The sequence below is a fragment of the Sphaerisporangium sp. NPDC051017 genome (assembly GCF_040683095.1).
Taxonomy (GTDB): domain Bacteria; phylum Actinomycetota; class Actinomycetes; order Streptosporangiales; family Streptosporangiaceae; genus Sphaerisporangium.
Map to the genome: position 1 here is coordinate 57672 of NZ_JBFBCI010000021.1, position 56743 is coordinate 114414.

51 protein-coding genes, 3 pseudogenes and 1 riboswitch (1 of these 55 running past the window's edge) are annotated in these 56743 nt (G+C 71.3%); of the genes and pseudogenes, 22 read left to right on the plus strand and 32 right to left on the minus strand.

Features of this window, described 5'->3' with window-relative positions:
• Position 1: 1 nt before the first annotated feature.
• Positions 2 to 1090 carry a cobalt-precorrin-5B (C(1))-methyltransferase gene (locus AB0M95_RS18795; protein WP_363765860.1) on the minus strand — a complete coding sequence of 363 codons (1089 nt, stop codon included), beginning with the start codon at positions 1088 to 1090 and terminating at the stop codon, positions 2 to 4.
• Positions 1091 to 1125: 35 nt separating this feature from the next.
• On the opposite strand from AB0M95_RS18795, the gene AB0M95_RS18800 reads away from it, so the two are divergent.
• Positions 1126 to 1884 (plus strand): cobalt-precorrin-6A reductase, encoded by a 759-nt coding sequence (locus tag AB0M95_RS18800; protein WP_363765863.1) that lies wholly within the window; start codon positions 1126 to 1128, stop codon positions 1882 to 1884.
• A 48-nt stretch (positions 1885 to 1932) separates the two neighbouring features.
• Here AB0M95_RS18800 and AB0M95_RS18805 read toward each other — a convergent pair whose 3' ends face one another.
• Entirely contained in the window at positions 1933 to 2496 is a 564-nt protein-coding gene (locus tag AB0M95_RS18805) for a TetR family transcriptional regulator (protein WP_363765866.1), read from the minus strand.
• A 120-nt stretch (positions 2497 to 2616) separates the two neighbouring features.
• Between AB0M95_RS18805 and AB0M95_RS18810 the strand changes: the two genes are divergently transcribed.
• Positions 2617 to 3555, plus strand: coding sequence for an alpha/beta hydrolase (locus AB0M95_RS18810; protein WP_363765869.1), 939 nt, complete (start codon positions 2617 to 2619; stop codon positions 3553 to 3555).
• A 144-nt stretch (positions 3556 to 3699) separates the two neighbouring features.
• Positions 3700 to 4989: an SDR family NAD(P)-dependent oxidoreductase gene (locus tag AB0M95_RS18815; RefSeq protein ID WP_363765872.1), complete on the plus strand. Its 1290-nt coding sequence runs from the start codon at positions 3700 to 3702 to the stop codon at positions 4987 to 4989.
• Positions 4990 to 5122: 133 nt separating this feature from the next.
• On the opposite strand, the gene AB0M95_RS18820 is transcribed toward AB0M95_RS18815, so the two are convergent.
• Positions 5123 to 6169 carry a transcriptional regulator gene (locus tag AB0M95_RS18820; protein WP_363765875.1) on the minus strand — a complete coding sequence of 349 codons (1047 nt, stop codon included), beginning with the start codon at positions 6167 to 6169 and terminating at the stop codon, positions 5123 to 5125.
• 615 nt (positions 6170 to 6784) lie between these two features.
• Between AB0M95_RS18820 and AB0M95_RS18825 the strand changes: the two genes are divergently transcribed.
• Together AB0M95_RS18825 and AB0M95_RS18830 are read left to right on the plus strand one after the other, a co-directional pair.
• A complete protein-coding gene (locus tag AB0M95_RS18825) occupies positions 6785 to 7084 on the plus strand; it encodes a hypothetical protein (protein WP_363765878.1) in 300 nt (99 codons plus the stop codon).
• 74 nt (positions 7085 to 7158) lie between these two features.
• Positions 7159 to 7476, plus strand: coding sequence for a hypothetical protein (locus AB0M95_RS18830; protein ID WP_363765881.1), 318 nt, complete (start codon positions 7159 to 7161; stop codon positions 7474 to 7476).
• 547 nt (positions 7477 to 8023) lie between these two features.
• Here AB0M95_RS18830 and AB0M95_RS18835 read toward each other — a convergent pair.
• The 9 genes from AB0M95_RS18835 to AB0M95_RS18875 form a co-directional block, all read right to left on the minus strand.
• Positions 8024 to 9736: a precorrin-2 C(20)-methyltransferase gene (locus AB0M95_RS18835; protein ID WP_363766009.1), complete on the minus strand. Its 1713-nt coding sequence runs from the start codon at positions 9734 to 9736 to the stop codon at positions 8024 to 8026.
• Between the two features lie 8 nt (positions 9737 to 9744).
• Positions 9745 to 10371 (minus strand): precorrin-8X methylmutase, encoded by a 627-nt coding sequence (locus AB0M95_RS18840; RefSeq protein ID WP_363765884.1) that lies wholly within the window; start codon positions 10369 to 10371, stop codon positions 9745 to 9747.
• 17 nt (positions 10372 to 10388) lie between these two features.
• The gene (gene cobM, locus AB0M95_RS18845; protein WP_363765887.1) at positions 10389 to 11135 is read right to left on the minus strand and encodes a precorrin-4 C(11)-methyltransferase; all 747 of its coding nucleotides are present in this window, start codon (positions 11133 to 11135) and stop codon (positions 10389 to 10391) included.
• Positions 11136 to 11186: 51 nt separating this feature from the next.
• Positions 11187 to 12392, minus strand: a complete 1206-nt coding sequence (gene cbiE / locus AB0M95_RS18850; RefSeq protein WP_363765890.1) for a precorrin-6y C5,15-methyltransferase (decarboxylating) subunit CbiE — start codon at positions 12390 to 12392, stop codon at positions 11187 to 11189.
• Positions 12389 to 13945, minus strand: coding sequence for a cobyrinate a,c-diamide synthase (locus tag AB0M95_RS18855; RefSeq protein WP_363765893.1), 1557 nt, complete (start codon positions 13943 to 13945; stop codon positions 12389 to 12391). The genes cbiE and AB0M95_RS18855 overlap by 4 nt, the downstream gene beginning before the upstream one ends.
• A 90-nt stretch (positions 13946 to 14035) precedes the next feature.
• On the minus strand, positions 14036 to 14638 hold the full coding sequence (gene cobO, locus AB0M95_RS18860; RefSeq protein ID WP_363765896.1) for a cob(I)yrinic acid a,c-diamide adenosyltransferase: 603 nt from the start codon (positions 14636 to 14638) through the stop codon (positions 14036 to 14038).
• A 1-nt stretch (position 14639) separates the two neighbouring features.
• A complete protein-coding gene (locus AB0M95_RS18865) occupies positions 14640 to 16775 on the minus strand; it encodes a putative cobaltochelatase (RefSeq protein WP_363765899.1) in 2136 nt (711 codons plus the stop codon).
• Positions 16776 to 16860: 85 nt separating this feature from the next.
• Positions 16861 to 17652: a CbtA family protein gene (locus tag AB0M95_RS18870; RefSeq protein ID WP_363765902.1), complete on the minus strand. Its 792-nt coding sequence runs from the start codon at positions 17650 to 17652 to the stop codon at positions 16861 to 16863.
• 18 nt (positions 17653 to 17670) lie between these two features.
• Positions 17671 to 17883 carry a CbtB domain-containing protein gene (locus AB0M95_RS18875; protein ID WP_363765905.1) on the minus strand — a complete coding sequence of 71 codons (213 nt, stop codon included), beginning with the start codon at positions 17881 to 17883 and terminating at the stop codon, positions 17671 to 17673.
• Between the two features lie 30 nt (positions 17884 to 17913).
• A riboswitch (cobalamin riboswitch) is annotated at positions 17914 to 18029 on the minus strand.
• Between the two features lie 80 nt (positions 18030 to 18109).
• On the opposite strand from AB0M95_RS18875, the gene AB0M95_RS18880 reads away from it, so the two are divergent.
• Positions 18110 to 18829, plus strand: a complete 720-nt coding sequence (locus tag AB0M95_RS18880; RefSeq protein WP_363765908.1) for a histidine phosphatase family protein — start codon at positions 18110 to 18112, stop codon at positions 18827 to 18829.
• A gap of 35 nt (positions 18830 to 18864) precedes the next feature.
• On the opposite strand, the gene paaE is transcribed toward AB0M95_RS18880, so the two are convergent.
• From paaE to paaZ, 6 genes are all read right to left on the minus strand, one after another.
• A complete protein-coding gene (paaE, locus tag AB0M95_RS18885; RefSeq protein WP_363765911.1) occupies positions 18865 to 19995 on the minus strand; it encodes a 1,2-phenylacetyl-CoA epoxidase subunit PaaE in 1131 nt (376 codons plus the stop codon).
• 1 nt (position 19996) lies between these two features.
• On the minus strand, positions 19997 to 20491 hold the full coding sequence (gene paaD, locus AB0M95_RS18890; RefSeq protein WP_363765914.1) for a 1,2-phenylacetyl-CoA epoxidase subunit PaaD: 495 nt from the start codon (positions 20489 to 20491) through the stop codon (positions 19997 to 19999).
• A 65-nt stretch (positions 20492 to 20556) separates the two neighbouring features.
• Positions 20557 to 21516 (minus strand): 1,2-phenylacetyl-CoA epoxidase subunit PaaC, encoded by a 960-nt coding sequence (paaC, locus tag AB0M95_RS18895; RefSeq protein WP_363765917.1) that lies wholly within the window; start codon positions 21514 to 21516, stop codon positions 20557 to 20559.
• A gap of 13 nt (positions 21517 to 21529) precedes the next feature.
• Entirely contained in the window at positions 21530 to 21811 is a 282-nt protein-coding gene (paaB, locus tag AB0M95_RS18900; protein ID WP_114033130.1) for a 1,2-phenylacetyl-CoA epoxidase subunit PaaB, read from the minus strand.
• Positions 21808 to 22749 (minus strand): 1,2-phenylacetyl-CoA epoxidase subunit PaaA, encoded by a 942-nt coding sequence (gene paaA, locus AB0M95_RS18905; RefSeq protein WP_363765920.1) that lies wholly within the window; start codon positions 22747 to 22749, stop codon positions 21808 to 21810. The genes paaB and paaA overlap by 4 nt, the downstream gene beginning before the upstream one ends.
• Before the next feature lie 85 nt (positions 22750 to 22834).
• Complete coding sequence (gene paaZ / locus AB0M95_RS18910) at positions 22835 to 24868, minus strand: phenylacetic acid degradation bifunctional protein PaaZ (protein ID WP_363765923.1); 2034 nt, start codon at positions 24866 to 24868, stop codon at positions 22835 to 22837.
• A 328-nt stretch (positions 24869 to 25196) separates the two neighbouring features.
• Between paaZ and AB0M95_RS18915 the strand changes: the two are divergent.
• Positions 25197 to 25796, plus strand: a pseudogene (locus AB0M95_RS18915) (TetR/AcrR family transcriptional regulator); the annotation flags it as partial.
• 124 nt (positions 25797 to 25920) lie between these two features.
• On the opposite strand, the gene AB0M95_RS18920 reads toward AB0M95_RS18915, so the two are convergent.
• Positions 25921 to 26631 carry a MetQ/NlpA family ABC transporter substrate-binding protein gene (locus AB0M95_RS18920; protein WP_363765926.1) on the minus strand — a complete coding sequence of 237 codons (711 nt, stop codon included), beginning with the start codon at positions 26629 to 26631 and terminating at the stop codon, positions 25921 to 25923.
• A gap of 71 nt (positions 26632 to 26702) precedes the next feature.
• Positions 26703 to 27266 (minus strand): annotated as a pseudogene (locus tag AB0M95_RS18925) (ATP-binding cassette domain-containing protein); the annotation flags it as partial.
• A gap of 704 nt (positions 27267 to 27970) precedes the next feature.
• Between AB0M95_RS18925 and AB0M95_RS18930 the strand changes: the two are divergent.
• Complete coding sequence (locus AB0M95_RS18930) at positions 27971 to 29482, plus strand: PP2C family protein-serine/threonine phosphatase (RefSeq protein WP_363765929.1); 1512 nt, start codon at positions 27971 to 27973, stop codon at positions 29480 to 29482.
• A 292-nt stretch (positions 29483 to 29774) separates the two neighbouring features.
• On the opposite strand, the gene AB0M95_RS18935 is transcribed toward AB0M95_RS18930, so the two are convergent.
• A complete protein-coding gene (locus tag AB0M95_RS18935) occupies positions 29775 to 30176 on the minus strand; it encodes a hypothetical protein (RefSeq protein WP_363765932.1) in 402 nt (133 codons plus the stop codon).
• 405 nt (positions 30177 to 30581) lie between these two features.
• Between AB0M95_RS18935 and AB0M95_RS18940 the strand changes: the two genes are divergently transcribed.
• Positions 30582 to 32879 (plus strand): tetratricopeptide repeat protein, encoded by a 2298-nt coding sequence (locus AB0M95_RS18940; protein WP_363765935.1) that lies wholly within the window; start codon positions 30582 to 30584, stop codon positions 32877 to 32879.
• 113 nt (positions 32880 to 32992) lie between these two features.
• Here AB0M95_RS18940 and AB0M95_RS18945 read toward each other — a convergent pair whose 3' ends face one another.
• The 3 genes from AB0M95_RS18945 to AB0M95_RS18955 form a co-directional block, all read right to left on the minus strand.
• Positions 32993 to 34492, minus strand: a complete 1500-nt coding sequence (locus AB0M95_RS18945; RefSeq protein ID WP_363765938.1) for a Fic family protein — start codon at positions 34490 to 34492, stop codon at positions 32993 to 32995.
• A gap of 89 nt (positions 34493 to 34581) precedes the next feature.
• Positions 34582 to 34917, minus strand: coding sequence for an MmcQ/YjbR family DNA-binding protein (locus tag AB0M95_RS18950; protein ID WP_363765940.1), 336 nt, complete (start codon positions 34915 to 34917; stop codon positions 34582 to 34584).
• Positions 34914 to 35045, minus strand: coding sequence for a hypothetical protein (locus AB0M95_RS18955; protein WP_363765942.1), 132 nt, complete (start codon positions 35043 to 35045; stop codon positions 34914 to 34916). Before AB0M95_RS18955 ends, AB0M95_RS18950 begins: the two co-directional genes overlap by 4 nt.
• Before the next feature lie 169 nt (positions 35046 to 35214).
• On the opposite strand from AB0M95_RS18955, the gene AB0M95_RS18960 reads away from it, so the two are divergent.
• The 3 genes from AB0M95_RS18960 to AB0M95_RS18970 are packed head-to-tail and all read left to right on the plus strand — an operon-like array spanning position 35215 to position 36885.
• Positions 35215 to 35646 (plus strand): helix-turn-helix domain-containing protein, encoded by a 432-nt coding sequence (locus AB0M95_RS18960; protein WP_363765944.1) that lies wholly within the window; start codon positions 35215 to 35217, stop codon positions 35644 to 35646.
• Between the two features lie 5 nt (positions 35647 to 35651).
• On the plus strand, positions 35652 to 36524 hold the full coding sequence (locus tag AB0M95_RS18965) for an alpha/beta hydrolase (protein WP_363765946.1): 873 nt from the start codon (positions 35652 to 35654) through the stop codon (positions 36522 to 36524).
• Complete coding sequence (locus AB0M95_RS18970; protein ID WP_363765949.1) at positions 36517 to 36885, plus strand: DUF4180 domain-containing protein; 369 nt, start codon at positions 36517 to 36519, stop codon at positions 36883 to 36885. The genes AB0M95_RS18965 and AB0M95_RS18970 overlap by 8 nt, the downstream gene beginning before the upstream one ends.
• Before the next feature lie 544 nt (positions 36886 to 37429).
• Here the strand turns inward: AB0M95_RS18970 and AB0M95_RS18975 are convergent.
• Complete coding sequence (locus AB0M95_RS18975) at positions 37430 to 38068, minus strand: restriction endonuclease (protein ID WP_363765950.1); 639 nt, start codon at positions 38066 to 38068, stop codon at positions 37430 to 37432.
• Positions 38069 to 38707: 639 nt separating this feature from the next.
• Here AB0M95_RS18975 and AB0M95_RS18980 point away from each other — a divergent pair.
• From AB0M95_RS18980 to AB0M95_RS18990, 3 genes are all read left to right on the plus strand, one after another.
• Positions 38708 to 38905, plus strand: coding sequence for a hypothetical protein (locus tag AB0M95_RS18980; protein WP_363765952.1), 198 nt, complete (start codon positions 38708 to 38710; stop codon positions 38903 to 38905).
• Between the two features lie 50 nt (positions 38906 to 38955).
• A complete protein-coding gene (locus AB0M95_RS18985) occupies positions 38956 to 39729 on the plus strand; it encodes a maleylpyruvate isomerase N-terminal domain-containing protein (protein ID WP_363765954.1) in 774 nt (257 codons plus the stop codon).
• Positions 39730 to 40025: 296 nt separating this feature from the next.
• Positions 40026 to 40676: a restriction endonuclease gene (locus AB0M95_RS18990; RefSeq protein WP_363765957.1), complete on the plus strand. Its 651-nt coding sequence runs from the start codon at positions 40026 to 40028 to the stop codon at positions 40674 to 40676.
• 400 nt (positions 40677 to 41076) lie between these two features.
• On the opposite strand, the gene AB0M95_RS18995 is transcribed toward AB0M95_RS18990, so the two are convergent.
• Complete coding sequence (locus AB0M95_RS18995; RefSeq protein WP_363765960.1) at positions 41077 to 41676, minus strand: hypothetical protein; 600 nt, start codon at positions 41674 to 41676, stop codon at positions 41077 to 41079.
• A gap of 201 nt (positions 41677 to 41877) precedes the next feature.
• Here AB0M95_RS18995 and tnpA point away from each other — a divergent pair.
• Positions 41878 to 42213 (plus strand): annotated as a pseudogene (gene tnpA / locus AB0M95_RS19000) (IS200/IS605 family transposase); the annotation flags it as partial.
• A gap of 6 nt (positions 42214 to 42219) precedes the next feature.
• Positions 42220 to 43509: a transposase gene (locus tag AB0M95_RS19005; protein WP_363765962.1), complete on the plus strand. Its 1290-nt coding sequence runs from the start codon at positions 42220 to 42222 to the stop codon at positions 43507 to 43509.
• Between the two features lie 181 nt (positions 43510 to 43690).
• Here AB0M95_RS19005 and AB0M95_RS19010 read toward each other — a convergent pair whose 3' ends face one another.
• The gene (locus tag AB0M95_RS19010; protein WP_363765965.1) at positions 43691 to 44470 is read right to left on the minus strand and encodes a maleylpyruvate isomerase family mycothiol-dependent enzyme; all 780 of its coding nucleotides are present in this window, start codon (positions 44468 to 44470) and stop codon (positions 43691 to 43693) included.
• Between the two features lie 345 nt (positions 44471 to 44815).
• On the opposite strand from AB0M95_RS19010, the gene AB0M95_RS19015 reads away from it, so the two are divergent.
• Both AB0M95_RS19015 and AB0M95_RS19020 read left to right on the plus strand, forming a co-directional pair.
• Positions 44816 to 46786 carry a glycosyl hydrolase family 18 protein gene (locus tag AB0M95_RS19015; protein ID WP_363765968.1) on the plus strand — a complete coding sequence of 657 codons (1971 nt, stop codon included), beginning with the start codon at positions 44816 to 44818 and terminating at the stop codon, positions 46784 to 46786.
• A 157-nt stretch (positions 46787 to 46943) separates the two neighbouring features.
• On the plus strand, positions 46944 to 49304 hold the full coding sequence (locus tag AB0M95_RS19020) for a Tex family protein (protein WP_363765971.1): 2361 nt from the start codon (positions 46944 to 46946) through the stop codon (positions 49302 to 49304).
• 187 nt (positions 49305 to 49491) lie between these two features.
• Here the strand turns inward: AB0M95_RS19020 and AB0M95_RS19025 are convergent, their stop codons facing one another.
• Entirely contained in the window at positions 49492 to 50463 is a 972-nt protein-coding gene (locus AB0M95_RS19025; RefSeq protein WP_363766012.1) for a phosphotriesterase-related protein, read from the minus strand.
• 204 nt (positions 50464 to 50667) lie between these two features.
• Here AB0M95_RS19025 and AB0M95_RS19030 point away from each other — a divergent pair, with 204 nt between their 5' ends.
• A complete protein-coding gene (locus tag AB0M95_RS19030; protein ID WP_363765973.1) occupies positions 50668 to 51654 on the plus strand; it encodes a malate dehydrogenase in 987 nt (328 codons plus the stop codon).
• 38 nt (positions 51655 to 51692) lie between these two features.
• Here AB0M95_RS19030 and AB0M95_RS19035 read toward each other — a convergent pair whose 3' ends face one another.
• The 4 genes from AB0M95_RS19035 to AB0M95_RS19050 form a co-directional block, all read right to left on the minus strand.
• Positions 51693 to 52373, minus strand: coding sequence for a DUF998 domain-containing protein (locus tag AB0M95_RS19035; RefSeq protein WP_363765976.1), 681 nt, complete (start codon positions 52371 to 52373; stop codon positions 51693 to 51695).
• A gap of 300 nt (positions 52374 to 52673) precedes the next feature.
• Positions 52674 to 52877 carry a cold-shock protein gene (locus AB0M95_RS19040; RefSeq protein WP_214412336.1) on the minus strand — a complete coding sequence of 68 codons (204 nt, stop codon included), beginning with the start codon at positions 52875 to 52877 and terminating at the stop codon, positions 52674 to 52676.
• A 425-nt stretch (positions 52878 to 53302) separates the two neighbouring features.
• Positions 53303 to 54199 carry an aminoglycoside phosphotransferase family protein gene (locus tag AB0M95_RS19045; protein WP_358512860.1) on the minus strand — a complete coding sequence of 299 codons (897 nt, stop codon included), beginning with the start codon at positions 54197 to 54199 and terminating at the stop codon, positions 53303 to 53305.
• Positions 54196 to 55680, minus strand: a complete 1485-nt coding sequence (locus tag AB0M95_RS19050; protein ID WP_363765979.1) for a helix-turn-helix transcriptional regulator — start codon at positions 55678 to 55680, stop codon at positions 54196 to 54198. The genes AB0M95_RS19045 and AB0M95_RS19050 overlap by 4 nt, the downstream gene beginning before the upstream one ends.
• A 241-nt stretch (positions 55681 to 55921) precedes the next feature.
• Between AB0M95_RS19050 and AB0M95_RS19055 the strand changes: the two genes are divergently transcribed.
• Both AB0M95_RS19055 and AB0M95_RS19060 read left to right on the plus strand, forming a co-directional pair.
• A complete protein-coding gene (locus AB0M95_RS19055; RefSeq protein WP_363765982.1) occupies positions 55922 to 56221 on the plus strand; it encodes a hypothetical protein in 300 nt (99 codons plus the stop codon).
• Positions 56222 to 56547: 326 nt separating this feature from the next.
• Positions 56548 to 56743, plus strand: the beginning of a protein-coding gene (locus tag AB0M95_RS19060; protein WP_363765985.1) for a hypothetical protein. Its footprint extends 1022 nt past the window's final position; 196 of the gene's 1218 nt are visible here — the first part of the coding sequence; it begins with the start codon at positions 56548 to 56550; the stop codon falls past the right edge of the window.

Sequence of the window (56743 nt, forward strand, 5' to 3'; positions counted from 1 at the left end):
CTCACCCCGCGCGGCCGACGATGGTGCCCGCGCGGTCGATGACGACGACGTCGACCTCGACGGGGGCGCCGCGCAGCACTCCGAGGGCGGTGGTGCGGGCTCCGGCGGCGACAAGGTCTCCGAGCGGCAGTCCCGCCTCCTGGCAGATGGTGAGCGCCTGGAGGGCGGTGTTCGCGCGCAGGACGCGTGCGGCGAGGTCCTCGTCCCCGCCCGCGTCGCGCACCATCGCGGCGAGGGCGTCCGTACTGACCTGGGAGCGGCCCGAGTGCAGGTCGAGATGCCCGTCGGCGAGCTTGGACAGCTTGCCGATGCCGCCGGCCACCGTAAGCCGGGGCACGGGATGCCGCCGCAGGTACTTCAGGACGGCCCCGGCGAAGTCGCCCATGTCGAGCAGCGCGTCCTCCGGCAGGCCGTACAGCTCGGTCGCGACCTTCTCCGACGTGCTGCCGGTGCAGGCGGCGACGTGGACGTGCCCGGCGGCGCGGGCGACGTCGATGCCGCGCCGGATGCTGTCGATCCACGCCGAGCAGGAGTACGGCACCACGATGCCGGTCGTGCCGAGGATGGACAGGCCGCCCAGGATGCCCAGCCGGGGGTTCCAGGTACGCCGCGCGAGCTCTTCACCGTTCTCGACCGATATCTCCACGACCACGTCGCCCTCATCGCGGTACGCGGCGGCGACCCGGGCGACGTGGTCGCGGATCATCTGACGGGGGACCGGGTTGATGGCCGGTTCTCCCACGGCCAGCGGCAGCCCCGGTTTGGTGACCGTGCCGACGCCCGGTCCGGCGCGGAACGTCACCCCCGTCCCCGGTGCTCCGTGCCGTACGGTCGCGGTGACCAGCGCGCCGTGGGTGACGTCCGGGTCGTCGCCCGCGTCCTTGACCACCCCGGCCCGCGCCCGGTCCGCGCCCGGCGGGCCCTCCACCAGTTCCTCGACGGCGAGCGCGAACGCCGGCCGCTGCCCCCGGGGCAGGAAGATCTCCACCGGGTCGGGGAAGGAGCCGGTGAGCAGCGCGGTGTAGGCGGCCGTGGTGGCCGCCGTGGCGCACGCGCCGGTCGTCCACCCGTACCGCAGCCCTGTGGTCATGGGCCAAGGATGTACCACGTGAAAGGAAGCGGCAGATGAGGGGCGGCGTCCTGGTACTCGGCGGCACCGGGGAGGCGCGGCGGCTCGCGTCCGAGCTGGTCCGTGACCCGGGCGTCCGCGTGGTGTCGTCGCTGGCGGGACGGGTGACCGACCCCCGTCTGCCCGAGGGCGAGGTGCGGGTCGGCGGGTTCGGCGGCCCGGACCGGATGGCGGCATGGCTGCGCGAGCACGGGATCCGCGCGGTGATCGACGCCACGCACCCCTTCGCCGAGCGCATCACCGCCTCGGCCGTCCGCGCGACGGCGGAGGCGAGGGTTCCGCTGCTGGTGCTCCGGCGCCCGGGGTGGCGGCAGGACGCCGGGGACGACTGGCGCTGGGTGGCGTCCCTGGACGAGGCCGCCGCCGTCCTGCCCGCGCTCGGGCGCAGGGTCTTCCTCACGACCGGCCGCCAGGGGCTCGCCGCGTTCGCCGGCGCGGACGGCCTGTGGTTCCTGATCCGTACGGTCGACCCGCCGGAACCGCCGATGCCCGCCCACCACCACCTCGTGCTCGACCGGGGTCCGTACACGGTGGACGGCGAGCGGGCGCTCATGCGCGAGCACCGCGTCGACGTGCTGGTCACCAAGGACAGCGGCGGGACGATGACACGGGCGAAGCTCACGGCCGCGCGCGACCTCGCCCTGCCCGTGGTGGTCGTACGCCGCCCACCCCTCCCCGAGACCGCCGCCCTGGACACCGTGGACACCGTGGAGGCCGCACTGACCTGGCTACGCGCCCTACCGGGAACCCCCTGAACCACCGCGGAGCACCGGGCACGCGCCGATCCGCCGCAGCGGAATGCACTAGCCGGCGAGCAGGCGGCGGACGGAGTCGGCGACGACGTCCTCGCGCCGGACGCCCTCCATGTCGACGGCGGCGCCGAACTCGGGGTTGACCGCCGTCCACACGGCCGCGAGCTGCAGCACCAAGGTGAGCAGGACCCCGGGCGGGTAGTGCCGGGGCAGCACGCCCTCGTCCTGGGCGCGCGCGATGGCGTCGACCTTGTCGCGGACGCTCTTCACGGCGAGCGGCACGGGCGCGTCGGCGGCGCGTTCCAGGCGCTGCCAGGTCGCCAGCCGCATGACCTGCGGGTGCTCCTCGTAGCGGCGGGCCAGCCTGGCCGCGTACCCGGGCAGGTCGTGGACGTCGATCGGGGTGTCGGCCACCGTGTCGCGCACGATGGTCTCGAAGGCGGCGTCGAAGAGCTGATCTTTGCTGCCGAAGTAGTGGTAGATCTGCGCCTTGTTCGAGCCGGCCGCCTCGGCGATGCGGTCGACGCGTGCCCCGGCGATGCCGAACTCGGCGAACTCCCGCAGAGCGGCGTCCAGCAGGCGGCGTCGTGTGGCTTCGGCATCTCTCGGCGGCATGCCCCCAGATTAGCCTCCTAACCATTTAGTTGACAACTCCGCGAGGGGTGGCCTAGCTTCTAACCAACCGGTTAGAAGACAGCTCGACCGGCAGACGCCCGTAGACGAAAGAGGCCCCCCATGCTCGGCACCGACCCCGCCATCCACTGGCGCGACGCGCTGTCCGCCAGGCTGATGCAGGCGATGTTCCCCGCCATGTTCCGCCTGCAGTACTCCTCGCCGGACGTCCAGTTCGCGACGAAGAAGATCGCCAAGCCGTCGCGCATCACGATCCCGACCCGGCACGGGAAGGTGCGGGCGCTGCTCTACGCGCCCACCCCCGAGGACGTCACGGCGGCCCTCGCCTCGGGCAGGCGGCCCCCGGTGCACCTCATCACCCACGGCGGCGCCTTCATCATCCGCGTGCCCCGCCAGGAGGACAACATCGCCCGCTACCTCGCCTCCGAGATCGGCTGCCACGTCGTGATCCCCGACTACGACACCGCCCCCAAGGTCCGCTTCCCGGTCTCCGAGCAGCAGACCTACGACGTCTTCCGCTGGATCCACGAGAACGGCCACGTCCACGGCTGGGACGGCGAGCGCGTCTCGGTGGGCGGCCCGAGCGCCGGAGGCAAGTTCGCGCTGAACGTCGCACAGCAGGCCATCGACGACGGCGGCTACCGGCCGGTGGCGGTGTCGTCCGAGTTCGGGGCCGCCGACCTCGTGCGGGACGACTCGCTGCGCACGTCCGCGAAGCCGAACCCGGTGGTGCCGCCCGCCATGATGGGCCTGGTACGCCGCACGTACTTCAAGGGCGTCGACCCGAGCGACCCCCTCGCCTCCCCGGCCCGTTACGCCCGGCTGGCCGAGCTCCCCCCGACCCTGATCATGACCGCCGAGTACGACACCCTGCGCCACGAGATGAACGACCTGGCCGCCGACCTCGCGTCCAAGGGCGTGGCGGTCACCCATCGCGAGTTCGCCGGCGTCGACCACGGCTTCACCCACACCAAGCCGGTGGAAGTGGCGCGCGAGGCGATCACCCTGCTCGGCGAGCACCTCCAGAAGGCCTACGCCTGAGCCCGCTCACCCTTGACCGTCTTCCCTGGTCTCTCCAGAGTCCCTCAGTCTCCCTCAGTCTCCCCCGCTCTCCCTTGGTCTCCCCTGGACAGCCGTGGTTTCCCCCGCCCTCTGTTGAACTGCACTCGAAAGGTGAACACTGAAATGTCGGACAAAGTTTGGTTCGTTACCGGCAGCTCCCGCGGCCTCGGACGGGAGATCGTCCTGGCCGCTCTTGACCAGGGCGACCGCGTCGTGGCCACCGCCCGCCGCCCTGAGCAACTCGCCGACCTGACCGCGACCCATGCGGGCAAGCTGCTCGCCCTCCCCCTCGACGTCACCGACCCTGGCGCGGTCGACGCCGCCGTCGAAGCGGCAGTGCGGGAGTTCGGCCGGCTGGACGTGGTGGTGAACAACGCCGGGTACGCCGACCTCGTGTCGGTCGAGGACTCCACGCCGGAGGGGTTCCGCGCGCAGGTGGAGACGAACCTGTTCGGCGTCGTCCACGTCAGCAAGGCCGTCGTGCCGATCCTGCGCCGGCAGGGCGGCGGTCACATCATCACGGTGTCGTCCGTCGGCGGGCGCGTCGCGACCCCGGGGCTGGCCGCGTACCAGGCGGCGAAGTGGGGCGTCAACGGGTTCACCGAGGTACTGGCCACCGAGGTCGGCCCGCTCGGCGTCAAGGTGACGACGATCGAGCCCGGCGGCATGCGCACGGACTGGGCGGGCTCCTCGATGACGGTCCCCACCCCCTCGGCTCCGTACGCGGGTACGGTCGGCATGCTGGCGAGCCTGTTCACCGGTGCCGCCGACGCCGCGCTCGGCGACCCGCGCAAGGTCGCCCACGTCGTGACCCTGCTCGCCGCGATGGACGAGCCGCCGACCCGGCTGCTGCTCGGCTCCGACGCCCTGACCGGGGCCCGCGCCGCCGCCAATGCGCTCGCCGAGCGCGACGCCGCCTGGGAGGGGCTCAGCCGCTCGACCGACCGGGACGACGCCACGCCCGAGCAGCGCGACCCCCTCGGCCAGGCGTCCGGCGACCCCGTGACGGTCGTCCGGCGGTTCCTGGACGAGGTCGTCAACGGGGGCGATCTGGCCGCGATCGACGAGTTGTGGAGCGAGGACCTGCGGTGGCACGGCGGCAGCTTGGGCGAGGTCACCGGGCTGAGCGCCTTCAAGGAGCACCTGGCCGCCAGTGCCGCCGGCGCCTTCACGGCCATGCGCCTGCGCGTGGACGAGATCATCGCCGTGGGCGACAAGGTGGTCGTGCGGTTCACCAACAGCGGCACCCACACCGGGACGTTCATGGGCGCACCGGCCACCGGCAGGCACGCGCAGTGGCTCGGCATCGGCATCTACACCGTCACGACCGGGAAGATCAGCGAGGCGTGGTTCGGCGAGGACGCCCTCGGCATGCTCCTCCAACTCGGCGCGGTATCCCTGCCCAGCAGGTGAACCCGGCCTCGACCTCAGCCCGTGCCCCGCAGAAAGGCCAGGTCCTCCTCTCCCCCCGCGTCCAGTACGGGACCGTGGCCGGCGGCGCGGGCCCGCAGCGGGACGCCGTTGCCGTCGATCAGTGCCATACCCCTCAAAAGACCTTTACGCGGGAACGCAAGGGGGTGCTCAGGCCCGGGGCCTTGGCGCCGTCGAGGAGTTTCCGGCCCAGCGGGGTGAGGTCGTGCAGGACGGCGGGTCCGTGGCGGGTGCTGGTGATCAGCCCCGCCTGCCGGAGGGTCTTGGTATGGCGGCTCATCGACGCGAGCGAGGTGTGCAGTTTCGTGGCGAGCTGTGTGGTGGAGGCGCTGTGCGCCAGTGCGGCGAGCACGGCGGCGCGGGTCGTGCCCATGAGGTCGGCCAGCGATTCCCCCGGGTCGACGCAGGTGATCGTCTCCCAGCGGTGTTCCTGCGCGATCGGGTAGACCAGGACCGGTGGCAGGTCCTGGTCGGCGAGCGACACGGGCGACCCGCAGCAGAAGAACGACGGCACGAGCCGCAGGCCCCGGCCCTGTAGGTACAGGTCCCGCTCGACGGCGTAGCGCACCTCCAGCACCGGCCGGCGCCAGCGCATCAACGGCTCGAAGCCGCGGAACAGCGCCTCGACGCCACCGGCGAGCAGCGCGCCGACCCGCACCGCGACGTCGGCCTCGACGCTCGCGCGGATCAGGTCGTCGTGGGCACCTACCGCGGCGTGGTGGTACTCGCCCAGCGCGGTCGCCAGGCAGGCCGGCGTGCCGCTCCGCGAGTCGGTGAGACCGGCGAGCCGGCTCGGGGTGGCCCGGCCGCGGCGCCGGTTGGTCTGGTGCAGCAGATCCAGCTCGTGCCGCAGCCGTCGCCGGCTCGTGGCACGCACGGCGTCGAGGCCTGCGTCGAGCCCGGCCGCCGACTCGGCGGGGGTGAGGAAGTCGGGGAAGTAGGGGCCGAGCGGGGCGAGGTCGGCGAGGAGCGTCGCGGCGGGCCGCATCATGGCCAGCAGGTCGGGGCGGCTACGGAGCCGCGCCGTCCACGGCTGGAGGTAGACCGGTTTGTCGGCGTCGCCCAGCCGGAAGTGGCTCAGCAGGACTTCCCACAGCGGGTCGACGACGGTGGTCAGGCGGGTTCGCGCGATGTCCTCGGCGGTGAAGTGTATTCGCAGCATGCCTCGTCCCCAGGCGTCAGACGTAGGGGTTGTTCGATGTGGATGGCCTGACTTGTTTCTGTCGGGCCTCGACCTCGCGCCACCGCCGGGCCGGGCGGTGGCGCGGTGCCGGGGAGAGCATCGCGAGCGCGGCTTGACATGGGCTTGCCGCCGATGGCGGTGTGCGGGGGCCATCGGCGGGGACGGGAGGTCGTCGCGGGCGGGCGCGTCAGGGGGACGGACGTTCGCCGGGCGGGCGCGTCAAGGACATGTCAAGCCGCGGGCCGGATACTCCTGATCGGCGAGGCGTGGTTCGGCGAGGACGTCCTACGCGCTGCCGGCAGCGCCCGGCAAACGTGAATACCCCCGCTGGCCGGGCTTCGCCGCGCGCTACGGATTCGACCCCCAGGACACCGTGCAGTGCAGCGCCGGGTGGCCGTCCAGGCGGATCGCCTCCACCCGATGCCCGGCGCTCCCCACCCATCGCGTCATGGCGGCAGGATAAGAAACCGCGCGCCAAGGAGAAGCGGGTCTTGACGGCGTGCGACCCGTAGGTATCTTTCGATTAGGAAACTTTCCTAAGAAAACGGCCGGTCGGCGCCTCCGGTCCCCCTTCTCCGCCGGAGGAAAGCACACGTGAAATCCAGGAAGTGGGCGGCCGCCCTCTCCTTCGGCGCGCTACTCGCCGTCGCCCTGCCGGGCGGCACGGCCTACGCGCTCCCCGCCGACTGCACCACCTGGGTGTCGAACGGATACGTCTCCAGCCTCTGCACGAGCGGCACCGGGGAACACCAGGTCTACCTGGTCGCCCGCCATGTGAACCCGCAGGTCGGCGTCATCACCACCGAGGGGCCGTGGGTCCCGGTGGGCTCGGTGTCGACGGCCCGCATCCCGGCGACGGGAAGTCTGCAGAACTACTGGGTCAACAAACGCTGACCCGCGGCCACACCACCTCCCGCGGGTCCGGCCCGCGGGAGGCACCGGCAACTACCCACATAAAGGAGCGGATCGTGAATACCAAGAAGTGCGCCTCCCTCGTCGGCGCGGCGCTCGTCTCCGCCGCGATCGTCGCCGGCACGGCCACGCCCGCGCAGGCCATCCCCGACACCTGCTCGACGAGCTTCTCCGCAGACGGCTACCTCAGCAGTTACTGCGCGACCGGCACGGGCTACCACGCGATCTACGTGGTGTACCGGTTCGTCAACCCGCAGCTGGGTGGCTACACCGAATCGGCCTGGGGGCCCTGGGTCGCCGCCGGCTCCACCTCGAGCGTCCGTGTGCCCGGCGGCGCGAGCATCCTCAGCAGCTCCGTCCAAAAGCGCGACTGAGCCGTCCCGCGAGCACTTCCTGATCAAGGGAACCGACGTCCTCCTTCCGGATCAGGAGGCGGGCGACGCGCGCCCGGCCGTGACCAGATGACGGGGAGCAGGGCCCGGCCGGTGAGCTCGGCCGCCGCGGTCCCGGCGTCCTCAGACTCCACCGGCCGGGCCCCGGTGTTGTTGTAGAACACCACCAGCCGGGACCGCTTCGGCCTAGCCGCGCCCCGGAGGTCGAAGCGCTGGATCCGGCCGAACCGCGCCGCCTGGTGCTGGACGCCGTCGACCCCTACCTCGACCGGCCCGTGTTGGCCGCCGTGCTCGCCGAGGAGGAGCGGCAGCGCCAGGCGACGCGCACCTTTCTGGGACGCCGGCCAAGACAGTAGGGTGCGAGCCTGCGGGCCAAGCCTTGTCCGTGGACGCGGTCAACACGGGCCGACGTTCACCTTGTACGGCTCGATCCGTTCCTCGGCACGCTGCTCCAACTCGGCGCGGTGACCCTCCCCGTCCGGTGAACGCGCTCACCGACACCCCGGCAGGCCTTGAGGTCGTGAGGAGCTCAGGCGGGGTAGCGGCGGGGGGTGTAGACGGTGGGGTGGCCGTTTCTCGTGGTGTGGCGGGTGGTGGAGGAGCCGATCAGGAGCAGGCAGCGCATGTCGATCTCCGCCGCGTCCAGCTTGTCCAGGGTCGTGACGCGGACGGACTCGGACGGGCCGCCGACGTCCCGTCCGATGACGACGGGCGTGTCCGGCGCGCGGTGCTCCAGGAGCAGGTCGCGCGCCGCCTCGACCTGCCATCGGCGTGCGCGGGACGCCGGGTTGTAGATCGCGAGGACCAGGTCGGCCCGCGCGGCGGCCGTGACACGGGCGGCGATGATGTCCCACGACTTAAGCCGGTCGGACAGGGAGATCACGCAGTAGTCGTGGCCGAGAGGCGCGCCGGCCCGCGCCGCGACCGCCTGCGCCGCCGTCACGCCCGGCAGCACGCGCACCGGCACGTGCGCGAACCGCTCCTCGGACGCGACCTCCAGCAGCGCACTGGCCATCGCGAACACGCCCGGGTCGCCCGACGAGACGACGGCGACCCGCGCGCCCGCGAGGGCCAGTTCCAGCGCGTGCGCCGCCCGCTCGGCCTCGACCCGGTTGTCGGACGCGTGCCGCCGCTGCCGCGGGTTCGGCGGCACCCTGTCCAGGTAAGGACCGTAACCGACGAGTTCGCCCGCACTCGCCAGCGCGTCCTGTGCCTCGGGCGTCAGCCAGTACCGTCCCCCCGGCCCCAGGCCGACCACGACGACCTCGCCGAGGCCCTTCCCCTCTCCGGGAACGGGTCCGGGGACAGCGCCGCGGACAGGGCCAGGGACAGCGCCGGGGACGACGTGCCCTCGGAGCGCCTCGATGTTCCGGCTCGGAGTGTGCGCGGAGACGGGGGCCGGCCCGGAGGCGGCGGCAACGTCCTCTCCCCGGCTCGCATCGGCGCCGTGACGCGTACCGGGCGCCGCGCGTCGGGGCGTACCCGCGCGGCTGGGGACGATGGCGACCGAGAAGTACGGGACCTCGCTCGGGTCCACGTCGGCGAGGGGGGCGATCCGCTGGCGGTCGGTGGTGGCCCGCTCGACGTACCACGCCTCGTCCAGGCGGCCCGCGCTCTCCAGGGCGTCGCGGACGGCGGGGAACGTGCGGCCCAGCTTGAGCACCGCCGCCGAGTCGGCCACGGCCAGCCGCGCCGCCAGCGTCTCCGGCGCCAGCGTGCCCGGCAGGACGGTGAGCGTCTCCTCGCGCTCCACCAGCGGGCGGCCCAGCATGGCCGACGCCGCGCTCACCGACGTGACCCCCGGCACGACCTCGGCCGGGTAGCGGTGCGCCAGCCGCTTGTGGAGGTGCATGTACGAGCCGTAGAACAACGGATCGCCCTCGCACAGGACGACCACGTCGCGCCCGGCGTCCAGGTGCGCGGACAGGCGGCGGGCGCAGGACTCGTAGAACTCGTCGATCGCGCCCTGGTACCCGCCCGGGTGGTCGGTGGTCTCGGTCGTGACGGGGTAGATGAGCGCCTCCTCGATCTGCCCCTCGCGCAGGTAGGACGCGGCGACCGTCCGGGCGATGCTGCGCCCGTGCCGCGCGCTGTGGTATGCGATCACATCCGCCTCACCGATGAGCCGCGCCGCCTTCACGGTCACCAGCTCAGGATCCCCCGGCCCAAGCCCAACCCCCCGCAACCACCCCCGCCCAGGGCGGTCTTGTTCGAGGGGGGTGGGGGTGGTGGAGGGGTCCATGGTGTTGTTCACTCTTTCTCGCTCGCGATGGCGTTGACGGCCGCCGCCGCCAGTGCGCTTCCGCCCCGGCGGCCGTGCACCACCAGGTACGGCAGGCCGTCGCCGTTGCCGGCCAGGGCCTGCTTGGACTCGGCCGCGCCGATGAAGCCCACCGGCACGCCGAGCACGGCGGCGGGCCGTCCCACGCCTTCTCTCACCAGCTCCAGCAGGCGGAACAGCGCCGTGGGGGCGTTGCCGACGGCGACGACGGAGCCGTCCAGGCGGTCGCGCCACAGCTCCAGTGCGGCGGCGCTGCGGGTGGTGCCGAGCCGGCGCGCCAGGTCCGGCACCCGGGGATCGCCCAGCATGCACAGCACCTCGTTGGCGGCGGGCAGGCGGGCCCGGGTCACGCCCGAGGCGACCATCGTGGCGTCGCACAGGATGGGCGCCCCGGCCAGCAGCGCGGCCCGCGCGGCGGCGACCACTCCTGGGGACCAGGCGAGGTCCGCGACGAGGTCCACCATGCCGCAGGCGTGGATCATCCGTACGGCCACCCGGGCGAGGTCGTCGGGCATGCCGGCGAGGTCGGCCTCGGCGCGGATGGTCGCGAACGAACGCCGGTAGATCTCCGCGCCGTCCCGGACGTAGTCGTCCACGGCCTGCCCCTCGCCGCTCATATCGCGCGGTCGCGGGTGGCGGAGTACAGGTGGCTGTCGGTGAACTCCGACGCCGTGAGCACGCCACCGACGATGATCACGGCGGTGCGCCGCACCCCGGCGGCTTTCACCTGGGCGGCGATGTCGGCGAGCGTGCCGCGCAGGATCACCTCGTCGTCGCGGCCGGCGCGGGCGACGACGGCCACCGGGCAGTCGGCTCCGTAGTTCGGTGTCAGTTCCTCCACCACGGCGTCGATGCGCTGGACGGCAAGGTGGAGGACCATCGTCGAACGGCTCCGCCCGAGCGTGCGCAGGTCCTCGCCCGGCGGCATCGGCGTCGCGCGGGCCGAGATCCGGGTCAGCACCACCGTCTGGCCCACCCCGGGCACGGTCAGCTCACGCCCCAGCGAGGCGGCCGCCGCCGCGAACGCGGGGACGCCCGGCGTCACGTCGTACGGAACCCCGGCGGCGTCCAGCCTGCGCATCTGCTCGGCCATCGCGCTGTAGATCGACGGGTCGCCGGAGTGCAGGCGCGCGACGTCGAGGCCCCGCGCGTGGGCGGCCACCATCTCGGCGACGATCTCGTCGAGGTTCAACTCGGCGGTGTCCACGAGCCTGGCCCCCTCCGGCGCGTGGCCGAGCAGTTCCTTGGGCACGAGCGACCCCGCGTACAGGCACACCGGCGATGCGGCGATCAGGTCGCGCCCGCGCACGGTGATGAGATCGGCCGCCCCGGGGCCCGCCCCGATGAAGTGCACGGTCACGACTGACTTCTCCTTGCTCTCATCCGGCGCCCTTGTGCGGCGCGGAGGTGGTCACGGGCGTACCGCCGTCCAGATGGTCACCGGCATCGCGGGGCGCCAGGCGGTGAAGCCGCCGACCGGGCCCGCGCGGTGGACGGACAGGCGCAGCAGGTCGCCGCCGTGCCGGGCGTGCCAGGCGGCGAGGACGGCCTCGGACTCGACCGTCACCGCGTTGACGACCAGCCGCCCGCCGCTGCCCAGCACGTCCCAGCACGTCTCGAGGACGCCCGGCACGGTGCCGCCGCCGCCGACGAACACCGCGTCCGGCGTCTCCAGCCCCGCGAGGGCCTCGGGGGCCGCGCCGGTCACGACCCGCAGGGTGGGCACGCCGAGCGTGTCCGCGTTCCGTGTGATCCGCGCGGCGCGGTCGGGGCGGGCCTCCACGGCGATGGCGCGGCACGCGGGATGGACCCGCATCCACTCGATGGCGACGCTGCCCGCGCCCGCGCCCACGTCCCAGAGCACCTGTCCCGGCAGCGGGGCGAGCCGGGACAGCGTCACCGCGCGCACCTCGCGCTTGGTGAGCTGCCCGTCGTGCTCGAACGCCTCGTCCGGCAGGCCCGGAACGCCCGGGATCGGAGTCACGTCCGGGTCGGCGCGGCACTCCAGGGCCACGACGTTGAGCGGGTCCACGACGGCGTCCCACTTCCCGGCCGTCCCGGTGACCACGCGCTCCGCGGGACCGCCGAGCCGTTCGAGGACGGTCATCGCGCTCGCGCCGTACCCCTGGGCCGTCACGAGCCGGGCGACCTGGGCCGGGGAGTCCGCGCCCGCGCTCAGCACGAGCACGCGGGCCGCCGGGTACAGCACCCGGCTCACCAGCGCGACCGGACGCCCGACCAGGCTCACCACGCGCGTGTCCTCGACCGGCCATCCCATGCGGGCGCAGGCCAGCGACACCGACGACGGATGCGGCAGCACGCGCACGCGCTCGGGGCCGAGCATCCGCGCCAGCGTGGTCCCGACCCCGTGCAGCATGGGATCGCCGCTGGCCAGCACGCACACGGCGCGGTCCTCGCGCTCGGCCAGCAGGCGGCGGACGGCGGGGAGCATCGGCGAGGGCCAGACGACCCGCTCGGCTCCGGTGTCCGGTACCAGCGCGAGCTGCCGGGCGCTTCCCATGAGCACCTCGCACCGCTGGATCTCCCGGCGCGCGGGATCGGGCAGCCCGTCCCAGCCGTCCGCGCCGATCCCGACCACGACCACCGGGCTGCTCATGCCGTCCCGCTCGCCGCGGAAGGGGCGTCGCCGGCCGCGGGGTCGTTCCGCACCGCCGAGCCGGTGCCCGCCGCGGAGGCGTTCTTCCCCGCCGAGCCGCTGCCGGCCACCGGGGCGTTCCGTGCGGCGCTCTCCACCAGCCGCGTCGCCAGGTACGGGCTGCCCGCCCAGTGCAGGTGCAGGTAGGACGCGGCCAGGCGCGGCCCGCCGAATCCGTCCGCGCCGCCCCGCCACCGGTAGAGCGGCACGTCGCCGGACGGCGGGGTGACGCGCGTGCGGTGGAACTCGTGCCCGTGGTACCGCTCGCCCTCGCGGGTCAGCACCGAGTCGCGCACGGAGACGGCGTCGCGGTAGCCGAGCGTCAGCCCGCCGGTCATGGCCGCGGTCGCGTCGACGACGCCGCACATGGGACGCCCGTCCAGCTCACGGCAGAGGTACAGCAGGCCCGCGCATTCGGCGGCGATGGGCCCGCCGAACGCGGCCACCGCGCGGCGCAGCGGCTCGTTGGCCGACAGTTCGCCCGCGTACACCTCGGGGAAGCCTCCGGGCAGGACGAGCGCACCGGTTCCCTCGGGAAGCCGTTCGTCGGTGAGCGGGTCGAAGACGGCGACGGTCGCGCCCGCGGCGGCGATCAGCTCGGCCTGCTCGGCGTACCCGAACGTGAACGCCTTCCCCCCGGCCACCGCGACCACGACCTCGCGCGCCGGCCCACCACCGGCCACGTCCTCGAGTGCCGGCCCTCCACCGGCCACATCCTCGCGCCGCGCGGAGCGCACGGCCGCCTCGGGATCCCAGGCGGGGCCGGGCAGTCCGGGCGCGCTTTCGGCGAGACGGACGAGACCTTCCAGATCGCACGTGCCCGCGACCAGCTCACCCACCTCGTCGACCGCGCGCACGGCCTCGGCGCTGCGCTCGGCGGGCGGCACCAGGCCCAGGTGGCGCGACGGCGTGGCGGCGATGCCGGTGCGCGGGATCGCGCCGAACACCGTGATGCCGGTCTCGGCCAGCGCGTCCCGGCAGATCTCCGAGTGACGCGGCGAGCCGACGTTGTTGAGGATCACCCCGCCGATCCGGACGCCGGTGTCGTAGGACATGAAGCCGTGGACCAGCGCGGCGACGGACCTGGCCTGTCCCGCGACGTCCACGACGAGGACGACCGGCGCGTCCAGCAGCTTGGCGACGTGCGCGGTGGAGGCGAAGTCCGCGCCGGTCCTTCCCGCGCCGCCGGTGGACGTACCGGCGACGCCGATGGGGAAGGACGCGCCGTCGAACAGGCCCATCACGCCCTCGATGACGGCGATGCCCGCCCCCGCCGCGCCGTGCAGGAAGAGCGGGACGATCAGCTCCTCGCCGACCAGCCACGGGTCGAGGTTGCGCCCGCGGCGGCCGGAGGCGAGCGCGTGGTAGCCGGGATCGATGTAGTCGGGGCCGACCTTGTGCGGCGAGACCACCGTCCCCTTGGCGGTGAGCGCGGCCATCAGCCCGGTGGCCACCGTCGTCTTGCCCGCTCCCGAGGAGGGCGCGGCGATCACCAGGCGCGGCACCTCAGCCACGGGCCGCACCCCCCGCACTCCGTCCCCCGCCACGACCCGCACGCTCACGCCCGCCATGCCGTTCGCCGCGGTGTGGCGGGCCGGCCGGGGTCACCATTCGATGCCCTTCTGGCCCTTCTGGCCGGTGTCCATCGGGTGCCGCACCTTGGCCATCTCGGTGACCAGGTCGGCGGTCTCGAGCAGGCGCGGGTGGGCGTCCCTGCCGGTGATGACGACGTGCTGCGTGCCGGGCCGCGCCGCCAGGGCGGCGACCACGTCCTCGACGTCGATCCACCCCCATTTGATGGGGTAGGTGAACTCGTCCAGCACGTACAGCCGGTACGTCTCCGCCGCCAGGTCCCGCTTGATCTGTTCCCAGCCCTCGCGCGCGTCGGCGGCGTGGTCCTCCTCGGCGCCGGCCTTCTTGATCCAGGACCAGCCCTCGCCCATCTTGTGCCAGGCCACGGTGCCGCCCGCGCCGGACTCGCCGAGGACGGTGAGCGCCCGCTCCTCCCCCACCCGCCACTTGGCGGACTTGACGAACTGGAACACGCCGATCGGCCAGCCCTGGTTCCACGCGCGCAGCGCCAGCCCGAACGCCGCCGTCGACTTGCCCTTGCCGGGCCCGGTGTGGAGGAACACGAGCGGCCGGGTGCGCCGCTGCCGGGTGGTCAGGCCGTCGTCCGGCACCTCGGCCGGTTTCCCCTGGGGCATGTCAGGCCGCCTTCCTGTGTTCGCGGACGAGATCGCGCAGCCCGCCCGCGGCCAGCCGTTCGAGCCGGACGGCCTCCCCGCCGAGCAGCACGGCGAGCCCCGTGGCCAGGCCGAGCCGCACCGGGCCGCTCTCGCAGTCCACCACCACCGCGGCGACGTCCCTGAGCAGCGACGCCGCCCTGCGCACGTCGGCGTCCGTCCCCGAGGTGGCCCGCCCGTCGGTGACGACGACCAGCAGCGGCCTGCGCGCGGGGTCGCGGAGCCGTTCGACGCGCACGACCTCGGCGGCCCGGCGCAGCCCCGCGGCGAGGGGGGTGCGTCCGCCCGTGGGCAGCTCGCGCAGGCGGGCGGCTCCGGCCTCCACCGACGAGGTCGGCGGGAGCACCAACTCGGCGCCGGACCCGCGGAACGTCACCAGGCCGACCTTGTCGCGGCGCTGGTAGGCGTCCAGCAGCAGGCTGAGCACGGCGCCCTTGACCGCGCCCATGCGCCGGCGCGCGGCCATCGAGCCGCTGGCGTCCACGACGAACAGCACGAGGTTGCCCTCGCGTCCCTCGCGCACGGCCTCGCGCAGGTCGCCGCGCCGTACGACCAGCCCGGGACCGGTCCGGCCGCGTTCGCGCTGGTACGGCGCGGCGGCGCGCAGGGTGGCCGTGAGGTGCGGCGACAGGAGGCGTCCTTCGGGGACGCGCGAGCCGGAGACGCGGCCGTAGGACGTCCTGGCCCGCGACCGGCGTCCGGGGGCGCCCGTGCCGAGGCCGGGGACGGTCAACGCGCGCACGCGGTAGGTGCCGCCGGGCTGGGCCGCCGGTCGCGTCCGGGTACCGGCTGTTTCGCCCGCCGGGGCGTCGTGAGCGTGAGCGCCTTGGCCGCTCGCGGGCGGCGGCTCCGGGGCCCCGCTGTTCCCTCCGGGGCCGGGCGGCGGGCCGGGGTCGGGGTCTTCGTCGGGCCCGGGGCCGGGGGGCGGGCCGGGGTCTTCGTCCGGGCCGGGGCCAGGGTCCTCCCGCTCGGACGCGGGGCCGGTGTCTGTGCCGGGACCGTCCTCCGATGCGGGCCCGTCCACTCCGGACTCCGGCCCCGGCTCCTCTTCCGTATCGTCCAGGTCCGCGTCATCGAGCAGGGCGTCGAGCTCGGACTCGTCCAGGCCGGGCGCGTCGAACGGGTCGCGCCTGCGGCGGTGCGGCAGGGCGAGGCGGGCGGCCTGGCGGATGTCCTCGGCCGTGACGCGCGTGCCGCCCCGCCAGGCGGCGTGGGCGACGGCGGCGTGGGCGGTGATGAGGTCGGCGCGCATGCCGTCCACGTCGAACGCCGCGCAGATCGTGGAGATCCGCGTGAGCGCGGCGTCGGACAGCGTCACCTCGCGCAGCCGCTCGCGGGCGGCGGCGATGCGCGCGGCGAGGTCGTCCTCCGCGTCCGCCCACCGGGCCGCGAACGCCTCGGCGTCGTCCTCGAACGCCAGCCTGCGGCGCACGACCTCCGCCCGCTCCTCCGGGTCGCGGGACGCGGTGACCTCGACGGTCAGGCCGAAGCGGTCGAGCAACTGGGGCCGCAGCTCGCCCTCCTCGGGGTTCATGGTGCCGACCAGCATGAACCGGGCGGCGTGCCGGACGGACACGGCGTCGCGCTCGACGTAGCACGTGCCGAGCGCGGCGGCGTCGAGCAGCAGGTCCACGAGGTGGTCGTGCAGCAGGTTGACCTCGTCCACATAGAGGACGCCCCGGTGGGCGGCGGCGAGCAGACCGGGCTCGAACGCCTTGACCCCCTCGGTGAGCGCGCGTTCCAGGTCCAGCGAGCCGACCAGGCGGTCCTCGGACGCGCCGACGGGCAGCTCGGCCAGCCGCGCGGCACGTACGGAGGCGGGCGCGCCGTCGTCGTGCGGGCCGTCGGGGCACGCGGGGTCGGGGGCGGCAGGGTCGCAGGAGAAGCGGCACCCGGCCACGACCGCGACCGGCGGCAGCAGGGCCGCCAGCGCGCGGACGATCGTGGACTTGGCGGTGCCCTTCTCGCCGCGGATCAGCACGCCTCCGGTGCGCGGGGAGATCGCATTGAGGACGAGCGCCAGCTTGAGGGTGTCGAGCCCCACCACCGCGGTGAAGGGGTAGTGGTGGCGTACGGCCGCCGGGGGCCGGGCAAGCATGTCGAAAAAGTCCTTCCCAGTGGCGCGTCGCCGTAGGTGGGCAGAGGCGGGTGGCGGTCGGTCCCGCCCCTGCCGGGAGTGAGGGTCAGGCGGCGGGCGAGGGGACGAGCGCGCGGCGCGGCGTGAGGGCGCGTTCGGCGAGGGCGCCGAAGACGAGCCCGATGCCGCTCCACATGATCGCCTGGGTGCCGAGCGAGGCGATCCGGAAGCGCCACAGCAGGGACGCGGGGAAGTCGGACGCGACCTCGTCCACGGTGGGCATGAGCACGTACGCGACGGCCATGATCACGACGTAGGCGAGGGCGGCGAGCAGCGTGGCGTTCCAGGCGCCGTGGCGGGGGGCCAGTTGCCGGCCGAGCCGGACGGCGGCGACCGCGAGGAGCACCGAGATCACCAGGATGGCCAGGTAGAGGACCGTCCGGCGGGAGATCGTGGCGGGGTCGCCCACGGCCGGCGGATTGGCGGGATATTTCAGGAAAGGTACGAGCTCGACGGCGATGAACCCGCCCAGCGCGAGCAGCGCCGCCGTGGCCCGCGGCCCGAACGAGCCGAGCCGCCCGTACGCGAACGCGAACATGATGGCGAAGACGCCGCCGACCGCGACGCCGAACACGCCGAGACCCGTGGCCAGGCCCAGTGTGGACTGCACGTCACGGCTGACGGGCCCTTCCTCCGCGTGCTCGTGCCCGGACTCCGACGCCGCCGTGCCGGACTCGCCCGGCACGGCGGGGGCGTGGGCCGCGTGCCCGCCCGCGCGCTCTTCGACGGCGATCGCCGCCGACACCTGGGGCTCACCGAAGACCCAGGCGAAGACCAGCGCGAGGGCAGCGGCGGCCAGGCCCGCGAGCATGCCGCGGACCAGGAGATTTCTCACCATTCCGGCTCTGACCCCGCCTCAGTGGCAGGGGAAGCCGAGCAGGTGACGCGCATCGTGCACGAACTCGTGCACGGTGTCGCCGGAGATCAGAGAGGTGGCACCCTGCTCCGCACCGACGAAGTAGATGAGGGCGAGGGCGAGGACACCGGCGAAGATCGTCCACGGCAGCAACTCCCTGACGGGAATGCGGACGGGAACAGGCCGGGACTGGGGAACGGCGGTGTGGGCCATGAAAGTGCCTCCTCGGGATCACGCGTCCCATAGGAAATGCGCGACGACGGAGGGTCTGACTCCCGGCCCCCGAAGGAGCAGGTCACAGTGGCGCGGCCGTACCAGAGTCTCGCTGGCTTCCCCACACCGTCACAATGTCGTTTGCACGCTACGGTGTGAACCATTGGTGCGTCAACTGGCGTCAATGGGAGACAATCACCTCCACCTGCGCCCCGGAGGGATACACGTGACCGCGAGGATTGTCCTGATTTCCCACGCCGCCACCACCGCCCTCCAGCGAGCGGCCTTCCCCATGGACGAACCCCTCACCGACCAGGCCCTCCGCCGGCTGACCACCGCCCGCCCCCTGTTCTCCCCTCCCGCCGCGACCACGACCACCCCGAGAACCCCGACGACCGCCGGCCGACCCCCCAGAACGGCCGACGAGGGGACGGTCACGACGAACGGCGAGCAAGGGGCGTCCAAGAGCGACGGCAGGGAGGCGCCCGCCCTTGAGGAGGCCGCGGCCCTCGGACCCTCCGCGCGAAAGGTCCTGTGCGGACCTTCCCAGCGCTGCCTGCAGACCGCCGCGGGTCTCAGGCTGGAAGCCGAACCCGTCGAGGCGCTACGAGACTGGGACGCCGGCCGCTGGGCGGGCCGCACGCTGGCGGACGTCCAGGCCGAGCACCCCGAGGACGTCCTCGCCTGGCTCACCGACCCCGCGTCCGCTCCCCATGGCGGCGAGTCCCTCCTCGCGCTCCTCGACCGCGTCACCGCCTGGCTCGCGACCTTGCACGACGCGGGCAGGACGCTCGCCGTCACCCACCCCGCCGTGATCAGAGCCGCCGTGGTCCACGCCCTCGACGCCCCGCCCCAGGCGTTCTGGAAGATCGACGTCCCCCCGCTCGCCCAGGTGACCCTGACCTCCAACGGCCGCCGCTGGCACCTACGCCTCTCGGCGCCCTGACATGCACGGGCGAGTCGTCGTGGCCCCGGCGGCGCTCAGGTGTCGAAGTCGACGGTTACCGTCGGGGTGGTCGGCGTGGACTGGCAGGTGAGGACGTAGCCGGCTTCGACCTCGGACGGTTCGAGGGCGAAGTTGCGGCGCATCCGCACATGGCCCTGCGTCACGCGGGCGCGGCAGGTGCCGCAGACGCCGCCCTTGCAGGCGAACGGAAGGTCGGGGCGGACCCGTTGCGCGCCCTCCAGGACGGTGACGTCGCGGGGCAGGGCGGTGGTGGTGGCGCGGCCGTCGAGGATCACCGTGACCTCGGCGGCGGCCTCCTCGGTGCCCTCGGCCGGACGGACGGGGGCGGGAGGCGGCTCGTCCACGTAGAACAGCTCGTGGTGGACGCGTTCCGCCGGCACGCCGAGCCCGCCCAGCACGCGCCGCGCCCCGACCACCATCTCGTACGGCCCGCACAGCCACCAGTGCCCGACGTCGGGGACGGCGACGAGGGCGGGGATCAGGACGCCGAGCTTGTCCGCGTCCAGGCGGCCGGTGAACAGCTCGGGCTCGCGAGGCTCCCGGGACAGCACGTGGACGAGTTCGACGCGGGCGGGCGCGGAGTCCTTCAGGTCGGCGAGTTCTTCGGCGAACATGACGGTCCGCGTGGTGCGGTTGCCGTAGAACAGCGTCGCCTGTGAGCCGGGCACGGCCAGCGCGGACGCGGCGATGGACAGGACGGGCGTGATGCCCGACCCGGCCGCGATGAACACGTGGTGGGCGGGCCGCGTGAGGTCGGCGGTGAAACCGCCGGTGGGGGGCTGGACGGCCACCTGGTCCCCCGGCCTCAGGCGGCGGACCAGCCAGGTGGAGAACAGGCCGCCGGGGATCTCGCGCACGCCGATGCGCAGCGGCCCGCCCGCCGGGGAGCAGATCGAGTACGACCGGCGCTCGTCGCGGCCGTCCACGATGGCCCGCAGGGTGAGCGACTGGCCGGGCCGGAAGGCGAAGTCGCCGGCGAGTTCGTCCGGAACGTCGAAGGTGATCGCGGTGGCGTCCTCGCACAGCCGGTCGACCCGCGCGACGCGCAGCGCCACGAACCCGGCCCGCCGCCGCGCCCGCTCCAGAACCCCCACCGGCGCCGCCCCGCTCTCCGGCCGCACCGGCCCGCGCCGGTTCTCGGGCATCTCAGATCTCCTTGACGTGCTCGAACGGTTCCCGGCACGTGTCGCAGCGCCACAGGGCCTTGCAGGCGGTGGCGCCGAAGCGGGAAATTTCCCGGGTGTCGTCCGAGCCGCAGTTCGGGCAGGTCACGTGCCTGCGTGGCGGCCCCAGCGTCACCGGCACCGGACCGTCCGTGCGTTCCCGTACGGGGCCGGGCGGCGCGATGCCCGCCTCCGCGAGCTTGAGCCGGCCGTTCTCGCCGATCCAGTCGGTGGTCCAGGCGGGCGACAGCCGCGTGCGGATCTCGACGTCGGCGTACCCGGCGGCGCGCAGGGCCGCGCACAGGTCCGCCCGGATCGCCTCCATCGCCGGGCACCCGCTGTAGGTGGGAGTGATGGTGACGACCACGGCGCCGTCCTCGCCCTCCCTCACGTCGCGCAGAATGCCCAGGTCGGCGAGGGTGAGCATGGGCAGCTCGGGATCGGCCACGGTCTCGGCGACCTCACGCGCGCTCGCCACGCCGCCTCCGGACACGCGCGACCGGCCTCCAGGCGCACCCGCCACCCCACCCCGGGCACGCGCGCTCACCACGTCGCTCCCGGGTGGGCGCGGGCGACGGACTGCATCTCCTTCAGCAGGGCGGTCAGGGCGCCGGTATGAGCGCCCGCCCGGCCAAGGGCCTCGGCCGGGCCCGCCTCCAGCGGGCGGGTGAGGGTCGCGGTGGTCAGGACCTGGGCGATCACGGCGTCGAACTCTTCTCGGACGGCGGCCGGGTCGGCGGCCACGCCCGTACCGGCGAGGCGGGACTCCACCTCGTGCGGGACGAACAACTCCGGCACGTACCGCCACACCGCCGCGATCGCCTCGCCCATCCGCTCCCGCGAGTACGCGGTGCCGTCGCCGAGCCGGACCACCCACCCGGCGGCGTAGTCCCGGTGGTAGGTCAGTTCCTTCTCGCCCTTGGCGGCGACGGCCGCGAGGACGGGGTCGCGTGAGCGGGTCAGGCGGCCGAGCAGCGCGAGCCGCCAGGTGGAGAAGACCAGCAGCCGGGCCATGGCGTGCGCGAAGTCGCCGTTCCCGGCCTCGGCCAGCCGTACGTTGCGGAACTCGCCCGGGTCCCGCAGGAACGCCAGCGCGTCCTCGTCCCTGCCCGACCCGTCGGCCGCGCCCGCGCGGGACAGCAGGAGCCGCGCCTGGCCGAGCAGGTCGAGCGCGATGTTGGCCAGGGCGACCTCCTCCTCCAGCTCGGGCGCGTGGGCGCACCATTCCTGGAGACGGTGGGACATGACCAGGGCGTCGTCGCCGAGCATGAGGCAGTACGCGGCGAGGTCGGCGGCGTCCACGCCGTCGGGCACGCCGCGCCCGATCGACCGGGTGTCCACCCCGGCCGGCGGGTCGGCGAACCCCGTCCCGAACGCCCAGCGCGGGTCGTCGCCCTCGTTGAGCGCCTCGTAGGCGTTGCCCGGGGAGGCGTCCGCGACCTCGCCCGCCGAGACGTCCGTGACGTCGGGCTGCCGCGTCGCGTGTGGGTCGAAGGTCGTCATGACGCCTCACACCTCACATATGGGGAACGTCATCGGGGATCGTGTAGAAGGTCGGGTGCCGGTAGACCTTGTCGCCGCTGGGCGCGAAGAACGGGTCCTTCTCGTCCGGACTGGTGGCGGCGATGTGCTCGGACCGGACGACCCAGATGCTCACGCCCTCGTTCCTGCGCGTGTACAGGTCGCGGGCGTGGCGCAACGCGGTCTCGTCGTCGGCGGCGTGCAGCGAGCCGACGTGCACGTGGTTGAGCCCGCGCTTGCTGCGCACGAAGACCTCGTACAGCGGCCAGTCGCTCACACGCCCACCTCCTGCCTCGACGACGCCTTGCGCGCGTGCGCGGCGGCGGCCTCGCGCACCCAGGCGCCGTCCTCGTGCGCGGCGCGCCGGACGGCCACCCGCTCGGCGTTGCACGGACCGTGCCCGCTGATCACCCGCTGGAGCTCCGACCAGTCGATCGCGCCGAAGTCGTGGCGCCCCCGCTCAGGGTTCCAGCGCAGCTCCGGGTCGGGCAGCGTGACGCCGAGCGCCTCGGCCTGCGGGACGGTCATGTCCACGAACCGCTGCCGCAGCTCGTCGTTCGTGTGCCGCTTGATCTTCCAGGCCATCGACCGCGCGGTGTTGGGCGAGGCGTCGTCGGGCGGGCCGAACATCATGAGGGACGGCCACCACCAGCGGTCGACCGCGTCCCGCACCATGGCGCGCTGCGCCTCGGTACCTCGCTTCATCATGGTCATCAGCAGTTCATAGCCCTGCCTCTGATGGAACGACTCCTCCTTGCAGATGCGGATCATCGCCCGCGCGTACGGCCCATAGGAGCTGCGGCAGAGCGGGACCTGGTTGCAGATCGCCGCGCCGTCGACCAGCCAGCCGATCACCCCGACGTCGGCGTACGTCAGCGTGGGGTAGTTGAAGATCGACGAGTACTTCTGCCGTCCCTCGATGAGCATCTCGGTGAGCTCGGTGCGGTCGGCGCCCAGCGTCTCGGCGGCGCAGTACAGGTAGAGCCCGTGCCCGGCCTCGTCCTGCACCTTGGCGAGCAGGATCGCCTTGCGGCGCAGGGACGGCGCCCGGGTGATCCACGCCCCTTCCGGCTGCATCCCGATGATCTCGGAATGGGCGTGCTGCGCGATCTGCCGGATCATGGTCCTGCGGTAGCCGTCCGGCATCCAGTCGCGGGGCTCGACGCGCTGGTCGCGCTCGATCGTACGGTCGAAGTGCTCCTGGAGGTCAGCCATACACGACACCTCTATTACCGAACATTCGGTCAGTTATCAGTCTCGCCCACCCCCGGGCCACGTGCAACTCCCGGAGGTCGCGCGATCACCCCCCGCGCTTGGCGACCAGCGTCAGCACGTCGTACTTGGCCACCGACGACCCGTCCTGCTGGGTCACGTCGGCGTCCCAGCGGACCTCCCCGTACTCGGCCCCCTCGCGCGGGTCGATCCCCTTCGCGGTCAGCGTGACCGTCAGCTCGTCGCCCGGGTAGACCGGCGTAAGGAAGCGCAGGTTCTCCAGGCCGTAGTTGGCGAGCACCGGCCCGGGGTCAGGGTCCACGAACAGGCCCGCCGCCAGCGACACGATCAGGTACCCGTGCGCCACCCGCCCGTCGAAGAACGGGTTGGCCCTGGCCGCCTCCTCGTCCATGTGCGCGTAGAACGTGTCCCCGGTGAACTCGGCGAAGTGCTCGATGTCCTCCAGCGACACCCGGCGCGGCCCCGCCACGACGGTGTCGCCCACCCGCAGGTCCTCCAGGTGCTTGCGGAACGGGTGGACCTCGGTCTCGGCGCGCCCGGCCCCGGCGACCCAGCGGCCGGTGATCGCCGTCAACATGTCCGGGCTCCCCTGGACGGCCGTGCGGTTCATGTGGTGCAGGATGCCCCGGACGCCGCCCATCTCCTCGCCGCCGCCGGCCCGTCCGGGGCCGCCGTGCACGAGCATCGGCAACGGCGAGCCGTGCCCGGTCGACTCCTTGGCGGCCTCGGCGTCCAGCACGAGCAGCCGGCCGTGCCAGGGCGCGGTCCCGAGCACGACCTGGCGGGCGAACGCGGCGTCCCCGGTGACGACGGACCCGGCGAGGCTCCCCTGGCCCCGCGCGGCCAGCTCGATCACCTGCTCGGCCGAGGTGTACGGCATGAGCGTGCTGACCGGCCCGAAGGCCTCCACCTCGTGCGGCTCGGCCCGGCCGGCCTCGTCCACGCGCAGCAGAATCGGCGAGATGAACGCGCCGCGCTCGGCGTCGGCGCCCACCACGTCCACGTGGTCGGGATCCCCGTAGACGACCGGCCCCGCGGCCATGAGGGCCTTCAGCGCGCGCCGGACCTCCTCGCGCTGGCCGAGGCTCGCGAGCGCCCCCATGCCCACGGCCGGGTCCGCCGGATTCCCGACCGTGATCGCGGCGAGCCGGGCGGCCGTGGCCTCGGCGACATCGCCGAGAAGGGCCCGGGGGACGAACGCGCGGCGGATCGCCGTGCACTTCTGCCCGGCCTTGACCGTCATCTCGGTCACGAGCTGCTCGACGAACAGCTCGAACTCGCGGCCGCCCGGCACGGCGTCCGGGCCGAGGATCGAGCAGTTCAGCGAGTCGGCCTCGGCGTTGAACCGCACCGAGCGGGCCGCGACGACCGGGTGGGTGCGCAGCTTCTGGGCCGTGGACGCCGAGCCGGTGAAGGCGACCAGGTCCTGCTCGGTGAGGTGCTCGAACAGGTCGCCCGCGCTGCCGCAGACGAGTTGCAGCGCCCCCTCGGGCAGCAGCCCGGACTCGACGATCATCTCCACCAGCCGCGCGGTGACGTACGCCGTCTGACCGGCCGGCTTGATCAGCGAGGGCATGCCGGCGATGAAGGCGGGCGCGAGCTTCTCCAGCGGCCCCCAGACGGGGAAGTTGAAGGCGTTGATCTGCACGGCGACCCCGCGCAGCGGCGTGCACAGGTGCCACGCCGCGAACGAGCCGCCCTTGCCGATCGGCTCGGCCGGGCCGTCGAGGTAGACGGTGTCGCCCGGCATCTCGCGGCGGCCCTTACTCGAGTACGAGAACAGCACGCCGATGCCGCCGTCCACGTCGAACCGCGCGTCGCCGCGCGTCGCGCCGGTGCGCAGCGACAGCGCGTACAGCTCCTCGCGGCGCTCGCGCAGGTAGGAGGCCAGCGCCTTGAGCAGGGCGGCGCGCTGGTGAAAGGTCGGCTCGCGGACGGCCGGGCCGCCGACGCGGCGGCCGTACTCCAGGGCGGCCCGGAAGTCGACCCCGGCGGAGGAGATCCTGACGACCTCCTCCCCGGTGACCGCGTCGTGCAGCGGGACTCCCTCGTCGTCCGGGACATGCCAGGAACCGGTGACATAGCTGCTGAGCGTGGCCATCGCAGACCTCCACGTCGAGGACTCACTTACTGACCGTACGTTCGGATGGTAACTCCGCCCGCGCACGAGACGGCCCCCGGCACGGCGGGAACATTCCGGCTCCTACCCCGCTTGCGCGCCCGCCGACACCTGACCTCGTGAAACCCCGTTCAGGGGCGGCGCCGGAGGTCCGCCGCGGCGATATGATCGTGACGCGTCCGTTCCCCTCTGGATCCCCACGGCTCGGGAGGTCGTCCCCGGCACACCGGGGCAGAGCCGCGCCGCGTGGTGGACCATCAAGAGAGCGAGACCTCTCAGAACCCACTGGAAAGGCAGGCGTTCACCCGCGATGGCCACCGCCCGCGTCACCCCGCCCGCCCGCCGGGGGCGTCCCGGCTACGACCTGGAATCACTGCTCGCGGTCGCGGTGAAGGTGTTCAACGAGCGGGGCTACGAGGCCACCAGCATGGAGGACCTGTCCCGCAGGCTCGGCATCACCAAGTCCGCGATCTACCACCACGTCTCCGGCAAGGACGAGCTGCTGCGCCTGGCCGTCGACCGCGCCCTGGACGGCCTGTCCGAGGTCGCGATCGAGGCCGCCGCCGTCGAGGGCCGCGCGATCGACCGGCTGGAGCACCTGGTGCGCCGCAGCGTGCACGTACTGGTGGACCGGCTGCCGTTCGTCACGCTGCTGCTGCGGGTGCGCGGCAACACCAAGGTGGAGCGCCAGGCCCTGGCCCGCCGCCGGGATTTCGACCACCTGGCGGGCGAGCTGGTGCGCCAGGCGGAGGCCGAGGGGGACGTCCGCCCGGACGTCGACCCGGACGTGGTCAGCCGGCTGCTGTTCGGGCTGGTCAACTCGGTGACCGAATGGTACCGGCCGCGCGGCGGCATGAGCGCGGAGGCGCTGGCGGAGGCCGTCTGCAAGATCGCGTTCGACGGCCTGCGCCGGCAGCCCGCGGACGACGATGCCCCGGCGGCCGGTCCCGTGTCTCCGGAATCTCCTACGCCGCCCCCCGCCTCGGCTCCTGCGCCGTCTCCCTCGTCATCCCCTGCCGCTTCTCCTACCGCGTCTACGTCGTCGACGGGATGACGGACCCCTGGTAGGTGTCCTCGATGAACTTCTTCACCTCGGGCCCGGCCAGCAGTTCGGCGAGCTTCTTGATCCGCGGGTCGTTCTCCTGGCCCTTCACGGTCACCAGGCCGTTGGCGTACGGGTTGCCCTCGGCCTTCTCCAGCACCAGCGCGTCGCTCGACGGTTTGAGCCCGGCCTCCAGCGCGTAGTTGCCGTTGATGACGGCCGCGTCCACGTCCTCCAGCGAACGCGGGAGCTGCGCGGCCTCCAGGGGCTTGAACTGCAGGTTCTTCGGGTTCTCCGCGACATCGCGCTCGGTGGCGGCGGTGCCGACGCCCGGCTTGAGCTTGATGAGGCCGTTGTCCTCCAGCAGCTTGAGCCCGCGGCCGAGGTTGGTGGCGTCGTTGGGCAGGGACACGGTGGCGCCGCTCGCCAGCTCGGCCACGCTCTTGATCTTCTTGGAGTACAGGCCGAGCGGCTCCAGGTGCACGGCCTGGACGAAGATCATCTCCTTGCCGCCCTTGGACTTCTGGAAGTCGTCCAGGTAAGGGCGGTGCTGGAAGTAGTTGGCGTCGAGCTGCCCCTCCTGAAGCTGGGTGTTCGGCTGCACGTAGTCGGTGAACTCGACGATCTCCAGTTGCAGCCCGGCGGCGGACGCGAGCTTGTCCTTCACGAACTTCAGGATCTCCGCGTGCGGTACCGGGCTCACGCCGACCTTCAGCGGCGCGCTCGACGCCGAACTTCCCCCGGGGCCGGCGGCGGCCGTGTCCGTGCCACCGGGCCGAGCTCGGCGTTGAGCCGCTTGAGCAGGGCGAGGATCGACTGCGTGGTGCCAGGGTCGAGCGCGCTCGTCGCCTCGTCCGAGAGAAGCACCTTGGGACGGGCGGCGAGGGCGCGGGCGATGCCCACGCGCTGCTTCTGCCCACCGGAGAGCTGCGCGGGGTAGGACGACGCCTTGCCGTCGAGGCCGACCACGTCGAGCAGCTCGGCCACGCGGGCTGCGCGCTCCCGCCGGGGCACGCCCGCGACCTCCAGCGGGAAGGCGACATTCCCGGCCACCGTGCGCGAGGAGAGCAGGGCGAAGTGCTGGTGGATCATGCCGATCCGCTGCCGAGCGCGCCGGAGCGCGGCGAGGTCGAGGGAGGTCAGCTCCTGGCCGGCGACGGTGACCGTTCCGCTGGTGGGGCGCTCCAGGAGGTTCACGCAGCGCAGCAGGGTGCTCTTGCCGGCGCCGCTCTGTCCGAGCACGCCGAATATCTCGCCCTCGCGCACGTCGAGGTCGACGCCGTCGAGCGCCACGACGCCGGTCTCGTAGACCTTCCGCAGACGGGATACATGTATCACAGGTAGGTTATATCCGAATTATGAGGGGAATACGAGCGGCGCCTCCAGGCAAGACCGCCCGGCCGTCGCGGCAGCGCTCGCGGCACACCCCGGGCGACGCGGGCATGAGGAAGGTAAAGAGCCGGTCATCCGCCACGCCAGGCTCCGGCCACCCCACGCGCTCCTAAAATTCACGATCACCGGTGTGATGCGGACCACTCATCTGGATCACGGGCACTAGGGTCTTTCCGTACAGAAGACTAATACGGCAAGCGTCACCATGAAACCGGCACGGGATGCCGTACGAAGAAGGACGAAAGCCCCTTGAAAGCATTGCCGCGACCCGCGAAGGTGAACAAAAGCGCGGGGGGGAGCCACGCGCTTCGAGGAGTTTTCACGAAAGCAAGCAATCGGTAGATGCTACTTTACTGACGGTAGCCGCGGAGCAGGTACAGACCCAGGGGGGAGTCAACCATGTGCCTTCAGGCGGCCCGGACACGATATCTCATTTCTGTCCAGGAGGACTGGTGGCGCGTGCGGCGAGGGCAGAAGCGCCTACAGCGGACGAACCACGCGTTCCGCGGCAGAGCGGCATGACCCATCGTGGGGGTCTCGCCGCCCTGGTACTCGACGAAAACGGTCGTATCACGCAATGGAGCCGCGGCGCGATGCGGCTTTTCGGTCGTTCTACGGAAAAAGCCATAGATCACGACATTTGCGATCTTTTGTTACTCGATGACTGCCATGAGACGATCAGGCACGCGCTGGACGAGGCCGCGTCCGGGACGTCCTGGAGCGGCGTCATCCCCGCCGAATGCGCGGACGGCCGCGTCCACGACGTCGCCTTCGACCTGGAGCCCCTGGCCACCCCCGGCCCCTGGGGCACAGTGATGGTCACCGCCATGGACACCCGCCTGCCGCAGCTCACCCGCGCCGACTTCGAGGCGGGCGAGCGCCTGACCCTGCTCAACGAGGTCAGCACCCGCATCGGCGCCACGCTCGACACCCGCCAGGCCGCCGAGCAGTTCATGGACGTCGCCGTGCCCCGCCTCGCCGACACCGCCAGCGTCTCGGTCATCGAGGGCCTGCTCAGGGACGAGGGCTACCCCGACGGCGCCGACGGCTCGGTGCGCGTCCGGCGGCTCGCCTTCCGCCTCGACGCCCGCTACCAGAACGGCCACGACTGGAAGAAGGCGTTCCCCGACAACGAGATCGGCGTGTACGACGCCGGGCACCCGAACACCCGCTGCATGGACACGGGCACACCCATCTCCTACAGCGCCACGGATCTCGGCAACGATCAGGTCGGCAGGATCAGCGGCGTGCTCGGCGACGCCGCCACGGGCATCCTCGACGGCGCGTCTTATCTGGCCGCGCCGCTCACCGCCCGGGGCACCGTCCTCGGGTTCATCACCCTCACCCGCAACCCCGAGCGCGCCGCCTTCGACGCCCACGACGAGACCCTCGCCGCCGACCTCGCCGCGCGCGCCGCCATCTGCATCGACAACGCCCGCCTCTACTCGCGGGAACGCCGCACCACCCACGCGTTCCAGCAGAACCTCGCGCCGAGCATCCTCACCGTCCCGCCCGGCCTTGAGCTCGCCCACCGCTACCTTCCCGCGAGCGACATGACGGTCGGCGGCGACTGGTACGACGTGTTCCCGCTCGGGCCGGGCCGCATCGGCCTGGTCATCGGCGACGCGATGGGCCACGGCGCCGTCGCCGCCGGCGGCATGGGCCAGCTGCGCGCCGCCGTCCGCGCCCTCAACGGCTTCAACCTCGCCCCGGACGAAGTGCTGCGCCGCCTCGACCACATGGCCGACGACATGCACTCCATCCAGTGCGCCACGTGCCTGTACGCGATCATCGACCTGGAGGACCACACCTGCGAGATCTCGCGCGCCGGGCACCCGCCGCCCATCATGGTCGACCCGGACGGCGACGCGCGCGTCCTCGACCTGCCCTCCGGGCTGGCCCTCGGCCTCGGCGACCCCGAGTTCTCCGGCGCCTTCACCACCACGCGGTTCGCCATGCCCCCGGGCGCCACCCTCGCCTTCTACACCGACGGGCTGGTCGAAAGCCGCGAGCAGGACATCGACACCGGCATCGCCAACCTCCAGGGCGCCCTCGGCAAGCCCCACGACACCCTCGACCAGACCTGCGCCGCCATCATCGACGCCCTCCCCCGCCAGTACGACGACGTGGCCCTCCTCCTCACCCGCATCCCCGCCGGATGAGGGGCGGGGTCAGGTGGCGCCTGACGTTTCGCCGGGAATCCTCGGCCGGTCGCGCCCGGCGGGGGTGACGTTCGCGGCGGAGATCTAGCCGACGACGGTGAACACCGCTCTGATCACCACGGTGAGGAGACTCGTCACGGACCGCTTGTAGGTCGTTGAATTCGTGCTTCTCATGGCCGCCCCTTCCTAAGCGGGTTCCCGGTGCTCGGCCGGGATCGATCCGGACCGCGAAACCCCAGGTCAGTGAGGGCCGGGAGGCTGGACGCCCCCCGGCATCCGGCAGGCGCGCGGCCTAGTAGTAGACGCGCGGGCTGGTGAAGTCACCGTGGGCGTAACCGCTACATGTGGTGACGTGGACGACGTTGACGGCGGAACCGTTCTTCCACGGCATCGAGTTGATGTTCCCCGAAATGGGGCCGAACCGGCCCGTGCGGTCGATCCGGTACCTGGCAGACCAATACGTGCCGTGGGTCGACGTACGGACTTCCATCTGGGCCCAGCAACGGCTGATGTCCGGGGTGGCGTTCATGTAGAAGTCGGCCACCACGCTGACACCGCTGACCGAGATGCACGAACTGATGGGGTACGCGCCGGTGCAGCCGCCCCCGCTCGCGGCGTTGGCGGGCTGTGCGGCAAAGAGAGCGGTGAAGACCAACGGGAGAACGGCCGCGCGTCGCGCGATTCTTTTCAGCATGTGCCTTCCTTTCCTTTGAGCCGGTGCCTTGTGGACACCGGCGGAGAACTCGTGGTGGGTCCATGTGCCGTCCCGCATGCCGCGGCCCACGTCTGCCGCGACGCGAACCGTGTTCGGGGTGGCCGGTTTGACTCTTGGTTCGATAGCTTGGTTCGACGGTCGCCCCGCACACCTCGCCGCCGACTCACCGCCGTGGCGAACGCCGGCGACGGCCCTGCGGCGAGCGCCGTCTTCGTGTGCGGAACTTCATCTGGCCTCCGCTGATCGGGCCGGCGAGGTACCTCCAGGAAACCGTGCGCGCCGGGTCCGGCGGCAGGCGTGCGACCGGCGGTTCACCGGCGGTTAGGCTGCAATCGGTGCTTGATCGGTTGAATCGGTTGACGTGGTCGTGCGGGAAGGGAATCGATGTTCGGCAGCGTGCTGCGCGACTTCCGGGTTCGGGCACTGCTCACGCAGGAGGAGCTGGCCGCGTTGTCCGGCATCAGCGAGCGGCAGATCCGCGAGCTCGAGTCCGGCCGCGTCGCGGCGCCCCGGGCCAGCACCGTCCGGGTACTCGCCGACACGCTGAAGCTGTCCCCGGCCGACCGGACCACCTTCCAGCTCGCCACGCAGCCCGACGCCGCCCTCTCAAGCCCCGCCCGAACAGACGCCGCCCCTTCGCCCACCGTCCAAGCTGAGGCCGCCGCTTCGCCCACCGGCCGGCCGGACGCCGGAGCCCGTCCGGCCCCCGCGCAGTTGCCCGCCGACGTCGGCGGATTCACCGGTCGTGCCGAAGCTCTGCACGCGCTCGACGCCGCCACGGCCGCGGTAGTGACCGTCTCCGGCCCCGCCGGCGTCGGCAAGACCTCGCTCGCGGTGCACTGGTCCCGCCTGGCCGCGCCACGCTTCCCCGACGGCCAGCTCTACGTGGACCTGCGCGGCTTCTCGCGGCACGCCGCGCTCGACCCGGCGGAGGTGATCCGCGGGTTCCTGGACGCCCTCGGCGTGCCGCTCGACCGCATCCCGTCCGGCTTCACGGCGCAGGTGGCCCTCTACCGCAGCCGGTCCGCCGGCCGCGCTCTGCTGGTCGTCCTGGACAACGCCCGCGACGCCCACCAGGTCCGGCCGCTGCTGCCGTCCGGCCCGGCCGCCCGCACGATCGTCACCAGCCGCCGCCGACTCACCGCCCTCATCGCGGAGACCGGCGCCGCCGCCCTGACACTCGACGTCCCCGAACTCGATGAGGCCGTCGACCTCCTCGCCCACCGCCTCCACCCCAGGACACGCCCAGAGCCCGAGGCAGCGGACGGTGACGCCGTGGCCGCCATCGCGGCCGCGTGCGGACGGCTCCCGTTGGCCTTGGCGCTGGTCGGAGCGCGGGCGCGGCTCACCGGCTTCCGGCCCACGACGATCGCCGCCGAGCTGCGCCACCCGGGCGGGCGGCTCGCGGCCCTCGAGATCGACGCGGTGTTCTCGTGGTCCTACGACGCGCTGAGCCCGAACGCCGCACGACTGTTCCGGCTGCTCGGGCTGGCGTCGGGCGCCGACATCGCGGTGGCGGCCGTCGCCGCGCTGGCCGGCCGGGCGCTGCCGGAGGTCCGCCGGACGCTGGCCGAACTGACCGACGCCAGCCTGGTCGTCGAGCACGCGCCCGGCCGCTACCGGATGCACGACCTGCTGCACGCCTACGCCGCCGAACGCGCCCGGGCCGAGGAGCCCGAGGCCGCGCGGCAGGGGGCCCTGACCCGGCTGCTCGACCACTACACGCACACCGCGTACCACGCCGATCTGGTGCTGAACCCGGTGCGCGCACCCATCCCGATGCCCCTCCGCGCGCCCGCGGACGGGGCCGAGCCGAAACACGTGCTCGATCTCCAGACGGCCCTGGAATGGCTGGAGACCGAGCAGGCGGTGCTGCTCACCGCGCTGCGGCAGGCCGAGGAAGAAGGCATGCACCGGCACGCGTGGCAGCTGAGCTGGGCGCTGGACACCTTCCTGAACGACCGGCGGCGCTGGCAGGACGAGGGGGCGGCGTGGGCGGTGGCGCTGCGCGCGGCGACCGCCATGACAGACCGGCCCGCGGCCGCGCACGCGCACCGCTTCCTCGGCGCGGTGAACGGACGGCTCCAGCGTTTCGACGACGCGCACACGCACATGCGGGAGGCGCTGGAGCTGAGCATCGCCGCCGCGGACCGGGCGGGCGAGGGGGAGAACCGCTTCGTGCTGTCCTATGTCTACTGGCTGCAGGGCGACGGCGAGCCCGCGCTCGACCAGGCCGAGCAGTCGTTGTCGATCTTCACCGAGATCGACGACCCGCTGTGGGCGGGCAAGGCCGCCCTCGCGGTGGGCTGGTACCACGCCGAGCTGGGCGCGTACGAGAAAGCGCTGCCGTTCCAGGAGCGCGCGCTGGAGCTCCAGCAACGGGCGGGTGACCGGGCCAACGAGGTGGTCACCTGGGACACGCTGGGGCTTCTCCACCAGCGGCTGGGCGACCTGGTGGCCGCGATCCACCACTACGAGGGTGGCCTCCGGGTCGTCGGCACGATGGAGAGCCCCCAGTTACGGGCCCAGATTCTCGGGCACCTCGGCGACGCGAGCGAGGCCGTCGGCGACCCGCAGACGGCCCGCGAGCGCTGGCTGGAGGCGTACGAGATCTTCCGCGACCTCGGCCACCCCCAGGCCGCCGACCTACGCCGCAAACTCCAGTCACCCGGCTCACAGTAACCCGCCCGGCCGGCCTGCCGGCACACGCGAAAGCACGGCGACCTGGCCCATCCACCGCCCGGCAAGGCAGCCAACTCGACGCAGCTGCGCGCCGCCGTCCGCGCAGACGGCCATCACCCAAGCCCTGAAGTGAACCTGTGCAGGGCACCCGCGAGGGTCGTATCGAGAACTTCCACCACGCTCTCCCAACGAGCACCTGGGGCGTCCGTGTAGGTCCAGGTGACCGACTCGGTCGGAGTCGAGATGACCAATGGCTCGATGTCCTGACGACCTTCTTCCTCTCCCTCGCTGCCCACAACTTCCGCGTATACGGTCATCGCCAGGACTCCGGTCTCCCCCCGGCCCACCTTCTGCAGGAACACGAGGTACCTCAGCTCCTGGCCTAGGGCGGAGATCCGAAGCCGTGTCCACCACACGCCGTCCTGAAGGTTGACGAAGAAGTCGACACTCCGCGCCGTTCTGATCACTTGACGTCGCCAGAAACGTGCCCGCTGGTCCGGGGGTGCCGCGTCCTGAACCGAAGCGTGTGCCTGGGAATCGATCCCGCTCTTCAGCACGACACTGAACTTCTGGGCCATGTCGTTCAACCATGCCCTGATCTGTTCATGGACGCTGTCTGCCAGCAGGGACACCCTTTCCGCACGCTCAGACGCGCCGCTCTCCCCTTGCAGCCTGCGCAAGCGATCAACGCCGGCTTCGAGGACGGCCAGAGCACCGCCGGAGAGTTCCGCGACGCCGGCTTCCACTGGCCGTTCAAGCTCACTGCGAAGAGCGACGATCTCCAACTCCGCGAAAAAGCGTACGAGGGGGCGGAGATCTCCCTCGTTGGCCCTGTCCAGGGATTGCAGGTACCGGTCTCGCTCCCGCCGGTCCACGACCAGAGGTGCCAGATCACTCTTGAGGAGTCCGAGCAGGGTGAGGCAGCGTGCGACACGCCCGTTGCCGTCCTCGAACGGGTGAATACGGACGAAGCGATGGTGAAGCCACGCCGCACGGACGATCGGGTCGCAGTTCTCGATCTCGTGATAAAGCTTGACGAGCTCACCCATCTGCGAAGCCACCTGCTCAGGGGGGGTGTACTCCAGCACCGAACCGTCGGGGCGAGTGACGTGGTTCTTCTGGGTCTTCCACTCCCCATGATGCAAGGTGGCTTGGAAGGCCCGTCCGTCCGGGCCAGTGGCGAGATAGGTGGACTGCTGTCGCGTCAGTGCGACGTGGAGTTCTTTGACGAGCGAGATGGATACGTCTCGTCCGTCACGAGCGGCTTGCGTGAGGAACTGCAGCGCGTCGTACTGCGACCGGATGATCTCAAGCACCTCCTCGGAGACCGTACCGTCGCTTGCGCGTGCCACCGCGTCAGCCGTGATGCCCTCTGCGACAAGGGCTTCGGTAACGCCCCAGTCCACGTCGTAGAGGCGCTCGATGATGCCGGTCTCGATGGCATGCCTGCGCAGTGAACGCCGACGAGCCTCCTGGAAGGCCGCGTCGTTCGACGACACGACCGCCTTCCACGCACGCTGAAGAGATCGCACCGACTCAAGGACCGACTCGAGGTCACCATTGAGATGAGGAAGCGGCTCCACGTCGACCCAGCGAAGATCCGGCATGGTCATGCACAACAGCGTAACGCGCTGTCGTCGGCCCTGGTCATGCCTGGCGCACCGGCTCCGAGCGTCGCGCACGCGCCCGGCAGGGCGAGGTCCTAAGGGATCAGGGCGGACACCTTCTTCGGGACGACCATGCGCCAGGACTCGACGACCAGTTCGCGCATCTCGGCCTCGTCGATGGCCGACAGGCGGACCCGCACCCAGTTGAAGCGCTCGCTCGACGGCCGAGGCATGACGAACTTGTCCGGCTCGAGGGCGACCAGGGCGGCTCGCTCCTCTTTCGGATACCCGAAGCCCATCAGCGTCTCGTCCGGGGAGATGTTCACATAGACGATCTTGCCCACCCGGAACTTCACGTAGTCGTGGATGAGGTGCTCCGTGGTGCGCGGAAGCGCGAGCGCGACCCCGCGGATCTGATCGACGATGATCATAAAGCGGCGCCCTTCATCTGGACCACGACCTCGAGCTCGTCCACGAGCACGACCGTGCGCCCGAGCGCGGTGAACGGCGCGGGCGGCGCCGCTGGCGCTGTTGCGAGAGAGACGTCGGAGGTTGTCACAGGGCGTACGTTAACCGCCCCCACCGACAATTCCGCCCCGCCCGAGCCGGGCATCCACCGACGGCCCAGGGTCGGTCAGCCACAGACAACAGAACTTCCTCAATCTTCCCTATCACGCACCCATATGGGTAGTATGCGGAAATATAAGGAACTCCAGGGAAGGCAGTCCGTGTCTCAACCGCCGTACTCCGTCCAGCAGGTGGCCGACCTGCTGGGCCTTCACGTCAAGACCGTGCGCGCGTACGTCCGCGACGGGCGACTGAAGGCGGTCCGCATCGGCAAGCAGTACAGGATTCCCCGCGAAGAGCTGGACGCCTTCGCCGGTCGTCCCGTGGCCCCGCCCGCCGCCGAGACGGCCGGGCGCCACCGCCGGGCCGAGGCGTCGTGCGTCGTGCGCGTCGATGCGATCAGCCGCGAGGCGATGGACCGTCTGAGCACCCTCCTGATGGCCTCGACCATCGGCCGCGGCCCGGACGAGGAGCGCCTGCGCGTCGAGACGATCTACGACGAAGAGCGGGCGGAGCTGAAGATCATCCTGATCGGGAGTCCCGACGACACCGCCGAGCTGCTCAGGCTCGTCGGCGTGATGGTGAAGGAGTAGAACCAGTGATCTACAAGTCTGAAGTGGGCGCGCGGGCCGTCGAGGAGCGGTACCGGGCGTACCTCGAGCGGTGGCCGGTGCCCATCGAGCAGGTGCGGCTCCCCACGAGTCAGGGCGAGACCTTCGTCGTCGCCTGCGGGCCGCCCGACGCGCCTCCCCTGCTGCTCTTTCACGGTTCGGCGGCCAACACGGCGGTGTGGATCGGCGAGGCGGCCGACTGGTCGCGAAACTTCCGCGTCTATGCCGTGGACATGATCGGCGAACCGGGGCTGAGCGCGCCCGCCCGGCCGCCCATGACCTCCGACGCCTACGCGCGGTGGCTCGACGACGTGCTGGACGGGCTCGGCGTCGAGCTCGCGTCCATCGTAGGGGTGTCGCTCGGCGGGTGGCTCGGCGTCGACTACGCGTCCCGCCGGCCCGAGCGGGTGGAGCGCCTGGCGCTGCTGTGCCCAGGCGGCATCGGCAAGCTCAAGTCCGGCGTGCTGATCGCGGCGCTGTCGCTGTCGCTGCTCGGCGGCGCCTGGGGACGGAGCAAGGCGATGCACATGATCCTCGGCACGAAGCCCGAGCCGGCGGCGCGGCAGTCGCCCCAGACGCGGGCGTTCGTGGAGTTCATCCTGCTGATCAATAAGTACTTCCTGCCCAGGCGCCACCTGCCCGTATTCGGCGATGACGCGCTGCGGCGGCTCACCATGCCCGTACTGGCCGTCGTCGGCGACCGGGACGCCATCCTGGACTCCCACCAGACCCGCCGGCGGCTGGAACGACTCGCGCCGCACGCCACCGTGCGCATGCTGCCCGACGCCGGCCACTACCTGCAGGGCCAGACACCCCAGATCCTGGAGTTCCTGCGCACCCCGGAGGGCAGCCGTGCCTGACGACCTGGTGAACATGCACGGCGTACCCGTACTGGTATGCACCGCCGACGGACAAACGTTGCGGAACGAGCAGGACGCCCTGGACGTCATCGGGGACGCGTTCGGACATCAGGCGCGCTGGGTGGCCGTACCCGCCGCGCGCCTCGACGACGCGTTCTTCCGCCTGAACACGCGCGTGGCGGGCGACATCATGCAGAAGTTCGTCAACTACGGAATCGGCATGGCCGTGGTCGGCGACATCTCCCCCCACACCACGACCAGCCCCGCCCTGCGGTCCCTGGTCCTGGAAAGCAACCGCGGCCGCCACATCTGGTTCGTCAAAGACATCGACGACCTCCACAACCGCCTGAAAGAGCCCTGACCCCGAACAACGGCCCGCCTCGAATGTCTCCGGACGGTCATCTCCGTCAATGTGGGCCGCTCGTGAAGCAGGGTCGGTCGTCCTTCCGGGTTGGGAGGTCACCGGCGGGGAGGGCGAAGATGACGGCCCTGCCGGGGGCGCCGGTGGCCGAGGTCGTCGCGGAACGGACATGACAGCGACCGCCGGAGAGCCGGTGGGCCGGCAACAGGCCGCGCCCGTTCTCCGCGAGCAGCGGCATGCCGATCTCCCGGACCGAGCGAGTGCGGGAGTTCCAGGATCATCTCAACACCGAACTCGCCACCTAGCGGGCGACCGCGACCGCGACCGGGCATCCTCGCTCTTGGTCAAGGGAGTTCATTGCGCTGCTCGGCGTGTGGTGGCGCTGGCTTCGCCGTTCATCACCCCGCGGACCGGCGCCCCGGTGAAAGCGCGCGCACCCAGCCGGAAGGACCGGCAGGTCTCACCGCTTACCCCGATGGCCGCAGCGCGGCGGTGTCCGCCTTTGAGGGGCCGGGCGACCGCAGCGTCCGCCAGGTAGGGATCGTCAGATCTTGAGGGACGCGCCTTTCATCCATTCTCCCAGGTGGTGGCGGTCGACCAGCAGCACGTGGCCCTCGGCCTCCCGGCCGGCCGGGGTGGTGAAGACGCTGGAGGTGACGAGGACCGCGCGGTGGCCGCCGTAGGTGCTGCCGTTGACGGCGCCGATGAGGTTGCGGACGCGGTCGGCGCCGACGCGCGCGGCCTGGCGCTTGCACTGCACGGCTATCCAGCGGCCGTCCGCCGCACGCGCCACGACGTCGACGCCGCCGTCATGGCTGCGGCCGACCCGGCGCACGTCGCGGAACCCGTCGCGGCGCAGCAGGTCGGCGACCAGGTCCTCGAAGTCGGTCCCGCTCATCGCGTCGACGAGCTCCCAGCGGGCGCGGTCCCGGATTCGCTCCTCCAAGATCGCGGCCTTGCGCTTCCTGGCCTCTCTGACGACACCCCAGGCGGCGATCATCAGGCCCAGCACCGCGAGAGCGAGCAGGGCGACGACGTGGTAGGCGACGATCAGGCGTACTGCGGCGACCAGCAACCAGAGCACGGCGGCCACTCCCGCCAGGACACCCACGGTCTTCGCGGTGCCGATCGCCACGCGCCGGACGGGCGAGTGGGCAGAGGACGGGACATCGGGGGTGTTCATGCCAGAACTCCGGTTCGTCGCTGAATGGGAGAACCGCCACTGGGATGGCGGGATGGCACGGCAGATGACGCCCTGGACGCTCTGATCGGGAAGGAGGCGACCGGCCCGGCGCCGCTGCGAGGACCTTACATAAGGCTGAATGCTAGACGGCCGAACCGACAATTTCCGGTGAGAATCCGGAAAGAGGACGGCACTGGCGACGAACGGCGAATCCGGACGTTCATCATTCGCCCGGTCGGCTGGGACGAAACAGGGACGCGGAGGACCGGACGACCTCGCCACACCCTTCCGAAGCCTCTCATCAGCGTTGAACAGCGCCTCTGAACTGCTCATATGCCTGTCACATGGCGCCCTCGCCAGCCGCGGTATGTGAATCCTGAGGATATTGAGACCGGCGTTTCCGTTCTTACCGTGGCGACGGCTCGGCGGAGGCCCGTCGATTTCTCTGAATGTTCACGCGCCGAATACGGGAATACGGACACGACATCTGGACCAGGATCCGGATCGTGATCTGGACGCGGCACCGAGGACCGCATCGTCTTGAATCAGGAACACCTTTCATATACCTCGGGCGGCCGGATATTCTCGGCGCGGGGTGTGACGGGCCGGGTATACCGGAGCGACCAGAGAGGGCATCCGATGAACGAGTTGATCGCCACTGGCGCCGGTGACGCCTATCACGCCCGCGAGGACTGCTGGGGGCTACTCGCGGGACGGTCCGGCGGGGAGGCGCAGGGCTACGACCTGCACGAGATCCTTCGGTTCGGCTCCGCCGAGCAAGCCGAAGCGGCGGGCTACCGCCCCTGTGGCGTCTGCGTCGGCGGCTCAGGTCGGTGATCGACGGAAATTCGGTGCAGGTTGTCGGTGGTGGCTGGTTCGATGGAAGGATGGATTTCTCTCGCCTTCTTGGCTGTTTTGAGGACGACTTCGCGCTGCTGAGGGACGCCGTGGCGGCGGCCGATCCGTCCGCCCGGGTGCCGTCCTGTCCCGATTGGAGCGCCGCCGACCTCGCCGATCACGTCGCCAAGGTCTACCTGCACAAGGCCGAGTCCATCCGGCTCGGAGCCTTCCCCGAGGAATGGCCCCCGGGGGTCCTCGACGACGACCCCGTGACGTCCTTGGCCAAGACCCATGCCGTGCTGATCGGCCAGTTCTCGGCGCACTCCCCCGAGGATCGCGCGGCCACGTGGCACGAGCCCGACCAGACGGTGGGCTTCTGGATCCGCCGCATGGCCCAGGAGACGGTGATCCACCGCGTCGACGCCGAGCTGACGGCCGGGCGGCCGGTCTCCCCGATCCCGGACGATCTCGCCCTCGACGGCATCGACGAGGTCCTCAAGCTCTTCCTCGGCTACGGGAGCACCCGCTGGCTCGACGATTTCGGCACCCTGCTGGACGAGCCCGACGAGCGACCCCTCTCGGTCTCCACGAGCCACCACGCCTGGACGTTGAGGGCTATCCCCGGCGAGGGCGTGCTTCCCGGCCGCGTCCACGTCGAGGACGCGAAGACCGGGTTCGAAGGGGACGCGCTGGTCAGTGGCGACGCCGGGCCGCTGCTGCTCTGGCTGTGGAACCGCGGCGACGACGCCTTTGTCCGCCTTTCCGGCGACCCCGCCCTGCTGAAGCAGTTCCACGCCCTGCGCACCGCCGCCACACAGTAACGCTCCGGACGGCCGGGCCCCGCCGGGCCGGCCTCCCGGCCCGGCGCGTGTCTCCGCCGGTGTGTCCAAGATCCCGAAAACCGTGCGGCGACCCGGTTCGGCCTGTAATGATCAAAGCCGACCACATTCGGGTACCGGCTGATCTGTGCGCATCAGCGGACGGTCCAAGCGAATGTGCTCGCACCCTGCGGGTGGCGGGCTCGGGTACCGATTTTGTCGGTGGCGAGGTTCAGACTCATCGTGTGGCCATCTCGGTCTCGAGGTGCCGTGGGTCTCAGGGTCTCAGGGAGGTTCCGATGGCGCGACGGTGGACGGCCCGGCTCGTGGGGTGGCGCTCCGGCGACGGCGTCATGTGGGCGTTGGTGGGCCTGGTGGTCGCGGTCCCGCTGATGAACGCGATGGTGGGGTTCGTGCGCGCGTCGTCGGGGTGGCTGCTGATGGCCACCCTCCTCGCGGCGGCGGCGGCCATCGGGGTCGCGCTGCCGCTCATCCGCCGGGCGCGCCGGCAGCGTGACGCGTTCCTTCGGGCCAACGCCCGCCTGGAGACGATCGACCAGATGAACGGCGAGCAGTTCGAGCATCTGGTGGCCGCGCTGCTCCGGCGGGACGGGTTCCGCAAGGTCCGCGTGGCGGGCCGCGTGGGGGACGGCGGGGTCGACGTGGTGGGCGTCGCTCCGGACGGGCGGGTGTTCGCCGTGCAGTGCAGACGCTGGTCGTCGAACGTCGGTTCGCCTCATGTGCGCAACCTGCTCGGCGCCCTGGCGCATGCCTATTCGGGGCACACCGGCCTGCTCGTCACCTCCAGCGGCTACACCTCGGCCGCGTTACGCGAGGCCCAGGGCGCGGGGCTCGCCATGCTCGACCGCCGCGACCTCGCCGAGTGGGCGCTGGGCATCCCGCTGCCCGACCTTCTGTCCCCGCCGGCCTCGGAGCGCCTGAGCGCGTAGACGTCGCGGCACGAGCGTACGCGTGTACCGCAGTCAGGATATATAGGCATTTGCATGAGAACTCCCATCACCCTAGTTCGCAGGACGCCTCCTCGCATTTCATGGCAATCAAGTCAGATTCGGCGCGGTGCATCCAGGCTGAGTGGTCTCCAACTCTTCGTCCCACCGAGCGAATAGGGCCGACTACCTGGACACAAGCGGCGAAACGTTCTCCTACAATACTCTGTGCTAGACTTGACGCTCCTGAGTGCTGGAAACTTTAGTCGTAACCTGTCCTCCACTCTACGCGAGCCTTGCCAGGCAATTTCATGCGCATATCCTGCGTCAATCACAAATCGCTTTGCCCGCAGGTAGAGGCACATCAACCTTTCGATTGAAATCAATATCGGTGGCGGGTCGTTCATTTCGCTGTGGTGTTGTTGGTCCACCGCTTCCGCAGCTCCCTTCGCGCTTGCCTGACAGTTATACCCGGTCGATCGCTGAGGATGCGGCTCAGCTCCACCTTTCTGAGGTGGCGTGCCTTGAGCTGCGTGAACTTCTTCTCTGGTATCGCGGACAGGGCGTCCATGACCGCCTGATAGCGCTGCGAGAGTCGATCACGTTCTTGGATCTCGACCCCCTCCGCGGGAGGCGTGCGATATTCCGCCTTCAGGGCAGCAAGTTGCCGGGCGGCGTCTTCGTGGCTGCGAGCGGTTCCTCGCCAATCAAGCACCAGGTCGACAAGCGTCAGCGAGAAGGTGAGTACTGCAAACCAGCCAAGCAGGATTGACCGATCAGCTGTGATCAGGATTATTGTCACTTTCGCGTCGCCAGATGCAAAAGCGAAGGCTGTTGCGACAACAGATGCTATTAATAGCACGCAGGTCGATGCGGTGGCCCTTCTGCGGTATTGGTCTCTCAACAACGAATGCGCGGTTGCCATTTGATCAACAAGGCGTCGTTGCCGCTTGATCTCGTCGAGTGCGTGCTCCTCTGGAGTGTTCGACTGAGATGCCGTCACGGATCTTTCTCATTCTCCAAATAGTTCTCGGTATGACTCGACACTAGTTGTTTTCTTCAGCTTCTGACCGATTCGCTCAATAGATGCGCTGATCGCTTTTCGAATTTCTGAATTAGAAGGTCCGAGATGAGAGTCGATGTGGACCGATTGGCCGGTGATATCACCCGTTGGGGACAGGATGCTACGAGAGGCATGCTGCACCGAGTGCTGGGCGGCCGGATCGAGGCTCGGCTGAAAGAGCTGATCCGCGAGGTGATCGAGGAGAAGGGGGCGTGGCTGGTGGAAGTGGGGGTCGTGCCCGGCCACGTTCACCTGCTGGTCGAGGTGGACCCGCAGTTCGGCATCCACAGGCTCGTCAAGGCGATCAAGGGCCGTTCTTCTCGCGTTCTGCGCCTGGAGTTCCCGAGGTTGACGTCGAAACTGCCGACCCTGCCGATCCTGCCGGCCCTGTGGGCCAGCTCCTGCTTCGTCGCCGCCGTGGGCGGGGCACTCCTGGGGGTCGTCAAGCGGTACGCCGAGAACCGGAAGAATCGGTGAGGTGTCGTGCTGACCGGGCGTAGGTACCGTCTTGACCTCACCGAGGAGCAGGCCGGGTTCGCCGAGCGGATCGGCGGGGCCTGTCGCAGTGTGTGGAACACCGCCCTGGAACAGCGTCGTATATACCGCCGTCGCGGCGGGTGGATCGGTTACCACGAGCAGGCCCGGCAGCTGGTGGAGGCCAAGGCCGAGTTCGGCTGGCTGGCGGAGGTGCCCGGCCACTGTCTTCAGCAGACGCTCATCGACTTGGACCAGGCATGTGCTGAACATGGGACGTGGAAGGTCTGTTGGAAGTCGCGGGTGAGGAACGCGCCGAGCTTCCGGTTTCCCGAGGGCGGGAAGATCACGGTCGAGCGGCTCAACCGGCGCTGGGCGCGGGCGAGACTCCCCAAGCTCGGCTGGGTCCGCTTCCGCATCACTCGCCCGCTGGGTGGGAAGGTCAAGAACGCCACGGTCTGCCGGGACGGCGGGCACTGGTACGTCAGCTTCCTCGTCGAGGACGGAGTCACGCCTGCTGAGCGGCACGCGAACCCTGGTAGTGGGGTGGGGATCGATCGGGGTGTGGTCAAGGTCGTGACCCGCTCGGACGGCGTCTTCCACCACAAGGTGTTCGCCCGCGACCGGGAGGTCGAGCATGCCGGCAAGCTCCAGCGTGACCTCGCCCGCACCGGCAAAGGCAGCCGGCGGCGTGAGCGGGCCGCCGCACGGGTCGCCGGCTTGGCACGGAAGGTCCGCAGACGCCGGGAGGACTTCGCCGCCAAGACCGCCCGCACCTTGGCCGCGGGCTTCGAGCTGGTGGTTTTCGAGGCGCTGGCGATCAAGAACATGACCGCCGGGGTCGAGCCCAGACCAGACCCCGGGCGGCCGGGTGTGTTCCTGCCCAGCGGAGCCGCGAGTAAGTCTGGCTTGAACCGGTCCATCCTGGACAAGGGCTGGCACCGCATCGAACTGGCCACCCGCAGTAGGGCCCGGTATACGGGCAGCCATGTGATCAGTGTCAATCCGGCGTACACGAGCCAGAGGTGCAATGTGTGCACGGTGGTGGATCGGAGGTCCCGCGAGAGCCAAGCGGTCTTCCGGTGTACCTCGTGCGACCACACTGAGCATGCTGATGTGAACGCCGCCAAGAACATCCTCACCGCCGGGAGGGCGGAGCACGCACAGCCCAGGCCGGGTGTGCGGGTTGGGGCGCGCAAACCACGCAACCGTGTGGGCCGGAAGGCGAACCGCCAAGCAACAGCGTCTGGAGCAACCGCGAAGACGGCGCCCCGGACGGCTGGAATCCCCCGACTTTAGCTTTAGTCGTGGGGAGCACTTCAACTCCTCGACCATCTCGCTGGGCAGGACACGCTCCGGGAGGAGACCGACCGGCCGAACGAGATCCCGCCGCTGCCGCTCGACATCCGCCCGTGGTCCGCCCAGCGCATCTAGGCGTCCACCCATAAGGGGCGCCATCCCGCGGAGGACGGGGCACGCGCTAGATCGGGGTCGCCTCCAGCCAGCGGGTCAGCAGGTCGCGGTCGCCGAAGATCTCGAAGCGACCGCCGGCGGGCGCGAGACGGCCGTAGACGAGCAGCAGCAGGTCGCCTGCGGCGCCGCGTACGGCGACGTCGCCCTTGCCGTGCCCGTGCGTCCAGGTGAACCCCTCCGAGCTCAGGGTGATCATCCACTCGCCGCCCTCGGCGTCGGTGGCGTGGAGGTGCAGGGTGCGCCCGGCGTCGTCCAGGGCGGCCAGCCGTTCGAGCACGCCCGGGGCCCCGGCCAGGTTGGCGAGCAACTCGTCCACCCCGTCCGTGGCGACGTCCGCGTCGAAGCGCGGCTCGCCGCCGTGGGCGATCTCGGCGTCGGCCCGGTGGACGGCGGCCTCGTGCAGCATGCGCCGTGCCCAGAACCGGGCGTTCCCGCCGGGTGCCCAGGTCCACACCGCGTCGCCGGGTTCGGCCGCGCGCAGGGTGGCGGCGAGGGTCCGGGCGCCGGCGGCCAGCCAGTCCGGGTACCCGTCCGCGTCGCCGGGGAGCGTGACGGGCACTTCGCGGGGGCTGATCCTCCGCTGGACGCGCTCGCGCACGATGTGCTCGGCCCACCGCTGGATGATCCCGACGTGTTTGACCAGCTTGGTCATGGTCCAGCCCGGGCAGGTGGGCACCGGCGCGTCCGGCCCGGCATTCCGCGCGGCCTCGGCGAGCCGGTCGGTCTCCGCCTCGATGGCCGCCGCGTGCCGCTCGTATGGCCCGCGCCCTCCGCTGTCTGCGCTCATGGCTCCCGAGCGTAGCCCCGGCCGCCGACCGCGAGCCGGCGGGACGCCCCACGCCACGGCCTCGAGTGAGTCCGAGATGTCAGGAAAACATTGACGGCGCAAGCGCCTCCAGGTAGGTTTCCAGCTAATTAAAAGGAAAGCTTCCTAAAAATAAGGACTACAACACGAGGTAGGAAGGTCGCACCATGCCGCGATCCCCACCGACCACCCCTCCAGCTCCCCCAGTCGCCACGGCAACACCGGCGACAGGCCGGCGCCGCGCCCCGGCATCGGTGGCGGCCCCGGCTCCGCATTTGCGTCCAGATCGACCCCCCTTTCACTCCGCCTGATGGACGTGGAGCACGTATGAAACTCAAGTTCGTCAAAGTCATGATCGCGGCGGGGGCGATGGTCCTCCCGCTCGGCACAGCGGTGGCCCTCAGCCCCAGCGCGTCCGCCACGGCGACCGCGTCCAGCAAGGTCGCGATGGCCGCGGCCTGGGCTCCGAACACGTGGTACAACGCAGGCGACATCGTCACCTACAACGGCGTGGACTACCGGTGCGTCCAGAGCCACACCTCTCTTGTCGGCTGGGAGCCGCCGATCGTGCCCGCGCTGTGGACGCCGGTGAGCGGCGGCGGTGGCGACACCACCGCGCCGAGCGTGCCCGGCAACCTGCGCTCCACGGGAACGAGCTCCTCCAGCGTCTCGCTGGCGTGGGACGCCTCCACCGACAACGTGGGCGTCACCGGCTACAACGTCTACCGCGGCGGCAACCTGGTCACGACCGTGACCGGCACGAGCTACACCGACAGCGGCCTGTCGGCCAACACGGCGTACTCCTACACCGTGCGCGCCCGCGACGCGGCCGGCAACGTGTCGGGCGTCAGCAACACCCTCAACGTCACCACCGGCGGCGGTGGCGGTGGCGACACCACCCCGCCGAGCGTGCCCGGCAACCTGCGCTCCACGGGGACGACCTCCTCCAGCGTCTCGCTGGCGTGGGACGCCTCCACCGACAACGTGGGCGTCACCGGCTACAACGTCTACCGCGGCGGCAACCTCGTGACCACCGCCACCGGCACGAGCTACACCGACAGCGGCCTGTCGGCCAACACGGCGTACTCCTACACGGTCCGGGCCCGCGACGCGGCCGGCAACCTCTCGGGCGTCAGCAACACCCTCAACGTCACCACCCAGCCCGGCGGTGGCGGCGGTGGCGGCAACAAGCTGCTGGGCTACTTCGTGGAGTGGGGCATCTACGGGCGCAACTACCACGTCAAGAACATCGACACCAGCGGCTCGGCCGCCAAGCTCGGCTACATCAACTACGCGTTCGGTAACGTCACCAACGGCCAGTGCACCATCGGTGACACCTGGGCCGACTACGACCGCGCCTACAGCGCCGCCGAGAGCGTCGACGGCGTGGCCGACACCTGGGACAACGGCGCCCTGCGCGGCAGCTTCAACCAGCTCCGCAAGCTCAAGGCCAAGTACCCGAACCTCAAGGTCCTCTGGTCGTTCGGCGGCTGGACCTGGTCCGGCGGCTTCGCGCAGGCCGCCGCGAACCCGACCGCCTTCGCCAACTCCTGCTACAACCTGGTCGAGGACCCGCGCTGGGCCGACGTGTTCGACGGCATCGACATCGACTGGGAGTACCCGAACGCGTGTGGCCTGACCTGTGACAACAGCGGCCCGAACGCGCTCAAGAACGTGTTCCAGGCCCTGCGCAACCGCTTCGGCTCGAACTACCTGGTCACCGGCGCCATCACGGCCGACGGCTCCTCGGGCGGCAAGATCGAGAAGGCGGACTACGCGGGCGCCTCGCAGTACGTCAACTGGTACAACGTCATGACGTACGACTTCTTCGGCGCCTTCAACGCGCAGGGCCCGACCGCGCCGCACTCGCCCCTCACCTCCTACCCCGGCATCCCGCAGCAGGGATTCAACAGCGACGACGCCGTCCAGAAGCTGAAGGCCCAGGGCGTCCCGGCGAGCAAGATGCTGCTCGGCATCGGCTTCTACGGCCGCGGCTGGTCCGGCGTGACCCAGGCCGCCCCCGGCGGCTCGGCCACCGGCGCGGCTCCGGGCACCTACGAGGCGGGCATCGAGGACTACAAGGTCCTCAAGACCCGCTGCCCCGCCAACGGCACCGTCGCCGGCACCGCGTACGCCTTCTGCGGTAACCAGTGGTGGAGCTACGACACCCCGTCCACGATCGCCGGAAAGATGAGCTACGCCAAGAACCAGGGTCTCGGCGGCTCCTTCTTCTGGGAGCTGACCGGTGACACCACCAACGGCGAGCTGATCACCGCGATGAAGAACGGCCTGGGCTAAGCCCCAGGCACCGAGGGGAGCCGCGCGCGGGGCGCGGCTCCCCTTTCGCGTTCCCGGGGAGCGAACCGCGCCCGCCCCGGTCCGGCGGCGCGCGACAATCGGGGGACGGGGCGTGCACAATCTTCCCCGGACCTCGAACCGAAGGCGGACCAAGACCGTGACGATCTCCATTCATCAGCGGATCGCCGACGAACTCGGCGTGCGCGAGCGGCAGGTGCGGGCGGCCGTCGAGCTGCTCGACGGCGGCGCCACCGTGCCGTTCATCGCCCGCTATCGCAAGGAAGCGACCGAGATGCTCGACGACGCGCAGTTGCGCACGCTCGAAGAGCGGTTGCGCTACCTACGCGAGCTGGAGGAGCGGCGCGCGGCGATCCTGGAGTCGATCCGTTCCCAGGGCAAGCTGGACGACGCGCTCGAAGCGCAGATCATGGCGGCCGACTCCAAGGCCCGGCTGGAGGACATCTACCTGCCCTTCAAGCCCAAGCGCCGCACCAAGGCGCAGATCGCCCGCGAGGCCGGGCTGGAGCCGCTGGCCGACCTGCTCCTGTCCGACCCCTCGCACGACCCGCAGCAGGCCGCCGCGGGGTACGTCGACGCGGACAAGGGCGTCGCGGACGCCGCCGCCGCGCTGGAGGGCGCGCGGGCCATCCTCATCGAGCGCTTCGCCGAGGACGCCGACCTGATCGGCCCGCTGCGCGAGCAGATGTGGTCGCGCGGCCGTCTCGTGGCGAAGGTCAGGGAGGACAAGCAGGAGGCCGGGGCCAAGTTCTCCGACTACTTCGACTTCGCCGAGCCCTTCACCAAGCTGCCCTCGCACCGCGTCCTCGCGATGTTCCGCGGTGAGAAGGAAGAGGTGCTCGCCCTCACCCTGGAGCCCGAGGAGGCTCCCGCCGAGGACGGCCCGAACTCCTACGAGGCGCGCATCGCCCGCCACTTCGACGTCGCCGACCGCGGCAGGCCGGCCGACCGCTGGCTGCTGGACACCGTGCGCTGGGCTTGGCGCACACGGGTGCTCGTCCACCTGGGCATCGACCTGCGCATGCGCCTGTGGCAGGCGGCCGAGGACGAGGCCGTGCGCGTGTTCGCCGCCAACCTGCGCGACCTGCTGCTGGCCGCGCCCGCGGGCACCCGTCCGACCATGGGCCTGGACCCGGGCCTGCGCACGGGCGTGAAGGTCGCCGTCGTGGACGCCACGGGCAAGGTGGTGGCGACCGAGACGATCTACCCGCACGAGCCGAGGCGGCGCTGGGACGAGTCGATCGCGACGCTCGCCCGGCTCGCCGCGCAGCACGGCGTCGAGCTGATCGCCATCGGCAACGGCACCGCGTCCCGCGAGACCGACAAGCTCGCGGGCGACCTCATCAAGCGCCACCCCGACCTCAAGCTCACCAAGATCGTGGTGTCGGAGGCCGGGGCCTCTGTCTACTCCGCCTCGCCGTACGCCTCGCAGGAGCTGCCCGGCCTGGACGTGTCGCTGCGCGGCGCGGTGTCGATCGCCCGCCGCCTGCAGGACCCGCTGGCCGAGCTCGTCAAGATCGACCCCAAGTCGATCGGCGTCGGCCAGTACCAGCACGACCTCGCCGAGACGAAGCTGTCCCGCTCGCTGGACGCGGTGGTCGAGGACTGCGTGAACGCGGTCGGCGTGGACGTCAACACGGCGTCGGCGCCGCTGCTGACCCGCGTGTCGGGCATCGGCTCGGGCCTGGCCGAGAACATCGTGCTGCACCGCGACACCCACGGCCCTTTCCGGTCGCGGCGCGCGCTGAAGGACGTCGCGCGGCTCGGCCCGAAGGCGTTCGAGCAGTGCGCGGGCTTCCTGCGCATTCCGGGCGGCGACGACCCGCTGGACGCCTCCAGTGTGCACCCGGAGGCGTATCCAGTGGTGCGGCGCATCCTCGACGTCGCCGGCGGGGACATCAAGACGCTGATCGGCAACACCGCGGCGCTGCGCACGCTGGAGCCCGCCCGGTTCGCCGACGACACGTTCGGCCTGCCGACGGTCACCGACATCCTCAAGGAGCTGGAGAAGCCGGGACGCGACCCGCGACCGGCCTTCCGCGCGGCGACGTTCAAGGAGGGCGTGGAGACGCTCGCGGACCTCGCGCCGGGCATGCTGCTGGAGGGCGTGGTGACCAACGTGGCCGCGTTCGGGGCTTTCGTGGACATCGGCGTGCACCAGGACGGCCTCGTGCACGTGTCCGCCATGTCCAGGAATTTCGTGAAAGATCCCCGCGAGGTGGTCAAGCCCGGCGACATCGTCCGCGTGAAGGTGCTCGACGTCGACATCCCGCGCAAGCGCATCTCCCTCACGCTGCGCCTCGACGACGAGACACCGGCCCGATCGGGCGGCGGCCAGGGCGCACAGGACGGCTCCGGCGGGCGTGACCGCAACCGGGGCGGCGGCGGCAAGCGGCCCGACCGGCGCGGCGGCGGCCAGCCGAAGCAGGATCGCGCCCCCGTCGGCGGCGCCCTCGCCGAAGCCCTCCGCAAGGCCGGCCTCGACAAGGGCCTCAAGTAGGCACGTCCCACGGATCGCGGGCACGCCGAACACCTGTTCCGGCCGGCGCCCTCCCGTGCTCACCCGAAGGGTGACGCACCAAGGGCGCCGGCCGGGCGTTTTCCGGGCGAAGACGACCGTCCTCGCCCGGCCATGCGCTGATCCACCATTCGAATACCTTGGGGTCACCGCCGCTGTCCCGGACCGTTCAGGAAAAGTGCCTGCGGGGGTTGTCCACGAGCATCTGGTGGATCTGGGCCTCGGTGACGCCTCGTTCGCGCAGGGCGGGGAGCACGTCGTCGTGGATGTGCCCGTAGTGCCAGTTCGGGGCGAGGTGCTCGACGAGGTAGTCCCACTGGCCGCCGACGATGTCCATGAAGCAGGCGGTGTCGTGGCTGAGCACCATGCGGTCGGCGTAGCCGCGCGCGCAGAGGCTCACGATCGTGTCCACACGCGACGCGGTGGGGTTGTAGGCGTCCAGGCCGAAGCGGTCCATACCCAGGGTCGCCCCCGTGTCGGCGAGGCGCATGAGGTGGTCGAGGTCGTTGCTGTCGCCCGAGTGGCCGAGCACGACCTTGGTGAGGTCCACCCCCTCCTCGGTGAACACGTCCACCGCGGCGATCCCGGTGTGAGCGTGCGGATTGGTGTGAACGGTGATCGGCACGCCCGTCCGCGCGTGGGTCTTCGCCACGGCGCGCAGGACGCGCTCGACGCCCGGCGTGAGACCGTGATGGTCGATCGCGCACTTGAGGAACGCCGCCTTCACGCCCGTGCGGGCGATGCCCTCGGTGATGTCCTTCACGAAGTCGTCGACCATGGGCTCCGGGGCGTCGAACACCGTGCCCGGACCGTGGTGGGAGTACCGGAAGGGCACGTCGGCGAAGGTATAGACGCCGGTGGCGACGATGATGTTGAGCGAGGGCACCTCGGCGGCGACCCGCTGGATGCGCGGGATGTACCGGCCGATCCCCCAGACCGTCGGGTCGACGATGGTGGACACGCCCCGGGCGACGAGCCGGCGCAGCTTGGCGATCGCGTCCGCGATGCGGTGCTCCTCGTCCCACCAGTTCCCGGCGCCGTAGTCGCCGAGGCTCTGCGGGTCCACGACGAAGACGTGCTCGTGCATGAGCGTCTGCCCGAGGGCTCCGGCGTCCACCGGCCCACGGACGGTCTGGACCATCGGCACGCGGCCTCCCGGCTTAGTCCGGCTTCTTCCGGCGTCGGAGGGGTGCCCGTACCGTAGATCTCCGGCGACCGCGCGTCAACGAGGCGCGGCGGCGCCCGTCCGCGCCGTCTTGGGCGAACCTGCGTGCGGAGGCCGGTGTTTCGAGCGGATAGCCTTCGGCTGTTCGGAAACCTTCACACGTCCACGTAGGGAAACGTCATGACGCAGGCTCCCGTCAAGGTCACCGTCACCGGCGCCGCCGGTCAGATCGGCTACGCGCTGCTCTTCCGCATCGCCTCAGGCCAGCTTCTCGGCCCGGACGTTCCCGTGCGGCTCAGCCTGCTGGAGATCCCGCAGGCCGTCAAGGCCGCCGAGGGCACGGCCATGGAGCTGGACGACTGCGCGTTCCCGCTGCTCCAGGGCATCGACATCAGCGACGACCCCAACGTCGCCTTCGACGGCGCCGGCGTCGCGCTGCTGGTGGGCGCCCGCCCGCGCACGGCGGGCATGGAGCGCGGCGACCTGCTCCAGGCCAACGGCGGCATCTTCGGCCCGCAGGGCAAGGCCATCAACGACCACGCGGCCGACGATGTACGCGTGCTGGTCGTGGGCAACCCGGCCAACACCAACGCGCTGATCGCCCGCTCGCACGCCCCGGACGTGCCCGCCGAGCGTTTCACCGCGATGACCCGCCTCGACCACAACCGCGCCCTGTCGCAACTCGCCGCCAAGCTGGACGTCCCGGTGACCTCGATCTCCAAGATGACGATCTGGGGCAACCACTCGGCGACGCAGTACCCCGACCTGTACAACGCCGAGGTCAACGGCAAGATCGCGGCCGAGCAGGTGGACGAGGCGTGGCTGCGCGACACCTTCATCCCGACGGTGGCCAAGCGCGGCGCGGCGATCATCGAGGCGCGGGGCGCGTCCTCGGCGGCCTCGGCGGCGAACGCGGCCATCGACCACGTGTACGACTGGGTGAACGGCACCCCCGAGGGCGACTGGACATCCGTCGCGCTGACCTCCGACGGCTCGTACGGCGTCCCCGAGGGGCTGATCTCGTCGTTCCCGGCCGTGTCCCGCGGCGGGCGCTGGGAGATCGTCCAGGGCGCGCCGGTCAACGCGTTCTCCCGCGAGCGCATCGACGCTTCGGTGCGCGAGCTGAGCGAGGAGCGCGACGCCGTGGCCGGGCTCGGGCTCATCTAGCCCTGTAGCCGGGCTCGTGTTGATCCGGCTCGGCTGAGCTAGATCTTCTGCAGGACGGCGGCGCTCACGGGCGCGCCCGCGACGGTCTCCCCCGCGGCCTCCACGCGCGCGGGGCGACCGGCGGGGCGGGGCGCGCGCGTGCCCGCGTTCTTCAGCCCGATCAGGGTGAGGATGACCACTTCCGTCACCACGACCAGGCGCTGGGTGAGGCCCGCGACCCCGGCGCCGGGCTCGACACCGAATGTGCGCGACGCGTAGGGGATCAGCACCAGGATCAGGAAGACGCCCGCCGCGACGCTGAGGCCGCGCAGGGTCCGGGCGTGCGCGCCACCGCGTCCGGCCATGATGAGACCCGCCGCGGGCATGCCAACAAAGGCGACAAAGGCCGCGTAGCGGTGGATGCCCCCGGACATGGAGAGCGACACCCCCGGCCTGTCCGTGGGAAACGCCGCGATCAGCAACATACAGACGCTCCACGCGCCGAGCAGGAGCGCGCACGAGCGCCCGGCGTGCCGCCGGGACATCTCCACGGCGAACAAGGCCGACCCCACGGCCAGCAAGGTCAGCGAGACGGGCAGCAGCCAGCCATGGGGGTGGTAGGCGTACTCACTGATCATCCCGTGCAGCGGGTCGAGGTCGGACACGACGTGGAGCGCGGCCATCGCGACGGCGCCGCCGGCCAGGGTCGCGAAGCCGCCCGCGGTCAAAGGACTTGTCATGTCCTCGACTTTCGCGCCCGGTGACCTGCGCGGACATCGGAGATCGACCGGATCGAGCCCTGGGCGTGCCCCGGCCCGACCCCGACCTCAGCGTGCCGCCGTCAGGGGCCGGATCAGGGTCCGGCCCCGGTACCTGCGAGAACGCGACCCGGGGTCCTCGGGGTATGGGTGAGTCTCACCCGGCCGGAACTACCCGGGAAAGGGCAAGATATCTGAGCAATAGGTGACGCGTGCGAACGGACCCCGAAAAGCCCAGTGGCCCGTACCGGCGATGCGGTACGGGCTCAGGTGAGATTCAGGTCAGATGACGGTGACCTGCTCGGCCTGCGGACCCTTGGCGCCCTGCACGGTCACGAACGTGACCCGCTGGTTCTCGTCCAGACTGCGGTAGCCACCCGAGGTGATCGCCGAGTAGTGCACGAAAACATCGGCACTACCGTCGTCCGGAGCGATGAAACCAAAGCCCTTTTCGGCGTTGAACCACTTGACGGTGCCTTCAGACAACTGCTTTCTCCCTGGTAAGAGCTTCACCGGGTCGCCGGGGCGGCGACTCGGGGCTGCATAGCGGACCTTACCCTGCATCCACGTTAACCACGAGAGAAGCAGAACGACCGCTGTCAGGAAACTTCCCGCGGGCGCTTTATAAAAAGACGTTCGAGGAAACTACGACTGCAACATGGCCGACCCTACATGGTGCCCGCGCCGATCTCAAACGCGTCCGGCGTGTCGCCTCACACCTCGTGCATTGGGATGCTTTTGGTCTCAAATAAACTGACATACCGCCAAAAATGCATCAACGTGTTCGTGGCGTTCAGGTATCCTCCCGAAGGACCCGCTGGGCGACGGCGAAGGCCGCGTTCGCCGCCGCCGCCCCCGCCTCGCGCGGCCCAGGCGGAGGAGGAGGCTCCGCCGGGGCCGCGCGGGCGTGCTCAGGCAGGTTCGGTGAGGTACCAGCGGGCCTGGCCGTCGCCCCGGGTCAGCGAGTCGAGCCGCCGGGGCAGTTCCTTGCGCGAGAACGGGTCGCGGGTGGCGTTGCGGATGTGGATGCCGATGGCGTACATGTCCCTGACCTCCATCAGGGTGGGGTAGCCGTGCCATCCGCGCAGGTCGGAGCCGTACGCGCCGGCGAACTCGTCCACGTCGGCCTCCGTCAGGCCGAACCGCCGCTGGCCGTGGTAGGTGTGCACGAGGTCCCACTCGCGGGGGCCGACCGCGACGCCGTCCCAGTCGCAGAGGACCGCGTGGCCGTCGCTGCAGCGCAGCAGGTTGTCGATCCAGGCGTCGCCGTGCAGCAGCACCGCGGGCGCGTCCGTCTCCAGCGACTCCCACCGCGTGGTCAGCTCGTCCACCCGGTCGCGCAGCCAGGCGCGCTGGCACGGCGACAGCACCTCCTTGCCGTGCTCGACCGAGTGGCGTACCTCGGCCAGCGGGTCGGCGAGCCGCTTCAGCGGGAACGGCGGCACCGGCAGCAGGTGGAGGCTGCGCAGGATCTTGCCGAGCTGCCGGGTGGTCGGCCGCCCGCTCGCGGGCACGTAGTGCCAGAACGTCACGACCCGCCCGTCGTACACCAGCGGCTGGTCGCACAGCTCGTCGGCCGGCCGGACCGTGGGGAACCCCTGGCCGGCGAGCCAGCGGGCGACCGCCAGCACGACGGGCAGCCGCGTCAGCGCGTCCGGCGCGGTGGCGATGCGGACGACGATCTCGTCGCGCAGCTTGAACACCGCGTTGCTGCGCACCCGGAGCAGGCGGGCGTCCCGGGCGTCGAGGCCGACGCTCTCACACACCTCTGCGAGGATCGCGGTGGCCTCGTCCGCCAGCATGTTCATGGGCGTTCCAAGGCGAGTTGGGGGCCGGACTCCGCCAGCAGGTCGTGCAGGTGCCGGGCGGCGGGTGTTCGCCGGTTCCCGCGCGGGATCATCGACATCAGCGCGCGCGCCCGGGTCACCACGATCGAGGTGCGGTGCTCGGGCGGCACCTGTGTCAGCGCCTGCTCGGCGAGCCGGCAGGCCTCGTCGTAGCCGCCCTCCCGGGCGATGTGCGCGGCCTGGTCGAGCAGGACGAGCGCCGGGTCGATGGTGTACGGGCTCGCGGAGCGGGAGATCCACTCCTGTACCTGCTCGGCCTCGCCCAGTTCGATGAGCGTACCCATGCGGTAGAACTGCAGCCGCCGCTCGGAGAAGCGGAACGCCAGGTGGTCGGTGCCCTCGCGCGGCATGCGCGAGAAGATGCGCTCGGCCTCGGCGAGCGCCACACGGGCCGCCTGGTGCTCGCCTATGCGCGCCAGGGCCCGCGCCTCGGCCGCCGCGCCGAGCGCCGCGGGGGAACTTGGAGCGCTCCCGGCGAGCATCCGGGCCTCGCGGGCGAGCCGAACGGTCTCGGTGAGGTCGCCGTAGTAGTACGGCAGCATGGCCTCCTGCGCCCTGACCAGCGCGCGCAGGCGCACCTCGCCCATGTCGTCGGAGGCGGCGCGCGCCGTGCCGTACCACGCGTGGGCCTGCCGGGTGTCGCCGAGTTTCATGAGCGCGTCGGCCGACAGCAGGGCGAGCATCGTGGTGGCGTTCAGCAGGCGCCGCTGGGTGACTGCGGGCTGGCGCGCGGCGACCAGCCTGCGGACGTCGCCGAGCTCCAGCATCAGGCGGTAGAGCATCGGCAGCGGCGCGCTCTTGATGTACTCGCGGCGGTAGCGCAGGACCTGCTCGTCCAGGCGGTCGAGCTGGTCCTCGGTGATGGTGCCGGAGGCCAGCGTGCGGTCCATGTCCTGGCGCGTGCGCTCGACCTCGGCGAGCAGGCGGCCGTTGAGGGGCAGCCCCGAGCTGAGCAGCGCGTGGTGGAACAGCGCGCGGCGCTCGCTTTCGTCGTCCAGGTCGGCGGGGGCGGCGCGGGTGGGCTGGGGGATGGTGTCCTCGCCCGGGAGCGTCTGCTGGGCCGCGGCGACGACCACGACCTTCGCGCCGTCGCCGTCGTCGCAGTAGTCGGCGGCCAGGCCGAGCCGCACGGCGTTGGCGGAGTACAGCCGGGCGATCTGGTCGATGGTCTGGGGACGTGGACGGGCGCGGTTGTTCTCCCAGGCGTTGAGCAGGTCGATGCTCGCCCGGGGAAGGCCCAGCGAGTGCGTCTCGCAGAGCCGTTCGAGCTCTTCGATCGCCTGGCGCGCGGACCACCCGCGTGCCAGCCGGTGGGCTTTGAGCAGGCTCACCCCGCAACAGCCGTGGATGGCCTGGGCGGTCTGCCACAGGGTCCACTGCTGTGCCGCGGCTTGTTCTCGCCAGCGTCTGGCACACGCCGGGGAGTGTTCTCCACGGGCCATCTGTCGCCCCCCCGCCACTGAGGTGTTGGCCTTACGGATGTTTCCCCGATGTTAACGAGCCGGCACCTAATGGCCCCGGCCGTTATGGGACTGATGCACGGGCACCCGCGTGCTTTCCACGTAAACCTGGGTTCCATTCGACGGTATTCCACTTATCAGTGGATTTGCTCGGATTGCCGGTCGGTGGCGCCGGGGCCAGTCTGGTCCCCATCCGGTCCCCCTCTCCCGGTTGGAGACCCCGATGAAGACGGCAGACTCAGGCACTCAGTCGGCTGAAGCCCTCGACCACCTGGAACGACTCGCCGCGCAACTGGAGGCGCACGCCTTCCAGGTTCGCCTGACGGCGCGCGCCGGACTCTATCCACGCCTCCGCGTGATCAACCCGATGGCTCCGGCGGTCACCGAGGACGTCCTCGCCGCCAACGCCGCCGACGGCGAGTGGTGGTTCTGGCTCTCGTGGGCGGGCCGCATCGGCCACGCCTCCGACATCGTCACGGCGGCGGAACGCATCGCGAGCGTTCTGCACGTCATGCGCCGCTGACCGTCTTGACCCGCTCCCGGGGTTCTCGCCATTTGCTGATCGACTCGCGGCACACTTCACATTTCCGGAGGTTCTCCGCGTTTCACGGCCTCCAGGAGGCGCCCACCTTCTGAGCCCGGGGATTCCCGGCCCGATACCCGGACGGCTCGCGCGTGCCCACCGCGCGAGCCGTCCGCGCGTTCCGTGATCAAACTGATTAGCCGGAACATTTCCGCTGATTCACGCTACAAGAGTGACGCCCAAAAGATCATCATCGGCTGCGAACGGCGGCTGACAACGGCGCTTCGGTGGCGGAGGCCCGTCACTTCCTGCGAGCATGCCGTGACATGAGGATCACACGCCGGTGGCCGGTGGCGATGGCCTGCCTCGCTCTCGCGACGGCGTGCGGCGGTGGCCCCGAGACCCCCGCCGAAGGGGCGTCGGCGCCCAGGACGTCCACGATGTCCGAAATCGACACCCCCACCCCCGTCCCCACGCCGTCCCCCGTCCCGGCGTCGGAGTGGAAGCCCGCCGGGAACGCCC

Bases quoted from the DNA above. Each gene is read 5' to 3' on its own strand.
- AB0M95_RS18795 (WP_363765860.1), bottom strand. From the start codon at position 1,090: ATGACCACAGGGCTGCGGTACGGGTGGACGACCGGCGCGTGCGCCACG.
- AB0M95_RS18800 (WP_363765863.1), top strand. From the start codon at position 1,126: ATGAGGGGCGGCGTCCTGGTACTCGGCGGCACCGGGGAGGCGCGGCGG.
- AB0M95_RS18805 (WP_363765866.1), bottom strand. From the start codon at position 2,496: ATGCCGCCGAGAGATGCCGAAGCCACACGACGCCGCCTGCTGGACGCC.
- AB0M95_RS18810 (WP_363765869.1), top strand. From the start codon at position 2,617: ATGCTCGGCACCGACCCCGCCATCCACTGGCGCGACGCGCTGTCCGCC.
- AB0M95_RS18815 (WP_363765872.1), top strand. From the start codon at position 3,700: ATGTCGGACAAAGTTTGGTTCGTTACCGGCAGCTCCCGCGGCCTCGGA.
- AB0M95_RS18820 (WP_363765875.1), bottom strand. From the start codon at position 6,169: ATGCTGCGAATACACTTCACCGCCGAGGACATCGCGCGAACCCGCCTG.
- AB0M95_RS18835 (WP_363766009.1), bottom strand. From the start codon at position 9,736: ATGGACCCCTCCACCACCCCCACCCCCCTCGAACAAGACCGCCCTGGG.
- cbiE (WP_363765890.1), bottom strand. From the start codon at position 12,392: ATGAGCAGCCCGGTGGTCGTGGTCGGGATCGGCGCGGACGGCTGGGAC.
- cobO (WP_363765896.1), bottom strand. From the start codon at position 14,638: ATGCCCCAGGGGAAACCGGCCGAGGTGCCGGACGACGGCCTGACCACC.
- AB0M95_RS18865 (WP_363765899.1), bottom strand. From the start codon at position 16,775: ATGCTTGCCCGGCCCCCGGCGGCCGTACGCCACCACTACCCCTTCACC.
- AB0M95_RS18870 (WP_363765902.1), bottom strand. From the start codon at position 17,652: ATGGTGAGAAATCTCCTGGTCCGCGGCATGCTCGCGGGCCTGGCCGCC.
- AB0M95_RS18875 (WP_363765905.1), bottom strand. From the start codon at position 17,883: ATGGCCCACACCGCCGTTCCCCAGTCCCGGCCTGTTCCCGTCCGCATT.
- paaE (WP_363765911.1), bottom strand. From the start codon at position 19,995: ATGCCCGAGAACCGGCGCGGGCCGGTGCGGCCGGAGAGCGGGGCGGCG.
- paaC (WP_363765917.1), bottom strand. From the start codon at position 21,516: ATGACGACCTTCGACCCACACGCGACGCGGCAGCCCGACGTCACGGAC.
- paaA (WP_363765920.1), bottom strand. From the start codon at position 22,749: ATGGCTGACCTCCAGGAGCACTTCGACCGTACGATCGAGCGCGACCAG.
- paaZ (WP_363765923.1), bottom strand. From the start codon at position 24,868: ATGGCCACGCTCAGCAGCTATGTCACCGGTTCCTGGCATGTCCCGGAC.
- AB0M95_RS18935 (WP_363765932.1), bottom strand. From the start codon at position 30,176: ATGCTGAAAAGAATCGCGCGACGCGCGGCCGTTCTCCCGTTGGTCTTC.
- AB0M95_RS18940 (WP_363765935.1), top strand. From the start codon at position 30,582: ATGTTCGGCAGCGTGCTGCGCGACTTCCGGGTTCGGGCACTGCTCACG.
- AB0M95_RS18945 (WP_363765938.1), bottom strand. From the start codon at position 34,492: ATGACCATGCCGGATCTTCGCTGGGTCGACGTGGAGCCGCTTCCTCAT.
- AB0M95_RS18950 (WP_363765940.1), bottom strand. From the start codon at position 34,917: ATGATCATCGTCGATCAGATCCGCGGGGTCGCGCTCGCGCTTCCGCGC.
- AB0M95_RS18975 (WP_363765950.1), bottom strand. From the start codon at position 38,068: ATGAACACCCCCGATGTCCCGTCCTCTGCCCACTCGCCCGTCCGGCGC.
- AB0M95_RS18980 (WP_363765952.1), top strand. From the start codon at position 38,708: ATGAACGAGTTGATCGCCACTGGCGCCGGTGACGCCTATCACGCCCGC.
- AB0M95_RS18985 (WP_363765954.1), top strand. From the start codon at position 38,956: ATGGATTTCTCTCGCCTTCTTGGCTGTTTTGAGGACGACTTCGCGCTG.
- AB0M95_RS18990 (WP_363765957.1), top strand. From the start codon at position 40,026: ATGGCGCGACGGTGGACGGCCCGGCTCGTGGGGTGGCGCTCCGGCGAC.
- AB0M95_RS19010 (WP_363765965.1), bottom strand. From the start codon at position 44,470: ATGAGCGCAGACAGCGGAGGGCGCGGGCCATACGAGCGGCACGCGGCG.
- AB0M95_RS19015 (WP_363765968.1), top strand. From the start codon at position 44,816: ATGAAACTCAAGTTCGTCAAAGTCATGATCGCGGCGGGGGCGATGGTC.
- AB0M95_RS19025 (WP_363766012.1), bottom strand. From the start codon at position 50,463: ATGGTCCAGACCGTCCGTGGGCCGGTGGACGCCGGAGCCCTCGGGCAG.
- AB0M95_RS19030 (WP_363765973.1), top strand. From the start codon at position 50,668: ATGACGCAGGCTCCCGTCAAGGTCACCGTCACCGGCGCCGCCGGTCAG.
- AB0M95_RS19035 (WP_363765976.1), bottom strand. From the start codon at position 52,373: ATGACAAGTCCTTTGACCGCGGGCGGCTTCGCGACCCTGGCCGGCGGC.
- AB0M95_RS19045 (WP_358512860.1), bottom strand. From the start codon at position 54,199: ATGAACATGCTGGCGGACGAGGCCACCGCGATCCTCGCAGAGGTGTGT.
- AB0M95_RS19050 (WP_363765979.1), bottom strand. From the start codon at position 55,680: ATGGCCCGTGGAGAACACTCCCCGGCGTGTGCCAGACGCTGGCGAGAA.
- AB0M95_RS19055 (WP_363765982.1), top strand. From the start codon at position 55,922: ATGAAGACGGCAGACTCAGGCACTCAGTCGGCTGAAGCCCTCGACCAC.